50 protein-coding genes and 1 pseudogene are annotated in these 45,036 nt (G+C 61.1%); 34 read left to right on the top strand and 17 right to left on the bottom strand.

What is annotated here, in order from left to right; genetic code table 11:
* Nucleotides 1-1,111, top strand: a 1,111-nt coding sequence (locus Q668_RS14400; RefSeq protein WP_022990329.1) for a Bcr/CflA family efflux MFS transporter, incomplete at its 5' end; no start/stop codon positions are given.
* Nucleotides 1,112-1,116: 5 nt separating this feature from the next.
* On the opposite strand, the gene Q668_RS14395 is transcribed toward Q668_RS14400, so the two are convergent.
* The 4 genes from Q668_RS14395 to Q668_RS14380 form a co-directional block, all read right to left on the bottom strand.
* Nucleotides 1,117-1,920, bottom strand: coding sequence for an ABC transporter ATP-binding protein (locus tag Q668_RS14395; RefSeq protein ID WP_022990328.1), 804 nt, complete (start codon nucleotides 1,918-1,920; stop codon nucleotides 1,117-1,119).
* Nucleotides 1,917-2,912, bottom strand: coding sequence for a FecCD family ABC transporter permease (locus Q668_RS14390; RefSeq protein ID WP_022990327.1), 996 nt, complete (start codon nucleotides 2,910-2,912; stop codon nucleotides 1,917-1,919). The genes Q668_RS14395 and Q668_RS14390 overlap by 4 nt, the downstream gene beginning before the upstream one ends.
* Before the next feature lie 16 nt (nucleotides 2,913-2,928).
* On the bottom strand, nucleotides 2,929-3,879 hold the full coding sequence (locus Q668_RS14385) for a FecCD family ABC transporter permease (protein WP_036220154.1): 951 nt from the start codon (nucleotides 3,877-3,879) through the stop codon (nucleotides 2,929-2,931).
* Between the two features lie 83 nt (nucleotides 3,880-3,962).
* The gene (locus tag Q668_RS14380; protein ID WP_022990325.1) at nucleotides 3,963-4,922 is read right to left on the bottom strand and encodes an iron-siderophore ABC transporter substrate-binding protein; all 960 of its coding nucleotides are present in this window, start codon (nucleotides 4,920-4,922) and stop codon (nucleotides 3,963-3,965) included.
* Nucleotides 4,923-5,039: 117 nt separating this feature from the next.
* Here Q668_RS14380 and Q668_RS14375 point away from each other — a divergent pair, with 117 nt between their 5' ends.
* The 4 genes from Q668_RS14375 (at nucleotide 5,040) to Q668_RS14360 (ending at nucleotide 9,900) form a co-directional block, all read left to right on the top strand.
* Entirely contained in the window at nucleotides 5,040-5,966 is a 927-nt protein-coding gene (locus tag Q668_RS14375; protein WP_022990324.1) for a LysR family transcriptional regulator, read from the top strand.
* Between the two features lie 136 nt (nucleotides 5,967-6,102).
* Complete coding sequence (locus Q668_RS14370; RefSeq protein ID WP_022990323.1) at nucleotides 6,103-8,169, top strand: TonB-dependent receptor domain-containing protein; 2,067 nt, start codon at nucleotides 6,103-6,105, stop codon at nucleotides 8,167-8,169.
* Between the two features lie 15 nt (nucleotides 8,170-8,184).
* Nucleotides 8,185-9,039 carry an ABC transporter substrate-binding protein gene (locus tag Q668_RS14365; protein WP_022990322.1) on the top strand — a complete coding sequence of 285 codons (855 nt, stop codon included), beginning with the start codon at nucleotides 8,185-8,187 and terminating at the stop codon, nucleotides 9,037-9,039.
* A gap of 9 nt (nucleotides 9,040-9,048) precedes the next feature.
* A complete protein-coding gene (locus Q668_RS14360; RefSeq protein WP_022990321.1) occupies nucleotides 9,049-9,900 on the top strand; it encodes a hypothetical protein in 852 nt (283 codons plus the stop codon).
* Here Q668_RS14360 and modC read toward each other — a convergent pair.
* The 5 genes from modC to Q668_RS14335 form a co-directional block, all read right to left on the bottom strand.
* The gene (gene modC / locus Q668_RS14355) at nucleotides 9,897-10,961 is read right to left on the bottom strand and encodes a molybdenum ABC transporter ATP-binding protein (RefSeq protein ID WP_022990320.1); all 1,065 of its coding nucleotides are present in this window, start codon (nucleotides 10,959-10,961) and stop codon (nucleotides 9,897-9,899) included. The two genes, Q668_RS14360 and modC, sit on opposite strands and share 4 nt — an antisense overlap.
* On the bottom strand, nucleotides 10,958-11,641 hold the full coding sequence (gene modB, locus Q668_RS14350) for a molybdate ABC transporter permease subunit (protein ID WP_022990319.1): 684 nt from the start codon (nucleotides 11,639-11,641) through the stop codon (nucleotides 10,958-10,960). Before modB ends, modC begins: the two co-directional genes overlap by 4 nt.
* 3 nt (nucleotides 11,642-11,644) lie before the next feature.
* On the bottom strand, nucleotides 11,645-12,403 hold the full coding sequence (gene modA, locus Q668_RS14345; RefSeq protein ID WP_022990318.1) for a molybdate ABC transporter substrate-binding protein: 759 nt from the start codon (nucleotides 12,401-12,403) through the stop codon (nucleotides 11,645-11,647).
* 109 nt (nucleotides 12,404-12,512) lie between these two features.
* Nucleotides 12,513-12,929 (bottom strand): bacteriohemerythrin, encoded by a 417-nt coding sequence (locus Q668_RS14340; RefSeq protein WP_022990317.1) that lies wholly within the window; start codon nucleotides 12,927-12,929, stop codon nucleotides 12,513-12,515.
* A complete protein-coding gene (locus Q668_RS14335) occupies nucleotides 12,922-13,776 on the bottom strand; it encodes an SIR2 family protein (RefSeq protein WP_022990316.1) in 855 nt (284 codons plus the stop codon). The genes Q668_RS14340 and Q668_RS14335 overlap by 8 nt, the downstream gene beginning before the upstream one ends.
* Before the next feature lie 263 nt (nucleotides 13,777-14,039).
* Between Q668_RS14335 and nifH the strand changes: the two genes are divergently transcribed.
* The 8 genes from nifH to Q668_RS14295 all read left to right on the top strand — a co-directional run bounded on the left by nifH (nucleotide 14,040) and on the right by Q668_RS14295 (nucleotide 20,667).
* Complete coding sequence (nifH, locus tag Q668_RS14330; protein ID WP_022990315.1) at nucleotides 14,040-14,921, top strand: nitrogenase iron protein; 882 nt, start codon at nucleotides 14,040-14,042, stop codon at nucleotides 14,919-14,921.
* Nucleotides 14,922-14,987: 66 nt separating this feature from the next.
* Nucleotides 14,988-16,463: a nitrogenase molybdenum-iron protein alpha chain gene (nifD, locus tag Q668_RS14325; RefSeq protein ID WP_022990314.1), complete on the top strand. Its 1,476-nt coding sequence runs from the start codon at nucleotides 14,988-14,990 to the stop codon at nucleotides 16,461-16,463.
* Between the two features lie 55 nt (nucleotides 16,464-16,518).
* Nucleotides 16,519-18,093: a nitrogenase molybdenum-iron protein subunit beta gene (nifK, locus tag Q668_RS14320; protein ID WP_036220149.1), complete on the top strand. Its 1,575-nt coding sequence runs from the start codon at nucleotides 16,519-16,521 to the stop codon at nucleotides 18,091-18,093.
* A 98-nt stretch (nucleotides 18,094-18,191) separates the two neighbouring features.
* Entirely contained in the window at nucleotides 18,192-18,404 is a 213-nt protein-coding gene (gene nifT, locus Q668_RS14315) for a putative nitrogen fixation protein NifT (RefSeq protein ID WP_022990312.1), read from the top strand.
* A 38-nt stretch (nucleotides 18,405-18,442) separates the two neighbouring features.
* The gene (locus Q668_RS14310) at nucleotides 18,443-18,634 is read left to right on the top strand and encodes a 4Fe-4S binding protein (RefSeq protein WP_022990311.1); all 192 of its coding nucleotides are present in this window, start codon (nucleotides 18,443-18,445) and stop codon (nucleotides 18,632-18,634) included.
* A gap of 75 nt (nucleotides 18,635-18,709) precedes the next feature.
* Nucleotides 18,710-19,426 carry a dinitrogenase iron-molybdenum cofactor N-terminal domain-containing protein gene (locus Q668_RS14305; RefSeq protein WP_022990310.1) on the top strand — a complete coding sequence of 239 codons (717 nt, stop codon included), beginning with the start codon at nucleotides 18,710-18,712 and terminating at the stop codon, nucleotides 19,424-19,426.
* Nucleotides 19,423-19,692, top strand: a complete 270-nt coding sequence (locus Q668_RS14300; protein ID WP_022990309.1) for a DUF6129 family protein — start codon at nucleotides 19,423-19,425, stop codon at nucleotides 19,690-19,692. The genes Q668_RS14305 and Q668_RS14300 overlap by 4 nt, the downstream gene beginning before the upstream one ends.
* 3 nt (nucleotides 19,693-19,695) lie before the next feature.
* Nucleotides 19,696-20,667, top strand: a complete 972-nt coding sequence (locus Q668_RS14295) for a hypothetical protein (protein WP_022990308.1) — start codon at nucleotides 19,696-19,698, stop codon at nucleotides 20,665-20,667.
* Between the two features lie 70 nt (nucleotides 20,668-20,737).
* On the opposite strand, the gene Q668_RS14290 is transcribed toward Q668_RS14295, so the two are convergent.
* The 7 genes from Q668_RS14290 to rsxA are packed head-to-tail and all read right to left on the bottom strand — an operon-like array spanning nucleotide 20,738 to nucleotide 26,038.
* On the bottom strand, nucleotides 20,738-21,013 hold the full coding sequence (locus Q668_RS14290; protein ID WP_022990307.1) for an RnfH family protein: 276 nt from the start codon (nucleotides 21,011-21,013) through the stop codon (nucleotides 20,738-20,740).
* 19 nt (nucleotides 21,014-21,032) lie between these two features.
* Nucleotides 21,033-21,722 (bottom strand): electron transport complex subunit E, encoded by a 690-nt coding sequence (locus Q668_RS14285; RefSeq protein ID WP_200861368.1) that lies wholly within the window; start codon nucleotides 21,720-21,722, stop codon nucleotides 21,033-21,035.
* The gene (gene rsxG, locus Q668_RS14280) at nucleotides 21,715-22,356 is read right to left on the bottom strand and encodes an electron transport complex subunit RsxG (protein WP_022990305.1); all 642 of its coding nucleotides are present in this window, start codon (nucleotides 22,354-22,356) and stop codon (nucleotides 21,715-21,717) included. The genes Q668_RS14285 and rsxG overlap by 8 nt, the downstream gene beginning before the upstream one ends.
* Nucleotides 22,353-23,435, bottom strand: a complete 1,083-nt coding sequence (locus Q668_RS14275; protein WP_022990304.1) for an RnfABCDGE type electron transport complex subunit D — start codon at nucleotides 23,433-23,435, stop codon at nucleotides 22,353-22,355. The genes rsxG and Q668_RS14275 overlap by 4 nt, the downstream gene beginning before the upstream one ends.
* On the bottom strand, nucleotides 23,432-24,892 hold the full coding sequence (gene rsxC, locus Q668_RS14270; RefSeq protein WP_036220132.1) for an electron transport complex subunit RsxC: 1,461 nt from the start codon (nucleotides 24,890-24,892) through the stop codon (nucleotides 23,432-23,434). The genes Q668_RS14275 and rsxC overlap by 4 nt, the downstream gene beginning before the upstream one ends.
* 29 nt (nucleotides 24,893-24,921) lie before the next feature.
* Entirely contained in the window at nucleotides 24,922-25,446 is a 525-nt protein-coding gene (locus tag Q668_RS14265) for an RnfABCDGE type electron transport complex subunit B (RefSeq protein WP_022990301.1), read from the bottom strand.
* A gap of 16 nt (nucleotides 25,447-25,462) precedes the next feature.
* On the bottom strand, nucleotides 25,463-26,038 hold the full coding sequence (gene rsxA / locus Q668_RS14260; protein WP_022990300.1) for an electron transport complex subunit RsxA: 576 nt from the start codon (nucleotides 26,036-26,038) through the stop codon (nucleotides 25,463-25,465).
* A gap of 334 nt (nucleotides 26,039-26,372) precedes the next feature.
* On the opposite strand from rsxA, the gene nifL reads away from it, so the two are divergent.
* The 19 genes from nifL to nifM all read left to right on the top strand — a co-directional run bounded on the left by nifL (nucleotide 26,373) and on the right by nifM (nucleotide 42,352).
* Complete coding sequence (gene nifL / locus Q668_RS14255; protein WP_036220147.1) at nucleotides 26,373-27,890, top strand: nitrogen fixation negative regulator NifL; 1,518 nt, start codon at nucleotides 26,373-26,375, stop codon at nucleotides 27,888-27,890.
* On the top strand, nucleotides 27,883-29,469 hold the full coding sequence (gene nifA, locus Q668_RS14250) for a nif-specific transcriptional activator NifA (protein WP_022990298.1): 1,587 nt from the start codon (nucleotides 27,883-27,885) through the stop codon (nucleotides 29,467-29,469). Before nifL ends, nifA begins: the two co-directional genes overlap by 8 nt.
* A gap of 180 nt (nucleotides 29,470-29,649) precedes the next feature.
* Nucleotides 29,650-31,122, top strand: coding sequence for a nitrogenase cofactor biosynthesis protein NifB (gene nifB, locus Q668_RS14245; RefSeq protein ID WP_022990297.1), 1,473 nt, complete (start codon nucleotides 29,650-29,652; stop codon nucleotides 31,120-31,122).
* A 9-nt stretch (nucleotides 31,123-31,131) separates the two neighbouring features.
* Nucleotides 31,132-31,383: a 4Fe-4S binding protein gene (locus Q668_RS14240; protein WP_022990296.1), complete on the top strand. Its 252-nt coding sequence runs from the start codon at nucleotides 31,132-31,134 to the stop codon at nucleotides 31,381-31,383.
* 11 nt (nucleotides 31,384-31,394) lie between these two features.
* Nucleotides 31,395-31,958, top strand: coding sequence for a nitrogen fixation protein NifQ (locus Q668_RS14235; protein ID WP_022990295.1), 564 nt, complete (start codon nucleotides 31,395-31,397; stop codon nucleotides 31,956-31,958).
* A 201-nt stretch (nucleotides 31,959-32,159) separates the two neighbouring features.
* Nucleotides 32,160-33,557, top strand: a complete 1,398-nt coding sequence (nifE, locus tag Q668_RS14230; protein ID WP_022990294.1) for a nitrogenase iron-molybdenum cofactor biosynthesis protein NifE — start codon at nucleotides 32,160-32,162, stop codon at nucleotides 33,555-33,557.
* Nucleotides 33,550-34,941: a nitrogenase iron-molybdenum cofactor biosynthesis protein NifN gene (gene nifN / locus Q668_RS14225; RefSeq protein WP_022990293.1), complete on the top strand. Its 1,392-nt coding sequence runs from the start codon at nucleotides 33,550-33,552 to the stop codon at nucleotides 34,939-34,941. The genes nifE and nifN overlap by 8 nt, the downstream gene beginning before the upstream one ends.
* Entirely contained in the window at nucleotides 34,919-35,395 is a 477-nt protein-coding gene (locus Q668_RS14220; protein WP_036220129.1) for a NifB/NifX family molybdenum-iron cluster-binding protein, read from the top strand. Before nifN ends, Q668_RS14220 begins: the two co-directional genes overlap by 23 nt.
* Nucleotides 35,396-35,411: 16 nt before the next feature.
* Nucleotides 35,412-35,834, top strand: coding sequence for a SoxR reducing system RseC family protein (locus tag Q668_RS14215; RefSeq protein ID WP_022990291.1), 423 nt, complete (start codon nucleotides 35,412-35,414; stop codon nucleotides 35,832-35,834).
* Nucleotides 35,818-36,279 (top strand): NifX-associated nitrogen fixation protein, encoded by a 462-nt coding sequence (locus Q668_RS14210; protein WP_022990290.1) that lies wholly within the window; start codon nucleotides 35,818-35,820, stop codon nucleotides 36,277-36,279. The genes Q668_RS14215 and Q668_RS14210 overlap by 17 nt, the downstream gene beginning before the upstream one ends.
* A gap of 39 nt (nucleotides 36,280-36,318) precedes the next feature.
* Entirely contained in the window at nucleotides 36,319-36,534 is a 216-nt protein-coding gene (locus tag Q668_RS14205; protein ID WP_022990289.1) for a CCE_0567 family metalloprotein, read from the top strand.
* Nucleotides 36,534-36,809 (top strand): ferredoxin III, nif-specific, encoded by a 276-nt coding sequence (gene fdxB, locus Q668_RS14200; protein ID WP_022990288.1) that lies wholly within the window; start codon nucleotides 36,534-36,536, stop codon nucleotides 36,807-36,809. Before Q668_RS14205 ends, fdxB begins: the two co-directional genes overlap by 1 nt.
* A 217-nt stretch (nucleotides 36,810-37,026) precedes the next feature.
* Nucleotides 37,027-37,350 (top strand): HesB/IscA family protein, encoded by a 324-nt coding sequence (locus Q668_RS14195; protein ID WP_022990287.1) that lies wholly within the window; start codon nucleotides 37,027-37,029, stop codon nucleotides 37,348-37,350.
* Between the two features lie 14 nt (nucleotides 37,351-37,364).
* Nucleotides 37,365-38,339, top strand: coding sequence for a Fe-S cluster assembly protein NifU (gene nifU / locus Q668_RS14190; protein ID WP_022990286.1), 975 nt, complete (start codon nucleotides 37,365-37,367; stop codon nucleotides 38,337-38,339).
* Between the two features lie 3 nt (nucleotides 38,340-38,342).
* Nucleotides 38,343-39,542, top strand: a complete 1,200-nt coding sequence (nifS, locus tag Q668_RS14185) for a cysteine desulfurase NifS (protein ID WP_022990285.1) — start codon at nucleotides 38,343-38,345, stop codon at nucleotides 39,540-39,542.
* A gap of 10 nt (nucleotides 39,543-39,552) precedes the next feature.
* Nucleotides 39,553-40,746, top strand: a complete 1,194-nt coding sequence (gene nifV, locus Q668_RS14180; RefSeq protein WP_052009728.1) for a homocitrate synthase — start codon at nucleotides 39,553-39,555, stop codon at nucleotides 40,744-40,746.
* Nucleotides 40,724-41,071, top strand: coding sequence for a nitrogenase-stabilizing/protective protein NifW (nifW, locus tag Q668_RS14175; RefSeq protein WP_022990283.1), 348 nt, complete (start codon nucleotides 40,724-40,726; stop codon nucleotides 41,069-41,071). Before nifV ends, nifW begins: the two co-directional genes overlap by 23 nt.
* Nucleotides 41,068-41,529, top strand: a complete 462-nt coding sequence (locus Q668_RS14170) for a nitrogen fixation protein NifZ (protein WP_022990282.1) — start codon at nucleotides 41,068-41,070, stop codon at nucleotides 41,527-41,529. Before nifW ends, Q668_RS14170 begins: the two co-directional genes overlap by 4 nt.
* Nucleotides 41,516-42,352, top strand: coding sequence for a nitrogen fixation protein NifM (gene nifM / locus Q668_RS14165; RefSeq protein ID WP_022990281.1), 837 nt, complete (start codon nucleotides 41,516-41,518; stop codon nucleotides 42,350-42,352). The genes Q668_RS14170 and nifM overlap by 14 nt, the downstream gene beginning before the upstream one ends.
* Here the strand turns inward: nifM and rhtB are convergent.
* Entirely contained in the window at nucleotides 42,349-42,969 is a 621-nt protein-coding gene (rhtB, locus tag Q668_RS14160; protein WP_022990280.1) for a homoserine/homoserine lactone efflux protein, read from the bottom strand. The genes nifM and rhtB overlap by 4 nt on opposite strands.
* 172 nt (nucleotides 42,970-43,141) lie before the next feature.
* Here rhtB and Q668_RS14155 point away from each other — a divergent pair, with 172 nt between their 5' ends.
* Together Q668_RS14155 and cfa are read left to right on the top strand one after the other, a co-directional pair.
* Nucleotides 43,142-43,885, top strand: a complete 744-nt coding sequence (locus tag Q668_RS14155) for a ParA family protein (protein ID WP_022990279.1) — start codon at nucleotides 43,142-43,144, stop codon at nucleotides 43,883-43,885.
* A gap of 225 nt (nucleotides 43,886-44,110) precedes the next feature.
* Nucleotides 44,111-45,019 (top strand): annotated as a pseudogene (gene cfa / locus Q668_RS14150) (cyclopropane fatty acyl phospholipid synthase); the annotation flags it as partial.
* Nucleotides 45,020-45,036 lie beyond the last annotated feature (17 nt).

Below are 45,036 nucleotides of genomic sequence, written 5' to 3'. Positions count from 1 at the left end.
AACCATTAAATCCGTATACCCCCATGCCGATATCGGCCTCAGTCTCAGCGCCTACGTCTTTACTCTGGGTCTGGCGCAACTGGTTGGCGGGCCGCTTTCCGATCGCTACGGGCGTAAAGTGATCCTGTTTGGCGGGCTGACGGTGTTTGCCGCCGCCGGCTTGATGATTGCCCAGTCCGGCTCCCTTGGCGAGCTGGTGTTATGGCGGGTGGTCCAGGGCATTGGTGGCGCTTTCTGTGCGGTGTCGGTCCCGGCCATCGTGCGGGATCAGACCAGTGGTCAGGAGTCGGCGCGCCTGTTCGGTCTGATCGGGCTGATCATGTTTATCGCGCCGGCGGCAGCGCCATCCCTGGGCGCGTTCATGCTGAGCCTGGGCGATTGGCACGGGATTTTTGTGATGCTGGCCGTCTACGCCGTCTTTCTGGCGTTTGTGCTGCAGGCGGCTCTCTTCCCCCGCCTGACGCCCAGGCCCAGGGCGACCACGCCAGTGCGCACGCTGGTGACCAATTACGGTCTGGTGCTTCGGCACAGTGCTACCATGCGCTTTGTCGGCATCCAGGTCCTCTGTTTCAGCACCATGCTGCTGTTCATCACACATTCCTCGTTTATCTACCAGGAGTGGTTCGGACTCTCGAACAGCATGTTTTCGGTGCTGTTTGCCGCCAATATAGTGTTCATGGCGACACTGAATCTGATCAACCGGCCGCTGTTGCGCCGGATACCGTCGGTGCAGCTGCTTCGGGTGCAGGTGATCATGCAGTTTGTGGCCCTGCTGGCCCTGGTGACCGTCGTTGCCTTGGACGGCCCGTTCTGGGCCGTGGTGGCCTGTCTGGTTGCGGCCATTGGCTGCCAGGGCGGTATCGTGCCCAACAACATGGCCAACGCGCTGGAGTTCTTCCCTCACCTGGGCGGCACGGCGGCGGCTTTGCTGGGGGCGGCCCAGTTCACGCTGGCAGGCGCGATCAGTGCGTTGTCGTCCGCCTTTGGCGGAGATGCCCTGTTGCCGATTGTGGTGAGCATGCTGGCCTGCTCGACCGGGGCGACCCTGCTGGTTCTGGGTGCGCCCCGCGCGGTGGCCCGGGAGAGACAGGCGGCATCTGCCGCTGCCTGAGGATTTCAGCGGGCGCCGGCCCGCCGGACATTGATCAACAGCGGGCTGCCCGTGGCCGGATCATGGGTCAGCTCGCAGTGTACTCCGTAGAGTTGTTCCACCAGTTCCGGCGAGACAATCTCGGCCGGAGCCCCTTCCCGGATGATCTCACCGGCCTTCATGGCCACCATGTGGTCCGAGTAGCGACAGGCGCTGGGCAGGTCATGGACCACCATGGCAATGGTCTTGCCCTGGGCGCTGAGTTCGCGGATCAGCTCGAAGACTTCAATCTGGTGCCCCAGATCCAGGGCGGATGTGGGCTCGTCCAGAAGCAGCAGTGGCGTCTGCTGGGCCACGGCCATAGCGATCCACGCCCGCTGGCGCTGGCCGCCGGACAGGGTGTCCAGGGCTCTGTCCGCCAGTTGTTCCATGTCTGCCGCCGCCATGGCCTCATCATAGGCTCGCTGGTCCTCCCGGGACCACTGTTTCATCCATCCCTGATGCGGCTGGCGCCCGAAACGGACCAGGTCCCCGACCGTGAGCCCTTCCGGTGCGGTATTGTCCTGCGGTAGCAGGGCAAGCTTGCGCGCGACTTCCCGGGACGGAAGTGCGTGGATATCCCTGCCATCGAGCAGAACCGAGCCCTGTGCCGGGGTGTGAATACGGGCCAGACCATTGAGCAGCGTTGACTTGCCGCAACCGTTGGGACCAACGATGGCAGTCACCCGGCCCGGAGGCAGGGCAACGCTCAGGTTCTCGGCCACGATAAAGCGACGGTGCGCCAGGGTGATGGCGTCGGCGGCCAGGGTCGACGTCTTGGTTGGACTCATGTCGGACTCCGTTGGGAAGGTCTCAGCAGTATCCACAGAAGATAGGGACTGCCAATAATGGCGGTAATGATCCCTACCGGTACTTCCAGAGGTGAAAACAGGGTTCTTCCAAGCAGGTCTGCGGTCACCATGAAGGTTGCGCCGGCCAGTGCGGAAGCGGTCAGTGGCAACTTGCCCGGGCGACAAAGCGTGCGAGCCAGTTCCGGCGCCAGCAGGGCAATCAGGCCCACCGGGCCACAGACGGAAACGGCCAGCCCGGTCAGCAGCACCGACAACCCGAGGCCGAGCACCCGCGTAGAGCGCAGGCGAGTACCCAGGGCAATGGCAACCGGGTCAGAGAACTGCAGGGTGTTCAGGGCGCGGCTGATGGCCATCAGCGCGAGATAGCCGATGCCCAGCCCGACAGCCAGCACCAGGACGCTCTGGTCAGAGCGGGCATTGAGGCTGCCCACCGTCCACGGGTAGGCGGCGTTGGCCGTGTCGATGGCTACCCGGCTGAGCAGGACCTGGGTGGCCGAGCCGGCAATGGCACCGATGCCGATACCCGCGACGATGAAACGGTAACCTCTTGTGCCTTTTGCGCCCGCCAGCCCGAAGGCCAGGGCGGTGGCAACTGCGGCCCCGGTCAGCGCCATGGTGGACGGTGCCAGGGAGACCCCGATACCCACCACAGAAGCCACGGCAAAGGCTGTGGCTGCGTTATCAATGCCGATGATGCCGGGAGTCGCCAGCCGGTTGCGGGCCAGGGTCTGCATCAGGCACCCGGCCATGGCCAGGGCGGCTCCTGTCAGCAGCCCGGCCAGGGTCCTGTCCAGGCGCAACTGGTTTACCACAAGATCGGTCATGGGGTCGGCCTGGCCAGCCAGCGCCAGTGCCACTTCCGTTGGGGTCAGTTGCAGCGTGCCGATAGCCAGAGATGCCGTAATGGCTGCCAGCATGACCACGAACAGGGCGATATTGGTGATGGTGGTTCGCTTGTCGGGCAGTGTCATGTCGGGTCCTTGTCCGTTACAGCGAAGGCATACGGCCGGCCCTGACAATGGCCAGCAGGATGGGGGCGCCTACCAGTGCCGTGACAACGCCCAGGGGCATTTCGGCCGGGGCGGCAATCAGCCGGGAGACAATGTCGGCGGCCAGCAGGATGATCGGCCCGATGGGAGCACACAGCCACAGTGTCCGGCGAATGTCGGGGCCCGCCAGAGCGCGGGCGATAAATGGCACCACCAGCCCGACAAAAATCAGGGGGCCGGCCAGCGCGGTGGCGGAACCCACCAGCAGCGCGACGGACAAGGTGATCAGCAACCGGATACGGCCGGGATGATGTCCCAGGCCTACCGCTGCTTTCTCACCCAGGGCCATGGCGGCCAGAGGCCTGGCCACCATCACGATCATGACCAGGGCGAGGATGATCGAGGGCAGGGTGGCGCCAAGCATGTCCAGGGGCTTGCCTGCGATACTGCCGGTGATCCAGAAACGGATTTCGTCGGCGGCCCGCTGGTCGACCAGCATAAGCATGGAGGTGAGTGCCATCAGCAGGCCGCTCAGGGTGGCGCCGGCCAGTACCAGCCGGACCGGATCGTTCCCCAGTCCCTGAACGCGGGTGGCCGCAATCACCAGGGCGCAGCCGGCCAGCGCCCCCAGTTGCGCAACCAGGGTGGTGAGGGTGGCGGTGGTCGCCCCCAGCAGGATCGCCAGCGCCACCGCAAAACCGCTGCCGGCGCTCACGCCCAGCAGTCCCGGTTCCGCCAGAGGGTTGCGCGTCATTGATTGCAGGAGTGCGCCGGCCAGCCCCAGGGCCAGGCCGGTCACCATGCCGATGATGGTGCGCGGCAAGCGCAGTTCCATCAGGACGAATCGTGCTTCATCCGTGCCGCCACCGGCCAGAACGGCCAGGGCTTCTGCCGGCGATACCGGGCCGGCGCCATACAGCAGGCTGCCGATTGCGACCAGCAGAAGCAAAAAAACCGCCGAAGCGAGCGGCGGAAAGAAGGCGCGAGACACAACCACGCGTTTTCTTGCAGATGTTGCCAAGATTCGTGACCTCAGGGATTCATGTCACGAACAGCAGTCTCAATGTCATCCAGGATGGCAAGCACGGCCAGAGGGCCGGAAGCGCTGGTCCAGAGCTGCCCGCTGACGGAGGCCACGCGTCCGGCCTCGACAGCCTCAAGGCGCGCAAATGCCGGGGATTTGCGGGCTGAGTCGAGCGCTTTCTGGCCGTCCTCATTCAGGGTCGCAAGGAAGATCCAGGTCTGATCCATGCTGGAGAGGTTCTCGAGGCTCAGGGGTTCGCTGTGTGGGCGACCCTCTTTCACCAGATCATTGTCGGTTACTTCAAAGCCAACAGCCTGGAGGATGGAAGCGGAAAACAGACCCTCGGCCATGACCAGCGGCCCCTGGGGCATCCAGCGCACCAGCGTGGCGTCACGCTGATCGGCAGGGATCTTCTCATCCACCAGATCAGCCACCTCGGCGATGCGGTTTTGGACCCGGGCAATCACCGATTCGCCGGCTTCTTCCCGGCCCAGTGCGCTGGCATACAGGCGTGTCTCCCGGATCCAGCTGTCGGGCTCGAACAGTGGCACGTTGGATACCACCACAGGTGCTACCCGGGAGAGCAGCTCATACTGTTCTTTGCTGGTGCGGCTGCTGGTAAGGATCAGGTCCGGGCGGGCGGCGACGACCGCCTCAATGTTGGTTTCGCCCGGCGTGCCGACAATGCGGATGTCGCCAGCCTCGGATTTGATGTAATCCGCCACGTCGGTTCCGCCACGGGTAATCACTGCGCCGACGGCGTTGGCGTCCACCGCAAGCGTTGCGTCCAGGGCGCCTTCGTAGAGTGTGACCACCCGCTTCGGCTGCCCTTCAATGGTGACCGGTCCGAAGGCGGTATCAACCGTATGCTCGGCAGCCTGAGCCGGCGATAACGTAGCCAGTGGCAGGACCAGGGCGGCCAGGGTCTTGGTAAGGATGGCTTTGAGGGGGTGGTGCGAACGACTCATTCGGTAAAAGCTCCAGACAATGCGTGGCGATCCAGGATCAAATAATGATAATTGTTCTCATTGCTTTTTTAGAGTGGTATCTTGGAACACTCAGTTTCATATTCCGGGATGGTTGCCATGTATGATTTTCAGGAACTTGAAGCCTTCGTGTCGGTGGTGCGGACCGGGAGCCTGACCGCCAGCACCCGGGATCTTGGGCTGCCAAAGTCCACGCTCAGCCGGAGAATCCGACAACTGGAAGAGGCGGTTGGCCAGCCCCTGCTATTACGCCAGTCCCGCCGGATCCTTCCCAATGAGGCGGGGCGGGTGTTTTACCGCTACAGCAATGACATGCTCGAGCTGGCCTCCCAGGGCCGTGAAGCCCTGGACGAATTGCGTGAGGAAGTCAGCGGCAGGCTGTCGCTGCGCTGTCACGAAAGTTTTGTTCGGGGCTGGTTTTCCAAGCTGGTTGAGTCGTTCATGGAATCGCATCCGGACCTGCGTGTGGCGATCGGTACCCAGCGAGCCGTGCCCGAGAGCCTGGACAGTGATGTCTGCATCTGGCTGGGTCCGGTGGGTGACACGGCCCTGCGTCAGGAAAACCTGGGCAACCTGACCCAGGGGGTCTATGGCAGCCCGGACTACTTCAGAGAGCATGGCTCGCCGCAGACCCCGGGCGATCTGGACGATCACCGCTGGGTGGACCTGCTCGGTGATAGCGCCGAGGGCGTGGTACTCCGGCACTCGCGGTTGGGCGTCTACCCGCTGACAGTACCTGACAGAGGGCTGACGGTAGACCAGTTGAGTGTCCAGGGCGATGCCATTGCCAGTGGGCGGGGGCTTGGGCTGATGCCTCACTGGCTGGTGGAAAAGCGGTTGCAGGCCCATCCCGGCACACTCGAGACCTGCCTGACTGAATGGCAGGGGCCGGCGCTGCCGGTGACCATGCTGTATCCCCATGGCCATCTCCCGCGACGCGTCAGAGCCTTTTTGGCTAATATCCGGGCCGCCGTCCCCGCTGCCTGGGGGCAGTCAGTGTCTGTCGAAGACGAGAACGTTCCGTAAACCGGAACGGATCATTCCGGCATCAATCAGCTTTCCGTGTGTTAATGTTCGCCGCACTGATAATGATTCGCATCTGCCAGTGATAATTAAATCCTGCAGTTGCGGTGAGCGCAACATTGAACACAAGGAGTGATTCATGCCCCGTCGTATTTCCCTGCTGGCGTCAGCCATCGCCATGGCGACTGCCGGTTCCCCGGCGTTTGCCCAGTCCGAACCCATGGAACTTGGCGAGATCGTGGTGACCGCTGCCGGCTTTGAACAGAACATTTCTGACGCACCGGCCAGTATTTCCACCATTTCCGGTGACGAGCTGGAAAAAAAGTCCTACAGCAGCATCGTAGACGCGGTGAATAACATTCCTGGGGTATTCGTCACCGGTGGCGGCGCCTCCCAGGACATCAGCATCCGGGGCATGGACAGCAGCTACACTCTGTATCTGATCGATGGCCGGCCCATATCCGACGGGCGTTCGGTCAACACCAACGGCACCGATGGCGGCAAACAGATTGGCCTGCCGCCGGTCTCCATGATTGAGCGGGTGGAAGTAATCCGTGGCCCCATGTCATCGCTGTATGGCTCCAGTGCCATGGGCGGTGTGATCAACATCATCACCAAGAAGCCGACCGATGAGTTTTCCGGGTCCATTACCACGGAATACAACCATTCCCTGAATGACATCAACAACGATGGGCAACAGGTAAGCTTCTCCACGTCCGCGCCGATCATCAAGGGACTGCTGGGTGCCCAGGTGCATGGCAGTTGGCTGGGGCTGGAGGAAGCCGACTACATCGGTGGCGATGATAACGCGGAGAGTACCCCGGAAACGGATACCCGCCAGGGCGGCGTCGAGCTCTATCTGACACCGGATGAGGAAAACGAATTCACCCTGGGCTATACCTCCTCCACCAAGGAGTATACCCATCGGCCCGGTGCCAGCATTCCGCTGATGGGTGGCCGGGGTGGCAACACACCCAACGAAGTCAGCACCACCCGTTACGACAAGGATGTGTACACCGTCGGTCACAAGGGCAACTACGGCAACCTGATGACGGACACCTACCTGCAGCACGACGTGTCCGAACGTATCCAGGAAGACGAAAAGAAAGAGGACCTGACCACATTCAACACCCAGGCTACCTACTTCTGGGGTGAGCACGTGCTCACCATGGGCGGCCAGTACAAGGAGGAGGAACTGGTCGATGAAAGCAACGGGCTGCTGAGCGCCAATGTTCCCGGGGCGGTCCGCAGTGTTGATCGCTGGCTCGCCTCGCTCTATGCGGAAATGGAGTGGCGCCTGACCGACAAACTCAACCTGACCACCGGTGTGCGTTACGACGACGATGAGCTTTTTGGGGGGCACCTTTCCCCGCGGGTCTATGCGAACTACCACGCTACGCCGCAGTGGACACTCAAGGGCGGGATTTCCACCGGTTATCGCCAGCCGGGACTGTCTGATGCCACCGAAGGCTTTGGCCGCGGAACGGGCGGCGGTGACTGGCGCAACATCCCCAACCGGAATAATCCGCGGGCGTTGATCATCGGCAACGAGGATCTGGACCCGGAAACCAGCACCAACTACGAGCTCGGGTTTGTCTACCAGAATCCCGCCCGGACGCTGAACACCAGTGCCATGCTGTTTTTCACCCAGTTCGACGACAAGATCGCCGAGGACCGTCTGTGCGAAACCGCGAACCCGGACCGCTACGACCCCTCCACCTGGGACTGCAGCTATCAGGGCGTGACCTACCAGTTTGTCGGCACCCGCAGCAACATCTCCGAGGCGGAAATGCAGGGGGTGGAACTGACCATGGATTACGACATCACTCGCGATGTTCGCCTGAGCTCCAGTTACACCTACACCGAATCCGAGCAGAAAACCGGAGAGTTTGCCGGCGAACCGTTGAACCGCATCCCCAAACACATGGCCAATGTGTCGGTTGACTGGCAGGCCACTACGGACCTGAGCCTGTGGGCCCAGGGCAATTACCGGGGCAAGACCAGCGATTACCTCAGCCGCACCAGCATGGGTGACGGCACGCCGGATTACGGCTTTGTGGATGTGGGCCTGGTCTACAACCTGAGCAGCAGCGCCCGTATGAAAGCCGGCATCTACAACCTGGCCAATGACGAAGTGACCAACGACGACTACGAAGTGGTCCTGGACGGCCGCATGCTCAACGTCGGCCTGACCGTCGATTTCTGACCGGAGGAACCCTGAATGACTTCACTGAAAACACTGATGGCCGGCGCGCTGGCGGCGCTGACCCTGGCCGGCTGTGCCGCAACACCGGAAACCTCCGGGCCGAGCGTGGTAAGTTACGACCACGGGGCCCTGGATACGCTGCTGGAACTGGGCGTGGGCGATCGCGTTCTTGCCGTTCCCCAGCAGGGACTGCCGGATTATCTGTCGGACCTGGCCGGCAGGCTCCCGGATGCCGGCAGCCTCAAGGAACCGGACCTGGATACTCTGGCATGGCTTGACCCGGAGCTGGTGATCATGACCGGACGCCAGGGCGAGGCCATTGATGATGTAAGGGCGATGACCCGGGTTAAAGAACTGGCCACGCCAAAGGGAGATTACCGCGAGGCGATCACCGAACGCGTGCAGGACCTGGCCGGACTCTATGGCGTTCAGGACCGGGCCGGTGAGGCGCTGGCGTCACTATGGCAATACGTGGATCGTCAGAAAAACCGTCTGGCGGATGCCGGCACGATCACGGTTGTGACCCACAACGACGGCCATTTCTCCCTGCGCGACGAGGCCGTGGTCTACGATCTGCTGGCGCTGACGCCAGCGCCGGTACCCGACACGGTGGAGCCGATTCACCGGGGCACCCGTACCTTCTATCCGGTGGGCCTGGATACCCTGGCCGGTATGGCACCCGATGTTCTGCTGGTGGTGGACCGGAGCGCTGCCATCGGTGCCGAGCCACTGGATGCGGGCTGGCTGCGTGACGCCCTGCCGGATGGCACCCGCATGGTGGTTCTGGACCCGGGGCTCTGGTACCTGTCGGGTGGTGGCCTGATGAGTGTGCGTCTGCAGGTGGGTGAAGTGGTGAACGCGGTCCAGTAAAATGGCCCCATGAAACTGATCCTCAGCCGTAAAGGCTTTGACAGCGCCTCCGGAGGATGCCCGAACCCGGTGTTTCCGGATGGCCGCTGCCTGGCCCTGCCCATTCCCGACCCGCAATCCCCGATCCGTTACAGCCAGATCCGTCACCAGGGCGCCAGTCTTGGCCGGCTGGTGGCACAACTGACCGGTCAGCCGGCGTTTTCCCGCCGTGGCGCCCACCTGGATCCGGACCTCCAGGCGGACGCATTGCCCCGGCAAGCCGGCTGGCGGCCACTGCTGGGACAGCACAGTTCGGCCCAGGCGCACCTGGCCAACCATGGGGTCGCCGAGGGCGACCTGTTTCTTTTCTTCGCCCTGTTCCAGCCGGTGGAACGGTTCCGGGGCCGCTGGCGCTTTGTGCCGGGCAGCCAGGCATTCCACAGCCTCTGGGGCTGGCTTCAGGTGGCGGAGGTCTGGCCGCTGGACGGGGCCCGATCGGTGCCGGCCTGGGCCGCCTACCATCCGCACCTTCACGGTGATCGCTCCCGGCACAACTGCCTGTATGTGGGCCGGGATCGCCTGGCATTGCCGGGGCGCCAGACCGACCTTCCCGGCGCCGGCATCCTGTCCACCCTGACCGGGGCGCATCGGCTGACTGAGCCCGGAGCGACCCGAGTCACCGACTGGCGACTGCCCGCTGCGTTCCTGCCCGGTGCCGGTCGTGTACCGCTGAGTTACCACCACAAGCCCGAACGCTGGTCTGAAACCCATGACGGCTGGTGCCGTCTGCGCAGCGCAGCCCGGGGACAGGAGTTTGTTCTGGACCTGGACCACTACCCGGCGGTGATTGACTGGCTGGCCAGTCCCGGGCTGCTGGGCTAACTCATGGCAACGCCCTTGACCAGGGCATAAACCCGCAGGTTTTCCCGGAGACCGAGACTCGCCGCCGAGCGCCTGGAGACCCGTGCCAGCATGGTTTGATCCCCGAGGCCCAGGCGCACCAGCAACTGGCTGGGTGTGGCGTCCGGTTGCAGATCGATGACCCGGGTTTTCAGGCAGTTGAGCAGGCTGATATCCGAGGGCGGCGACAGGGCCAGAACCACATCCCGTGCCAGAACCCGCACCCGGGTGGCCTGATCTGCCTGAAGGCCGCAGCGACTGATAAACAGGGGCTGGCCCTCGACCTCAACCTCACTTAGCTGATCCTCGGAGTGCGGCTGTTTCACCCGGCCATGCAGCACAGTCGAAGCGGTATCCGTCTGCAGGAAAGGCAGTTCCGGATCCGTCAGCAGGGATTGCAGGTCCCCCTGGGCAATCACCCGGCCCTGCTCCAGTAAGACCAGGTGATCGGCCAGGCGGGTGACTTCCTCAATGGCGTGACTGACGTAGATGATCGGCAGTGCCAACTGCTCCTTTAGGCGTTCCAGAAACGGCAGAATTTCCGCTTTGCTGGTGGCGTCCAGGGAGGCCATAGGCTCGTCCATCAGCAACAGTTTGGGGCTGGTCAGCAGTGCCCGGCCAATGGCCACCCGCTGGCGCTGGCCACCGGACAACTGGTCAGGGTAACGCTCCAGCAGGGCCTCGATACCCAGCAGGTCGATGACCTGGTCCGGGTGAATCTGTCTTGCCCCCACCGGTATCCGGCGGTAGCCGTATTCCAGGTTTTTCCGGATGCGAAGGTGGGGGAACAGGCTGGCTTCCTGGAACACGTAGCCGAGCGAGCGTCGGTGAGTAGGCACAAAGGTTTTGTGGTTCTGCCATACCTCCGAGCGAAACAGCAGGTGGCTGCCCAGCTGGAATTCCAGCCCGGCAATCAGGCGCAGCAGGGTGGTCTTGCCGGACCCGGAGCGTCCGAACAGGGCGGTCACGCCCTGGGTGGGCAGTTGCAGGCGGGCCTCCAGGGTGAAATGGCTGCGGGGCAGGCTGACATCCAGGGTGATCACAGGCTGACCACCTTGAAGCGGCGGTTCAGGGCAAAGACCGCGGTCAGCAGGATGAGGGACGTGACCACCAGAATCAGTGAGAGCTGGTGGGCGGCACCATAATCCATGGCCTCGACATGGTCATAGATGGCAATGGAGGCCACCTGGGTGCGCCCGGGAATGTTCCCGCCGATCATCAGGATCATGCCGAATTCTCCCAGCGTGTGGGCGAATGAGAGCACCCCGGCGGTCAGGAAGCCGCTACGGGCCAGCGGAAACACCACACTGATGAAGCGATCTATCGGTGACGCCCTCAGAGTAGCCGCCACCTCCAGCATCCGGCCCCCGGCCATGGCAAAGGCATTCTGCAGTGGCTGGACGACAAACGGCAGGGAAAACAGCATGGAGCCCAGCACCAGCCCGGTAAAGGTAAACGCCAGATGCCCCAGGCCCAGCGATTCCGTAAAACCGCCAACCACGCCACGGGGGCCCAACAGCACCAGCAGGTAGAACCCCATTACGGTAGGTGGAAGCACCAGGGGCAGCGCCACCAGGGCTTCGATGAGTACCTTCAGGCGGCTGCGGGTCCGGGCCAGCCACCAGGCTAGCGGAATCGACAGCAGCAACAGGAAAAAGGTACTGGTGACAGCCAGCTTCAGTGTGACCCAAAGAGCCGTGATATCACCGGGCGCCAACAGCATGGCTCATTGGCCTTCCCAGGGAGTGTAACCGGCAGCCCGGATAATGCCGGCGGCGTCCGCCGAGCGCAGAAACGCCAGGAACCGTTCCGCTCGTTCCGGGTCGGCGGCCGAGCGCAGGATGACCGCCTGCTGGGTGATCGGGTCATAGCTTTCTTCCGGCGGAATCCACCAGGACCCCTGGCCCCGGACATCCGGGTGGCGGATCTGTGAGAGCGCCAGGAACCCCAGCGGTGCCGCGCCGGAGGCGACCTGGCTGTAGGTCTGTCCCAGGTTCTGGCTGCGTAACAGGCTCTGTTGTTGTTCCAGGGGCTGCCACAGATCCATGCCTTCAAGAATCTGTTTGGCCGCTCGACCGTAGGGTGCATTGCGTGGGTTGGGCAGCGCCAGGTACTGGTAGTCGGTCCGTGTCAGAGTGCGGCCATCGTCCTGTATGCGGTCCGGGTCGGCGGACCAGAGCACCACCAGACCGCGGGCATAGGTAAAGGCTGATTCCGCCAGAGCCAGGTTGTCATCAATCAGTGCCCGGGGCCGGCGGGCATCGGCAGACAGGAAAACATCGAAAGGTGCCCCGTTCTCAATCTGGGCGAAGAGCGATCCGGTGGAGCCGGACCGGATCAACAGTGTGTCGCCGGACCGGGTTTCGTAGAGCGGGGCCAACTGTTCCAGGGTGCCCTGGAAGTTCGCCGCAACCGCTACCCGCAACTCATCCGCCTGAGCGGTGGCGGCCAGCATCAGACCAAAGGCAAGAAAAAATCGTTTCATCGGGGGCCTCCCTGTGGATCAGAACATCCGTGGCTACCGTGAGCTCGTGTCGCCAAGTTGACGTTTTGTCGGGTTTGCCGGCTGGATTGGAGCAAACCCGACAAAACCATCAGGCCACTTTGGCGGAGGGTTTCCAGTAGCTGTTGTGTTTCAGGTGTTGGGCCAGCGGAGCATCCCAGGACTGCTGGTGCTCGTCCTGCCAGGAACACAGCTGTGAGTGCAAATCCAGGGGATCAAGGTCCTCACCCAGATCCAGCCGGTGCTGGAAATGAGTCAGCAGGGAAACCAGCTGCTGATGCTGATGGCGGTGGCGTTCGTAACCGTCGTACCGGGTGCCCATCATGAACCGCTCCTCCTGATCAAAGTGCTTGTGCACGTTGATGAGCAGGTTGTTCAGGAGACAGGGCAGGGCGGTTCTGGAGGCCAGGGGCAGGGCGCCGAGCAAGGCCATGAACAGGTGGTTAGCCTTGTCCATGGCCGGCATTTCGTAGTGCTGCAGGCGAAAGGTCGGTGTGATATCAGGCATGGGTCAGTTCCTCGTTCATCAGGGCGTTCAGGCAGTCTTCATGGGTCATATCAAGGATTTCAAAGCCCTGGCGATGCAGGAACCGGGCCTCCTTGGGTGTCGGGTTGGGAATGCAGGCCCAGCCGGCGGGGCGGCCGGCACCATAGGCGATGTCGTTGATCAGCATTCTTGGCGTGTCCCGGTCCAGGCGCAGGCCCAGCAACAGGTACTGGCGGCCCTTGCGCCGGGACTTCAGGAAGGGCGGCATGCCAAAGCCGCCCATAAGTTCTGTCAGGTAGTCGACATAATCGGCGTCGGACGCGACATAGAGCGACTCGGGCAGCGGCGTGCCGACCGGTTTGAACAGCACCGGCAGGCGGGTGTCGGCGGTGGCGTCATCCACCGCCCGGTAGGTCTGGCCGTCGTGCTCGAACAGCCGGTAGCGCTCGGTACCGCCGGCAATACGCGCCACGCCCACCACCAGCAGGTGCGGGGTCCGCTGCCAGCAGGTCTGAAGCTGGGTATCCCGATTCAGATCAATGAGGTAGTCGAGTCCGGACTGGCTCAGTTTCTGGTGCAGACCGGATTGGCTCCATTCCGTGTCCCGGTAGGTCTGGTCCAGAAAACGGGTCACCGCCTTTCTTCCTTTCTTCAGCTCGATATTCATGGCTGCTCTGGGGAATTCATACATCAGTTTCGGCGCCATCGGGCGGCCCTGGTTCATGGCGATAATCAGGCTGTTGCTGTCGCCGGGCATGGCGTTGCCCTGCGGGTCGGTAATGCCGTTGAGAACCTGGTGACCCAGCACGGGCACACAGCGTCCTTCGTCCCAGGCGTCGAGCAGTTCTTCCGGTAAGGGTGGGTGCATGTCTTTACTCCTGTATTGGCGTGAACGTGGTGAAAGGCTCAGCAACTCCCGTGCCACACCGTATTTGTTGTCATCAGTACGACAAGTCAATCTTCTTTGTCGCCTCCTGCACGCTTCGCGCCCTGTATGCTTGCCAGCCTTAGGCAAAATAAAACAACGAGTTACGCAGTTTTTTCCGGGCTGGCACGTGCCTTGCGCCTACTGATTACGGGGCGGAGATGGTTTCGCCACTGGTACTAATTCTTTTTGTGAGGAGAAACGCAATGGCATTACGTCAAGCTGCTATTTATGGAAAAGGCGGTATCGGCAAGTCCACCACGACCCAGAATCTGGTGGCTGCACTGGCTGAAATGGGCAAGAACGTCATGATTGTGGGCTGTGACCCCAAGGCTGATTCCACCCGCCTGATACTCCACTCAAAAGCCCAGACTACGGTCATGAACCTGGCTGCCGAGGCCGGCTCTGTCGAAGACCTGGAGCTGGAGGATGTCATGGCCGTGGGTTACGGCAATGTGAAGTGTGTGGAGTCCGGTGGACCTGAACCCGGTGTGGGCTGCGCGGGACGCGGTGTCATCACCGCCATTAACTTCCTGGAGGAGGAAGGCGCCTATGATGAAGACCTGGATTTCGTGTTCTACGACGTACTGGGTGACGTTGTTTGCGGTGGCTTCGCCATGCCGATCCGCGAAAACAAGGCTCAGGAAATCTACATTGTGGTTTCCGGGGAGATGATGGCCATGTTCGCCGCCAACAACATCTCCAAGGGTATCGTGAAGTATGCCAACTCCGGGGGCGTGCGCCTGGCCGGTCTTATCTGCAACAGCCGCAACACCGACCGTGAAGACGAGTTGATCGAAGCCCTGGCCAGCCGTCTGGGTACCACCATGATCCACTTCGTCCCGCGCGACAATGTGGTTCAGCATGCTGAAATTCGTCGTATGACCTGCATCGAGTATGACCCCAAGGCCAAGCAGTCCGACGAGTATCGTACTCTGGCAAAGAAAGTGCTCGAAAATCAGCATTTTGTAGTGCCTACCCCGCTGGAGATGGATGAACTGGAAGATCTGCTGATGGAGTTCGGCATCCTCGAGGAAGAGGACGAAAGCATCGTCGGTAAGAGAGCCGATGAGGCGGTAGTGGCCTAACCACAATACCTTTTTACTCACTCATGAGCGGGCCTGCGGATGGGCAGGGCGCTGGAGGAAAAGAACATGACCAAGTTAAGTAAAGACGAAGCACAGGCACTGATCAATGAGGTGTTGGAGGTGTATCCCGCCAGCGCCAAAGAGGATCGTGCCAAGCATCTGGACTTCGCCGATGGTGGCGCTGGCGAGGAATCACAGAAGTGTGTGACCTCCAACCGAAAATCGCTGCCGGGCGTCATGACCATACGCGGTTGCGCCTACGCCGGCTCCAAGGGGGTGGTGTGGGGACCGATCAAGGACATGATCCACATCTCCCACGGGCCGGTCGGTTGCGGTCAATACTCCCGGGCCGGTCGACGTAACTATTACGTTGGTACCACCGGGGTGGACAGTTTCGGCACCATGAACTTCACCTCGGATTTCCAGGAAAAGGATATCGTTTTCGGCGGAGACAAAAAGCTGACCAAACTGATCAGTGAGATCGAACAGTTGTTTCCCCTCAACCGGGGCATCAGCGTGCAGTCGGAATGTCCAATCGGTCTGATCGGTGACGACATCGAGGCGGTCTCCAAGGCGGCCAGCCGGGAGATCAACAAACCGGTGGTTCCGGTCCGCTGCGAAGGATTCCGCGGGGTTTCCCAGTCGCTGGGGCATCACATTGCCAACGACTCGATCCGGGATTATGTCTTCGACCGGAAGGATGGCGGTAGCACGCTGGAATCCGGCCCCTATGACGTCGCCATTCTGGGTGACTACAACATCGGGGGCGATGCCTGGTCGTCGCGAATCCTCCTCGAGGAGATGGGCCTGCGGGTGGTCGCCCAGTGGTCCGGCGACGGTACCCTGGCGGAAATGGAGCAGACCCCGAAAGTGAAGCTGAACCTGCTGCACTGCTACCGCTCCATGAACTACATCTCCCGTCACATGGAAGAGAAGTACGGCATTCCCTGGATCGAATACAACTTCTTCGGTCCCACCAAGATTGCCGAAAGCCTGCGCAAGATTGCGTCCTACTTTGACGACAGCATCAAGGAGGGGGCGGAAAAGGTCATTGCCAAGTACCAGCCCATGATGCAAGCCGTCATCGACAAGTATAAGCCCCGCCTGGAGGGTAAAACCGTCATGCTCTACGTGGGTGGTCTACGCCCCCGTCACGTGATCGGTGCCTACGAGGATCTGGGAATGAAGGTGGTTGGCACCGGCTATGAGTTTGGCCACAAGGACGACTACCAGAGAACCAACGAAGAGGTGAAGGACGCCACCTTGATCTACGACGATGTGACCGGCTTCGAGTTTGAGGAGTTTGTCAAACGGGTCAAACCGGATCTGGTTGGTTCCGGGGTCAAGGAGAAATACATCTTCCAGAAGATGGGCGTGCCGTTCCGCCAGATGCACTCCTGGGACTACTCCGGTCCCTACCATGGGTACGATGGCTTTGCCATTTTCGCCAAGGATATGGACATGACCCTGAACAATCCCTGCTGGAACAGCATGACACCGCCCTGGAAAAAGGCCGGTGAAACCCGACAGGCCGCTGCCTGACTCAATCAATCACCTTGCGCCCGCGTTCGCGGATTGGCGACCGGGCGAGGAGAAGATCATGCAAAACGTAGATGATATCAAGCAAAGCTTTCCGCTGTTTCGTGAGGATGAATACAAGGATGTTCTGCGTCGCAAACAAAGCGATTATGAACACCAGCATGCCCGGGATAAGGTGGACGAAACCTTTCTCTGGACAACCTCCGAGGAATATCAGGAGCTGAACTTCCAGCGAGAGGCGCTGACCATCAACCCGGCCAAGGCCTGTCAGCCTCTGGGTGCCGTGCTCTGCTCGCTGGGCTTCGAGAAGACCCTGCCCTATGTGCATGGTTCCCAGGGCTGTGTCGCCTATTTCCGCACCTACTTCAACCGTCATTTCAAGGAGCCGATCGCCTGTGTCTCCGACTCCATGACCGAAGACGCGGCGGTATTCGGTGGCCAGAAAAACATGATTGCCGGGCTGGAAAACGCCAAGGCGCTTTACAAGCCGGAGATGATCGCTGTCTCCACCACCTGCATGGCAGAGGTCATCGGCGATGACCTCAACGCCTTCATCGGCAACGCGAAGAAGGCGGGGGCGGTTGAGGAAGAGTACCCGACGCCATTTGCCCACACCCCTTCATTCGTGGGTTCCCACATCACCGGCTGGGACAACATGTTCGAGGGCATCGGCCGCTACTTCACGCTCAACTATATGGAAGACAAGAAGGTTGGCAGCAACGGCAAGATCAACCTGGTGCCCGGGTTCGAGACGTATCTGGGCAACTACCGGGTGATCCGCCGGATGATGGAAGAGATGGGCGTGGAATACAGCCTGCTGTCGGACCCGTCAGAGGTGCTGGATACCCCCGCAGACGGTGAGTACCGGATGTACGAGGGCGGCACCAGTCAGGATGAGATCAAGGACGCCCCCAACGCACTCGATACCATCCTGCTGCAACCGCTGCAACTGGTGAAAACCAAGAAGTTGGTGTCCGACACCTGGAAGCACTCCGTACCGAACCTGGATATCCCCATGGGACTGGAGTACACCGACAGTTTCCTGATGGAAGTGTCGCGTATTACCGGCAAGCCGATTGCGGATTCCCTGGCCAGGGAGCGGGGCCGTCTGGTGGACATGATGACCGACTCCCACACCTGGCTGCATGGGCGGAAGTTTGCGCTCTACGGGGACCCGGACTTCACTCTGGGGCTGACCAAGTTCCTGCTGGAGCTGGGGGCTGAGCCGACTCACGTTCTCTGCCAGAGTGGCGGCAAGCGCTGGGAGAAGCGCATGAAGAAGATGCTGGACGCTTCGGCGCCGGTCAACCACGGGGTCAAGCTCTACTCACGCCATGATCTCTGGCATTTCCGGTCACTGATGTTCACCGACAAGCCCGACTTCATGATCGGCAACTCCTACGGCAAGTTCATCCAGCGGGATACTCTGCACAAGGGCAAGGAGTTCGAGGTTCCGCTGATCCGGCTGGGTTTCCCGATCTTTGACCGTCACCACATGCACCGGGCCACCACCCTGGGCTACGAGGGGGCCATGCAGATATTGACCACGCTGGTCAATACCGTGCTGGAACGTCTGGATGACGATACCCGCCTGATGGCTCAAACCGATTACAACTATGACCTGATCCGCTAACAATGCGCGGGAAGTTTCCACGGAAACTTCCCGTTGCGTCAGGTTCATACGTTTATCGGTAACGCGTAACCGTTTGAAGAGCTAACAGGAGTAAACCGATGGCCAATATTATCATTAGCCAGGCAGCGGATGGGGGGCTGACCTTCTACATGCCGAAAAAGGATCTGGAAGAGAAGGTGCAGTCGCTGGAATATACCCAGGCCGAGAAATGGGGTGGTGAGCTGAAACTGGCCAGTGGCCAGAGCTATTACATCGACCCCATCATCAAGCCCCAACTGCCCAAGTCCCTACGCGCCCGGCGAATGGATTGACTGGCCCAACCCTGTTCCTATCCAGGAGAAACTGAATCATGGCTATGCAAATTGATCCGGATGTCTGTACTGCCTGTGGTGACTGTGAAGTGGAATGTCCCACAGTTTCCATTACCGTCAAAAAAGGGGTGTTTTCCATCAATCCGAAAACCTGCGATGAATGTGCTGATGAAGGTGAACCGCGCTGTGTGACGGTGTGCCCGGTGGACTGCATCTCCCGGGCGGCCTGAACGGGTTGTCGGCCTAGGGCCACCTGCTGCGGGTGGCCCTCTTTTTATTCCCCAGCGTGTTGCGAGGTAATCCCTATGTCGAGTATCAGCAAGGCGGCAGCCCAGCGAGTATCCAACGCTGCCCGCGCCCTGTGCGAAGATGACCCCCAGGCTTTTATCCTGGCACTGGGGAACCATCTGGGACTCCCCATCAATGAGAAAAAACTGCGGAGCCTCACAATCGAGGATCTGAACACCATGCTCAGCGGCCAGGACGGTCTGCTGCCCGAAAATTACAACCATGCGGCCATGCAGGCCGCGCTGCGCTGCCTGTGGGGCGAGCCGCAGAACCAGCAACCGGCGCCCGAACCGGAATCCCCGCCCGAAGGAGTGATGGACGCGCCCTACCTGCAGGTGGCCGTGGCCTCCAACAATGGCGAGATGCTGGATGGCCATTTCGGTTCCTGCCTGCGATTCCTGATCTACCGGGTGACCTACGATGCCCTGTATCTGCACGAAGTTCGGGATGCCGCTCACCTGGACCTGGCCGCGGGCAGCGAGCGTAACGCTCTGCGTGCCGATCTGCTGAAGGATTGCCAGTTGCTGTACGTGCAATCGATTGGCGGCCCGGCGGCGGCCAAGGTGATCCGGGCAGGTATCCATCCGGTCAAGTTCCCATTACCCGAGCCGGCCAGGGAGCGCCTGGTGCAACTTCAGCAACACCTGGATAACCCGCCGCCCTGGCTGGCCCGGGTGCTGGGCGTGGAGAGTTCGGTCAGCCGCCGTTTTGCCGGGGAGGAGATCGGAGAATGATTACTGCCGAAAACCTGCACCGGCTGGCACAGGAGATTGAACGCTTGCCCGATAGCCAGAGAGACGCGCGTATCGATGCCCTGTTTCCGGAAGCCCGGGTAACGATCTGCACGGACGACGATATACCCGCCGTCGCCAAGCCGGTCTATCAGGGAACAGGTTTTGACCTCTACCTGGTCGACGCCAGCCAGACCTGCGCGACCCTGACCAATGACTTGGACACAGCCTGCGGCGTGGTTCTGGCTCTGCATGACGATGAGGACTGACGAATGACGCTGACCACCTCCCGCATCCGCCCGGTGCTGCGCCACGCGCCCCAAAGGGAGCAACTGGCGGAGGGGATAGCCGGGATTCCGCCCCGCCCCCACCACGCTTTATTGCTGAATTACCTGCAACAGGCCTGGCCGGAGCTGGAGTTCCACCACCAGATCAGCCGGTCCGGCTGGCATCGCCCCGGCGGCGTGGTCAGTGCCTCCGGCGACAGAATCAGTGACGAGCTGGAGCCCTGGCTGCAGCAACGGCTGAGCGCCTCCGGCGACTTTGAACAGCTGCTGCTGGATCTGGAACGGCAGCAGCTGCGCGTGAGCCGATACAACGGGGCGACCCACTTCTTTGCCGCACGCTTTGGGGAGCAGCCAGCGGCTTTCTGGCAGCTGGAGGTGGAGGAGCTACAGGAGGTAATGGATCGGCATCTGCTGAATAGTGACACGGCGCCGCCGGACGACCTGTCCGGCCTTCTCGAGCCCTTGCAGCCGGCGAGTCTGGAAGCCCAGCCGCTGGGACCACCCCGCTACCGGCTGGGTAATGTGATGAATGTGCACCAGGTGCTGGCGGAAGCCACCAACCAGCCGGTGTTGCAACGGTTTTTCCGGGAGTGGTTGGATGAGCGGACAGACGGCTCGAACTTTGAGCGGTTTTGGTTCTTCCAGCGCAGTGAGTCACTGACCCGGTACGGCGTGAATGAGCTTCGCCTGCAACCCCGTGCCATCAAGGCCCGCCAGCTCGGAAGCCTGTCCTGGGATCTGCACCAGGATGCCCGTGGACTGGCCCTGCAACTGCGAGCCTATGACCGGATCGCCGGATACGGCGGTGCCTGGTATTTCGGGCTGGTGGCGGGCAATCTGGTTCCCAGGGAATTACCGGCGCGCCTGGAGGAGGACTGGCAGAAGGACTACCGTTATATTCCGGATCGCCAGCACCAACTGGTCAAGGGTTGGCTGCACCAGCCTTATACCCTTTAGCGACAACGGGATAACCACCGCCAACGCCGGAGAAGGCAAACGCTTTCTCCGGCGTTTTTTCAGGGCAGCTCTACTGGTTTGAGTTGGTATCGCGACGGGGTACGGTTTTGGGATCCGCCGTGATCGGGCGGTAGATTTCCACGCGGTCAAACTCTCCCAGTGTCTGGTCGGGTTTGACCAGTTTCCCGAAAACGCCGATTTTCTGGGATGCAAGATCGATTTCCGGAAAGCGGTTGAGAATGCCGGAAGCCTGAATCGCCTGCTCCGCCGTTGTCCCTTCCTGCATCTCCAGTTCGATCCAGGCCCCCTCCCCGTTGCTTGTCGCGTAGGCAACACTGACTTGCATGAGTTTGTCTCCTTGCGGGTTAACCGTGACTTTCCACCGTGCAGCCAGCGGATTCCCTCGGCAGCGTATGGTCTTTGCTCAGGCGCTGGTCAATCCAGCGTTTGAGGACCAGCAGAAATCCGACGGCGATGAAGCCCCCGGGCGGCAGAAGAAGGACCAGAAAGCCCTTGTAGTCGGGGATCAGCGTCACCTCCAGAAAGCCAAACCGGCTTCCCAGCAGGAGGTCGGCGTTGGCAAAAAGGGTGCCGCTGCCCAGAATCTCCCGGAAAGCGCCAATGATAACCAGGGCCAGGGTCAGACCGATGCCCATCATCAGCGAATCGATCAGTGTGTCCCAGAGTGTGTTTTTCGAGGCAAAGGCTTCGGCCCGGCCCAGAATGGCGCAATTCACCACGATCAGGGCAATGAACAGCCCCAGTACCTTGTACAGTTCGTAGGCATAGGCATTGATCAGCATGTCGGTCAGGGTGACCAGGGTGGCGATGATCACGATATAGACCGGAATCCTTACAGCCTGGCTGACAAAGCGCCGGATCAGGGACACGATGAGATTGGAGAACACCAAAACGAACAGCGTGGCCAGGCCCATTCCCAGCCCGTTCGTGGCCGTCCCTGTCACCGCCATGACCGGGCACAGCGCCAGTAGTTGGGCGAAGACCATGTTGTTGGTCCACAGGCCGTCTTTGGCCAGGCGTTTGTAGTCAGTCATCAGCATGACCTCCAGTCGTCGGGGCGGGTTGCAAGAAGGTGGCCTTATGCGCCTCAAAGAACTCCAGGGCGCCTTTTATAGAACCAACCACCGCCCGGGGGGTGATGGTGGCGCCGGTAAACTGATCGAATACCCCGCCATCTTTCTTGACCGCCCATCCAGCCGGGCCGGGCTTGCTTAGAGATTTGCCATTGAAACCGGTGATCCAGGGGGAGCGGGAAATCTCGATCTTGTCACCCAGCCCCGGCGTTTCCTTATGGATGAGTACCCGGACGCCGGCAATGCGGCCGTCCTCCCGGATCGACATCAGCATTTCGATATCGCCGGCATAGCCAGCTGCGGTCAGCGGCAGCACCACAGCGGTGACCTCATCCTCCATAGTGGCCTGGTACCAGGTGATCTTGCCCCAGGGCGCCTGGATGTGGCGTTGGCTGTCCAGGAGATTATTGTCGTGCAGCGTCGGGGGAAGGACCTGGGAAAAGTTCTTCAACAGGTCGTTTTCCAGAGCCTTGCGGATGGGCTCACGGGTAAGCTGATAGGCAAACGCGAGAACGGCACAGGTAACCAGTACCACCGTCCCGAGCAGCAGGGACTGGTATTCCAGCCGGTCCCGGACGTTTGACAGGGCTATCATGGGGCGGTTCTCCCGTCGCGGGTGGGCAGCGGCTCGCCTTTGCGGGTGCGGCCGTAGATGCGGGGTTTGATATACCGATCGATCAGGGGCACGGTTGAATTCATCAGCATCACGGCAAAGGCGACGCCCTCGGGATAGTTGCCGAAGGTCCGGATCAGCCAGGTCAGGAGTCCGCAGCCAAGGCCAAAGACAAAGCGCCCCCGGGCGGTGATGGGGGCGGTCACCGGGTCCGTAACGATAAAGAATGCGGCCAGCATCAGCCCGCCGGCCAGCAGGTGGAACACCCCGCCCGGGTAGCTCTCCGGTGCGGCCAGGCTGAGACCGGCAGCGGGAACCGCCGCCCCCAGCAACAACCCCAGTGGTGCCTGCCAGGTGATCACCCGTTGCCAGAGCAGGTACAGGCCACCCAGGAGCAGCAGGGCGCTGGTACTTTCGCCCAGGCTGCCGCCGCGAAGACCGATGATTGCGTCGGTCGGCCTGTAATCGAGATGGCTCAGGGTGGCGCTGACCGGATCGCCCTGTGCGCTCTGGTTTTTCACGGCATCCAGCAAGGTGGCACCGGAATAGCCATCCGGCAGTGCCGACAGTCCCTGGAAAGTGATGGCCAGCCCAGAGGTGATGTCCGGCGGGGATACGGCCACGGCTTCGGGGGCAATCCAGGTGGTCATTTCCACCGGGAAGGCAATCAGCAGCATGACCCGGGCAGCCATGGCCGGGTTGAAAACATTCTGCCCCAGCCCCCCGAAAATCTGCTTGATAATGGCGATGGCCAGAAACGTGCCCACGACCGCCAGCCACCAGGGAGCCCAGGGTGGCAGACAAAGGGCCATGATCCAGGCGGTCACGGTGGCTGAGCCATCTTTCAGGTGGGCCCCTACCGGTTTATGAAAGAGCGCCAGGAAAAGCGCTTCCCAGAACAGGGCCGAAACCAGGCAGAGCAGCCACAGGTTGAACGCAGGCCAGCCATACAGCCAGAACGAATAGAGGGTTGCCGGTGCCAGAGCCAGCATCACCTGCAACATCAGGGCGCCCAACTGGGCACTGCTGTGGGCGTGGGGGCCGTGGATGGGCTGGCTCATGACGGGCTTTCCCCGGCCGCTTTCCGGGCGGCCGCAGCGCGTCTGGCCGCCATCAGCTCCTCACGTTCCCGGGCCTGGCGGGCCAACCGCTCTTCCCGACGCTGGGCAAGCGCGCGGGTTTTTTCCATTTTCCTGGCCTCTCTTTGACGGCTGTCCAGTTCACCCTTGGCGTAATTGAACAGGTGAACCAGAGGCAGCGATGCCGGGCAGATATAGCTGCAGGCTCCGCAACCGACACAGTCATCCAGGCCGAGGCTCCGGGCTTTCTCAAAATCGCCACTGCGGATGTTGGCCGCCATTTCCAGGGGCTGCAGCCCCATGGGGCAGGCCCGTACACAGCTGGCGCAACGCACGCAGGGGCCGGGCTCATCGGTGTTTATTTCCTTCCGGGTCAGCGCCAGTATCCCGCTGGTGCCCTTGATAACGGGCACGTTCAGATCCGGCAGCTGAATGCCCATCATGGGGCCGCCCATAATCAGGCGGGCCGGAGCGCAGTCGAAGCCACTGGCGTAGTTGATCAGATAGCTGGCCGGTGTGCCCAGGGGTACCTCCCAGTTGCCCTGGTGGGTCAGGGCCTGACCGCTGAGGGTAACGACACGGGAAATCAGCGGGCGGCCCTGACACAGTGCCTGGTAAACGGCCCGCGCTGTGGCCACGTTGTGCATCAGCACACCTGAATCGGCCGCCCGGCTCATGGCCGGTAACTCGATTCCGGTCAGCAGTTGAACCAGCTGTTTCTGTGAACCCATGGGGTAGCGGCTTGGCACCGACCGGACCTCCACACCCTGGCCCTCGGCGGCTTTGCGTATGGCGGCCAGGGCCTGGGGTTTGTTGTCCTCAATACCGACAATGACCCGGCGGGCCTGAACGGCGTGCTGCATCAGCAGGGCGCCCCGGATGATGTTTCCGGGTTCCTCGCGCATCAGCCGGTCATCACAGGTGAGGTAGGGCTCGCACTCCCCACCATTGAGAATCAGGGTGTCGACACCGCGTTTCAGGCTGGAGCCCAGTTTGACCGCCGCAGGGAAAGTGGCGCCACCCAGGCCCACGATGCCTGCGCTGCCGATTCGGAGGCAGAGTTCCTCGGGAGGCAGGGCAAGAGGGTCTGATACCGGCGCCAGCGACGGATCCCACTCCTCCCGACCATCCGGTTCAAGCGTGATCGCCAGCACCGGCAGGCCGGAAGGGTGTGGCGCCGTGTGCTCGGCCAGCGCCCTGACCACTCCGGACGTCGGGGCATGGACCGGTGCCGATACGGTGCCCTGGCTGGAGGCGACCAGCTGTCCCTTCCTGACCCGTTCGCCCACCTTAACGATTGGCGTGGCGGGAGCCCCCAGGTGTTGCTGCAGGGGGAGATACAGCCGTTCGGCCATCGGAAAGCGGCGGATGGGGCTGGCATTACTCAGTTCCTTATGGCCCGGCGGGTGAACGCCGCCCCGTAATCTTGGGCTGAACATGTTAGAACTCCCGGTCATCAATAAGGCCTTCACAGGGACGGCTGGTTCCAGGCCCAGCTCTGCAGGGTTTCCGTTACCGGCACCAGGCGTATGCACCCGGTGGGGCACACTTCCTCGCACTTGCCGCAGGCTGTGCAGGCGTCCGCAAAGACCACGTGCATCTGTTTCGCCGCACCGGCGATGGCATCCGTCGGACAGACCTTGTAGCAACGGGTACAGCCAATGCAGATATCCTCGTTGATTTCAGCCAGCCGGGGCTGCTCGTCGACCAGGCTGGCCAGGTCCAGCGGTAGGCCCAGCTTTCCGGCGACCGCTTCTGCCACGGCCCGGCCACCGGGCGGGCAGAAAGCGGGCGGCAGCTCTCCGGCTGCTGCGGCTTCTGCCGCCGCGCCGCAACTGGGGCTGCCGCACTGCCCGCATTGGGTGCCTGGCAACAGCTCTTCAATTTCCCGGGCGACATTGCTGCGCTCCACATACAGCACACGGGATGCCACGCCCAGCAGAAAGCCCAGCAGGGTCCCAAGGCCCGCCAACGGTAAGATGGATACCAGCATTACACTCCTCCCCGACTCAGGCGAGCCCCGCAAAACCCATGAACGCCACCGATAGCAGCCCCGCCACGATGAAGGCAATCGGGGTGCCCTGGTACAGCTCCGGCACCTGCAGTACGGCCAGGCGTTCACGCAGCCCGGCAAAGAGCACCAGCACCAGCGTGAACCCGACGGCCGAGCCGAATCCGAACAGCAGGCTCTCGATAAAGCGGTAACCTTCCTGAACGTTCAGCAGGGCCACGCCAAGCACCGCACAGTTGGTGGTAATCAGGGGCAGATAGATGCCCAGAACCTGATACAGCGACGGGCTCATCTTCCGGATCAGCATCTCGGTGAACTGGACCACGGTAGCAATCACCAGGATGAACGAGAGGATGCGCAGGTATTCCAGTTCCAGAGGGACCAGTAACCAGTTCTCCAGCATCCAGCTGGCGGCGGCGGCCAGGGTCAGCACAAACGTGGTGGCCAGCCCCATGCCCAGAGCACCGTCCATTTTGGTGGAGACGCCCATCAGCGGGCACAGCCCCAGGAACTTGATCAGGATGACGTTATTGACCAGGGCGGTGGCAACGAGCATTAACACATAATCCGACATGATCCCCTCCGTAGCCGTGGACGGCTGATGGCTTTAATGGGGGTGGAGCAAGGAGTGTGCCACGGCCCGGAATGCCTTTTTCTGGGGCACCGAACGTGTTTTTCCTGTCAGGGAGCAACAAATTGGCGAGGCTTTGTCGCAAAGCCGACATTCTCCCGGAACGATTGTCGGCGGGGTGGCTTTCCTTGCGGCGCAGACGGTTGGTCTGCCGGGAGCGGGCGGGAAGGTTGTCTCTGGTGCTGGTGCATATTTTGCAGGCTATATGTCATACAACACGAGGCACGCCGGTTCGGTATTGCAAGGGAGCAACACAGGTATGAATGAACCCGGAGACATGACCCCAGCACTCAGTTTCAAGGCCGCTTTCGAACAGTTGCCGCCCGAGGTGTTCCGTCTGGCAGTTGAACAGGCGGCGGTCGCCATTTCCATCACCGACACGCGGGCCCGGATCGTTTATGCCAACCCCAGTTTCACCAGAGTGACGGGCTACTCCCAGAGCGAGGTGCTGGGCAGGAACCAGTCCATCCTGTCATACAAGGTCACGCCGCAGATTGTCTACGAAACCCTCTGGGCCCAGTTGAAACGCCAGGAACCCTGGAACGGGCTGCTGGTAAACCGGCGTAAGGACGGCAGCCGGTATCTGGCTGACCTGACCATCACACCGGTGCTCAATGCCCATGGCGAAACTACCCACTATTTGGGGCTGCACCGGGATGTCACGGATATGCATCAGCTGGAACGCCAGGTCGTCAACCAGCAGGCGTTGATCGAGTCCGCCCTGGATTCCACCCAGGCGGCGATGGTGATGGTGGACATCGACTTCCAGACGATCATGAGCAATCGCAGTTATCAGGATCTGGAACAAGAACTGGGTTACCCACCGCTGAACTCCCTGCTGGAGACCCTGGAAAGCCAGTGGCCGTCGCTGGCTACACACGGCAACCTGTCCAGTCAGCGGTTTGCGCCGGTTGAGGTGCCGCTCGCGGAAAAGAATGGCAGCGAGCGCTGGTTCAACTGCTCGGCAGAGGTGATCGAAGAGAAGGACACCAGCGCGGATGCCTTCTACCGGAAAAGTTCCACCCATTACCTGCTGCTGACGCTTCAGGACATCAGTCACCTGAAAGAGCAGCAGAGGAACCTGCAGCTAACCAGTCTGCAGGCGTTGCTGGCGGAACAGGAACGACTGCAGAGTGTCCGGGAGGCCTTGTCCGGAGCCATTTATCAGCTCAAGCGCCCCCTGAACCTGATCAATGCCGCCGCCCGCCTGGTGAATCGTCGGAATACGGCCGGCTCGGAAGAACTGCTTAAACTGCTGGGCGAGATCCAGGTCTCCGGCAGGGAGACCCTGGATCAGTTGACGGCCTGCCTGCCGGGGGACATCCGGGAGGAAACCCGAGTGGTCAATCTGAACCAGCTACTGCAAAGCAGTCTCAGTTTGCTGACCTCGCGGCTGCTGGCCTCCGGGGTGACAGTGGACTGGCAGCCGGAACGGGACCTGCCCAGCATGAAAGCGCGCCCGACCAGCCTGGCCACGCTGTTCAAGCAGTTGCTCGACAACGCCCTGGATGCCCTGGAAGAAACCCGCTCGGGCCCCCGGGAACTGCGCCTTGTGACCCGCCGCCTGGGGGGATCGGTACAGGTGATACTGCAGGACAGCGGCCCGGGCATTCCGGCAACCGACCGGCTCAAGGTCTTCGAGCCCTTTTACACCACTCGTCACCAGGGCAGCCAACATCTGGGGATGGGCCTGACCCTGGCTCAGGATATCGTCAACAACCATCAGGGCTTGCTGGAAATCGATCCGGAGTTTACCTCCGGTTGTCGGATCAGGGTGGAGCTGCCTTATGAATGATCCCAAATTCTCCCCTTCAGAGCCCATGCCCCCCGGCGGCACCAGCGATCGTCTGGCACCGGATATGTTGCAGGCCATTCTGGTCGGCGAGCTGGAAACCCTGTTTCAGGTCAGCCAGGTGCTGTCCCGTTCCCTGGACCTGCAGTCCACCTTAAGCAGTGTGCTGGAGGTTCTTGAACAGAGGGCCGGGCTGACCCGTGGCCTGGTGGGGCTGGTTCCGCCCGAGCGGGACGAGCTGATGATCTACGCCGTCAGGGGAATGCCGGAACTGACCGCCGGAGCGGTCAGTTACCAGTCCGGTGAAGGGATTGTGGGTGAAGTCCTGCGCCAGGGGGAAAGCCTGGTCCTGAACCGCATAACCGATGACAGCCGCTTTCTGGGGCGCCTGGGGATCTATGATATGGACCGGCCTTTTATCGGCGTTCCCATCCGCAGCGGTTCAGAGGTGCTGGGGGTCTTTGCCGCCCAGCCGAGCAGTGCCCAGAAGGAACTGCTGGGTGAGCGGGCCCGGTTTCTGGAGATGGTCGCCAACCTGATTGGCCAGACCGTTCGCCTGTCGTGGGAGGTGGAAAGCGAAAAGCGGGAACTCAAGGATGAGCGTGACCAGCTTAAACGCAAGGTCCGGGGCCAGTACGGCTTTGACAGCATCATCGGTCATTCCTTTGCCATGCGCCAGGTGTTTGAGCAGGTTCGCCAGGTCTCCAAGTGGAATACCACTGTCCTGATCCGGGGCGAGACCGGAACCGGCAAGGAACTGATTGCCAGCGCCATTCACTATAACTCCTCCCGGGCCCAGGGGCCCTTCGTCAAGCTCAACTGTGCCGCGCTCCCGGAGAACCTGCTGGAGTCCGAGCTGTTCGGTCATGAGAAAGGCGCCTTTACCGGCGCTGTCAGCCAGCGCCAGGGCCGCTTCGAGCAGGCGGACAAAGGCACGCTCTTTCTGGATGAGGTGGGCGAGGTGTCATCGGCTTTTCAGGCAAAACTGCTGCGGGTATTGCAGGAAGGAGAGCTTGAAAGGGTGGGGGGCACACGGACCATCAAGGTGGACGTGCGGGTGGTGGCTGCCACCCACCGGGACCTTGAGGCGGACGTTGAGACTGGCGATTTCCGGGAGGACCTGTATTACCGGCTGAATGTCATGCCCATCATAATGCCCACCCTCCGGGATCGCCTGGAAGATGTGCCGGATATCGCCCGCTTCCTGTTGCAGAAAATTGCCCGGGCGCAGGAGCGTGAACTGACTATCACTGACAGTGCCCTCAGGGTTCTGATGCATCACCGGTGGCCCGGCAACGTCCGGGAGCTGGAGAACTGCCTGGAACGGGCGGCGGTCATGTCTTATGACGGAGTGATCGACCGGGACCAGGTCCTGTTAACCGGCATAGAGGAACGGGTCACCGGCTCCCACGATGACCAGATTGACCTGATGGATGAAAGTATCGACGAGCGCGAGCGTGTCATCGCCGCCCTGGAGCAGGCCGGCTGGGTTCAGGCCAAGGCTGCGCGCCTTCTGGGGATGACCCCCCGCCAGATCGCCTACCGGATTCAGACCCTGAACATCAGGGTTCGTCAATTATGAGCCGACAGCCCTGTCGGTCACCTTACAAAATCCTGTGGTTGGTTCGTCGGGTTGGCGACAAGGTTATGCCGGGTTACAGAAATAGCCCTTGTTAAACAGAATGTTATGGAATTTTTGGCCAGTGGGTACGGAAATTGCCGTATAAGCACTAGCACTAAAGCCGATAATCAGGAGCTGACCGTGAAACTGCCTATCGTTGAAAACTCTGGTTCCAACTCTGAAAGCGGAAGCTGCCAGCCAAGTCGTTGCGGCAGCGGAACGGCGGCGACACCGCTGCCTGCCGATATCCAGGAACGGGTTGCCAATCATCCCTGTTTTTCTGAGCAAGCCCATCACTATTTTGCCCGGATGCATGTGGCGGTGGCCCCCGCCTGCAACATTCAGTGTAACTACTGCAACCGCAAGTACGATTGCAGTAACGAATCCCGGCCCGGTGTGGTTTCCGAAGTGCTGACGCCGGCCCAGGCGGTGAAAAAGGTGAAGGCCGTCGCGGCGGAGATCCCCCAGATGTCCGTGCTGGGCATTGCCGGGCCCGGTGACCCGCTGGCCAATCCGGAAAGAACCTTTGAAACCTTCCGGCGCCTGAGTGAAGAAACACCGGACATCAAGCTCTGTGTCTCCACCAACGGGCTGAACCTGCCGGCATCGGTCGATGAGCTTTGCAAGCACAACATCGATCACGTCACCGTCACCATCAACTGCCTGGATCCGCAGATCGGCGCGAGAATCTACCCATGGATTTTCTGGGACCACCAGCGCCTGCGGGGCGTCGAGGCGGCGCGGATCCTGATCGAGCAGCAGCAGAAAGGGCTGGAGATGCTGGTTGAGCGGGGGATCCTGGTGAAGGTGAACACCGTGCTCATCCCCGGCATCAATGATCAGCACATCCCGGAGCTGTCCCGTGTGATCCGGGAGAAAGGGGCGTTTTTGCACAATGTCATGCCCATCATCTCGGACCCTTCCCACGGTACCTACTTCGGCCTGACCGGTCAGCGGGAGCCCACCGCCGCACAACTCCAGGAAGTGCAGGAAAGCTGCGCCGGTGACATGAAGATGATGCGCCACTGTCGCCAGTGTCGTGCCGATGCCGTGGGCCTGCTGGGGGAGGATCGGGGCGAGGAGTTCACGCTTGAGAAGATCGAAGCCATGGAGATCGATTATCCAGCAGCCATGGCAAAGCGGGCGAAGGTTCATGAAGAGATTCTGGCCGGGCTGTCGCAGGAGCCGGACAGCACCGACACCGGCATCACCGAGGGCCGGGTGGTACAGATGGCCGTCGCCACCAAGGGGCAGGGGGTGATCAACCAGCACTTTGGTCATGCCACGGAATTTCTGGTGTACGAAGCAAGCCCGGACGGTGTCCGCCTGATTGGTCACCGGCCGGTTCCGCACCCGTATTGCGAGGGGGGTAACAGTTGCGGGGAGGATGCTGACACCATCCTGTCTGCGATTATCGAACAACTGTCGGGGTGCGAGGTGCTTTTGTGCTCAAGGGTGGGGTTTGAACCCTGGACTGCTCTGGAAGCGGCCGGCATTCAGCCCGATGGCGAACATGCCATGGAACCCATTGAGCAGGCCGTGATGTCGGTCTATCAGCAGCTCATGGCCCGACCCCCGGTGACAGCACCGGATACCGCAAGGCAATCCGCCTAGGAGAGCACCATGGCCTACGAAATTACCGACAGATGCGTGAAGTGTACGGCCTGTGAGCTGGTCTGCCCCAACGATGCCATCAGCGAGACCGCGACCGTGTTCGTGATTGATCCGGGACGATGTACGGAGTGCGCCGATGCCTACCCGGAGGCCCAGTGCTCCAGTATCTGCCCCATAGAGGGAGCTATCGTTGACGAGCTGGGCGACCCGATCAATCCACCGGGTTCGCTGACCGGCATCATCTCGCTGGCGACGGCCTGAGGAGGTGGCCCATGAATGCACGGGTTGTCCCTCCGAGAATCCAGCGCCTGTACTGCTACTGGGTCGGGCACTCCCGGGGTGAGCGGAATGCGATTTACCTGGCCCGCATGCTGGCAGCCCACGCGGCCGGTCATTCTGTACTCAGTGGGCGACTGGGGCTGGACGAACACAGCTTTGCCTGCTTGCTGAGGCAGTACTTTCCTGAAGCCGCTATGCCCGGGATGGCCGGACAGCCGGCACCTGCTGCGGAGTTTCCGGAGCGGGAGGATCTGGTTCAGCTGCTGCTGAATTACCGGGCGGGCAGAAGCGAGAGCGAGACCTGGCTGGCGGGCATTGTGGCCGCTGGCTGCGGCGGAAGCGAACATCTCTGGTACGACCTGGGACTCTGGAGCCGGCAAGACCTCCAGGCGTTGATGGCATTCAACTTCCCTGGACTGGTTCGCAGGAACCCGATGGACATGAAGTGGAAAAAATTTCTCTACCGCCAACTGTGCGAGACAACCGGTCACACTCTCTGTCGCTCACCCAGTTGCGTTGCCTGCAGCGAATACGACGAGTGTTTCGGTCCTGAGTGAGCCGTTTTTGTCGTCTTTCAGACAATGGGCCCGTCATTTGTCCCGGCTGCTGCACAGGCCAGGGCGCGCTGACCCGGGGTGTTCATGTCCAGGTCATAGGAATCAGTCAGTTAGTGGGCTGATACTTATCCTGGCCTGATGGCACAGGGTTTGCGAACACGCCTTTATGGATTCCATCCGAATCAAACGAGGGGAACACCCATGCAAGCAAAAGAACTGGCTGTATTGATGGACGAGCCGGCCTGTAGCCATAACACCAAGGCCAAGTCAGGCTGTGCTCCCGCCAAGCCCGGTGCCTCCGACGGCGGCTGCGCCTTCGATGGCGCCCAGATTGCCCTGCTGCCGATTGCGGATGTTGCTCACATCGTTCACGGCTCCATCGCCTGCGCCGGCAGTTCCTGGGACAACCGCGGAACCCGTTCCTCCGGCCCGCGTCTCTATCGCACCGGGATGACCACCGATCTGAACGAGCAGGACGTCATCATGGGGCGCGGCGAGAAGCGTCTTTTCCATGGCATTGACCAGGCCATCCGGGATCATTCACCCGCGGCGGTGTTTGTTTATAACACCTGTGTCCCGGCGTTGGTCGGGGATGATTTTGAAGCCGTTTGCCGTGCGGCGGAAAAACACTTCGGCCTGCCCGTTGTCCCGGTGGACGCCGCAGGATTCTACGGCACCAAGAACCTGGGCAATCGTCTGGCCGGCGAAGCCATGCTCAGGTACGTGATCGGTACCGGCGAGCCGGATCCGTTGCCGGCCCGGGCGCAACGGCCGGGCATTCCGGTGCACAACATCAACCTGATTGGTGAATACAACATCGCCGGGGAGTTCTGGCAGGTACTGCCGTTGCTCGATGAACTGGGCCTGCGGATTATCTGCAGCCTTTCCGGGGATGCCCGCTTCCGTCAGGTCCAGGCTATGCATCATGCCGAGGTTAACATGGTGGTGTGTGCCAAGGCCCTTTTGAACGTCGCGCGCAAAATGCAGGATCAATACGGCATTCCCTGGTTTGAGGGCAGCTTTTACGGCGTTCAGGATACCTCGGACGCTCTGCGCAGTTTTGCCCGGCTCCTGGCCGACTCCGGCCTGATCCAGCGCACGGAGGCGTTGATTGCCCGGGAGGAGGCCCGCATCAATCAGTTGCTGGAACCCTGGCGGAACCGTCTCCGGGGCAAGCGGGTGCTGTTGTATACCGGTGGGGTAAAGTCCTGGTCCATTGTCTCGGCCCTGCAGGATCTGGGCATGACCGTGGTGGCTACGGGCACCAAGAAGTCCACCGAGGAAGACAAGGCCCGCATCCGTGAAATCATGGGTGAGGATGCGAAAATGCTCACCGAGGGCAGCCCCAGGGCATTACTGGACACCATCAACGAGTACCGGGCTGATCTGCTGATCGCCGGCGGCCGCAACATGTATACCGCCCTCAAGGCCCGCATTCCCTTCCTCGACATCAATCAGGAGCGCGAATTCGGCTACGCCGGCTACGACGGCATGCTGGAGCTTGCGCGTCAGCTCTGCCTGACCCTGGAGTCGCCCATCTGGTCCGGCCTGCGTGAGCCCGCTCCCTGGCATAAAGTGGATGAGGTGAACCATGGCTGAAGTGATAAAGAGCAACAAGCCGCTGACGGTAAACCCACTGAAGGTCAGTCAGCCGATGGGGGCCATCCTGGCGTTTCTGGGCATCGATCAGGCCATTCCCATGCTGCATGGGTCCCAGGGCTGCAGTGCCTTTGCCAAGGTGTTTTTTGTCCGCCATTTCCGCGAACCCATCCCCCTGCAAACCACCGCCATGGACCAGACCACCACGGTTCTGGGTGCGGACGACAACGTCACACAGGGGTTGGAGACGATCATTGAGAAACGCCGGCCCCGGATGATTGGCGTCGCCACAACGGGTCTTTCGGAAACCCAGGGCAGCGATATCCAGGGGCTGGTCAAACGCTACTGCCAGCAGCACCCCGATGAGACCACGGCCCTGGTGCCGGTGGTGACACCGGATTACAGCGGTGGTCTGGAAACGGGCTACGCCCTGGCTGTGGAGGCGATGATCCGCCATCTGGTGCCGGAAGATACCAGCCGGGTGGGCGAGCAGGCGCAGCAGATCAACGTGCTGGCCCCCTCGATGCTGACCGGGGCAGATCTGGACTACCTGCGGGATCTGTTGGAAAGCTTTGGTCTGCGGCCGGTTATCCTGCCGGACCTGAGCGATTCGCTGGATGGCCATCTGATGGACCAGGATTTCGTCCCGGTGACCACCGGGGGCACGCCCGTCGAGGCGTTCGAAGGCCTTGGCCGGGCCTGCCGTACCCTGGTGATCGGTCACTCGTTGCACCGGGCGGCGGATCTGCTCAAAGCCAGAACCGGGGTGCCGGACCTGCGTTTTGACAGCCTGATGGGGCTGGCGGCCACCGATCAGCTGGTGCAGGCCCTGCACGAACTGACGGGCAAGCCGGTGCCCGCCCGACTGGAACGCCAGCGCAGTCAGTTACAGGATGCACAACTGGACAGCCACTTCATGCTGGGCTTTGCGCGCTTTGCCATCGCTGCCGACCCGGAGCTCCTGTTTTCTCTGTCTGCGCTGGTTGCCGAAATGGGCGGTGAAGTGGTGGCGGCGGTCAGCCCCCACAAAGCGCACATCCTCTCCCGGGTGCCCTGCGAGCAGGTTGTCCTGGGGGATCTGGAAGACCTGGAAAACCAGGCCAGGGCAGGGCGTGCCCAGGTGCTGATCAGCAACTCCCACGCCGATGAAACCGCCCGGCGCCTGGGGCTGCCACTGATTCGCGCCGGCTGGCCCATCTATGACCGGCTGGGGGCGCAACATCAGCTCTGGATCGGTTATCAGGGCGGCCGTGACACCCTGATCACCCTGGCGAACCAGTTGCTGGCTGTGAGCCATCGCCACGAGATTCCAGCCCGGGTCTCCATCTATTCAAAACCTGAGCCTACCTGCGAGGTCCCCCATGCGGCACTTGAAACTGGTTAGCGATCAACCGTCCATGGAAAACCGGGCGGTACTGAAACTTGCCTTTGCCAGCAGTGACCGGAAAACCGTCAATCAGCACTTCGGCGCGGCACAGGCGTTTGTGATCTACGAGGTGAGCGCGAGCGATTTCCAGCTGGCCGAAGTGGTCGAGTTTTCCGGTCAGTCCACGGTCCGGGACGGCCACGAAGCCAAACTGGACGCCAAAATACGGTTGCTTGAGGGGTGCTCTGCCGTCTACTGCAACGCCGTGGGGGCTTCGGCGATCCGTCAGTTGCTCGCGGCGGGTCTCCAGCCGCTCAAGGTGGACGAAGGCAGCGGGATTGAAGAACAGGTCGAGTTGCTGCAGCAGGACTGGGCCACACAGCCGCCGGCCTGGCTGCAGCGCTCGCTGCGTCAGTTGCAGCGTGCAGACGAAGACCAGCGCTTTGCCGCCATGGCCCGTGAAGGCTGGTAGCGGAGGGAGAAAAAACATGATTCGGACCCAGGGCGAAATCCTGCGCGATCACAACGGTCGTCTCATCCTGCAGGCCAGTTGTCGGGCGGCCTGCCAGGGCTGCGGCGTGCGCAAGGTCTGTGGGGGTAGCCAACGTTCACTTTCGATGACACTCAGCTCCGACCAGCAGCAGGACATCAGGGATGGCCAGTCGCTGCAAATGGACATTGCGGAGGAGGAACTCCTGCGACTGACCCTGCTGGCTTACACACTTCCCTGCCTATTGCTGATCCTCTTTGCGCTGCTCGCGTCGCCCTGGGGCGACCTGGCTGCGCTGCTTGGCAGCCTGGTGGGCCTGGGGCTGGGCGTGTGCCTGAGCACCTGGAGGGCGAGGCGGCGCCCGCCCGAAATTCAGCTTATTGCGACGCAACCGGAGACACACCATGACAGCACTGACTGAAACCACCCGGTTGCCGGACGATCCGTTTATCGGCGAGATCATCCGGCAGACCCGCGCCATTGACAGCTATGGCGTGAATGACAATCTCACCCAGGATGAACTGCTGCAACCCTATGTCGTCACCAGGGAACAGCGCCGGGAAATGCCGGTGATCGGCGATCCTGACGAAGAGCTGATTGCCCGTCTGAAAGCCTATTACGGTGCCATCGCCATGCGCATTGAGTCCGGCTGCGGATTCATGGCTGTCCCCATGTTCCATATCAGCCACGAAGGGTTCGGTCGGGTCATCATCAGTGTTGGCAAGTTGCTGGTGGTGGATCGCTCCCTGCGGGATGTGCATCGCTTTGGTTTCCCCAGCCTGGAAAAGATGTGTAGCGAAGCCGACAAACTCGTGACCCGGGCCCTGAAACTGGTGGCGGAACATCCGGACGCGGCAAAGGCCTGACCACCCCAGACAACCCGGACAATGAAAGAGGAGAGAACCATGACCCCCGAGGATCTGAAGCAGCTTGAAAAAGAGGTGCGTAAGGCCAAGCGCCGTGCCGGTGAGGCGGCGATGGAGCTGCATGACCTGGTGGAGGATGCCCTGCCCGGAGCCTACCGGAAACTGCCGGCAATGGCCGAAATGACCTATGAGGCCTGCAAGGCCTGGGATGAAGCCAGGCAGCAATTGGATAAAGCCCAGGAGGAGATGGCCTGATGAGTCAGATTACCGGAACAACACGTGGTGGCAGTGAGTGGATACCTACATTCATTACCGCTCTGAACGAGGAAACCTGCATTGGTTGCGGGCGTTGCTTCAAGGTTTGCCCGCGCAATGTGTTTGATCTGGAGGAACGGGAGCCGGACGACGACGATGATGAAGATGTCATAAGCGTGATGGTGATTGCGGATGCCAACGACTGCATCGGCTGTGGCTCCTGTGCCCGGGTCTGTCCCAAGAACTGCCATACCCACGAACCGATGGACGCCTGAGACGGCTGACCCTGTCGGGGCGCGACGGAGCGTTTGTGCCAAAGCTGACAAAATGCCGGTCGCGTCCCCTTAAAGACAACACGAGCCGCAGGCTTCCCCCGACAGAACACCATGAAATCAACGCCTTATAAAACTCCTTTCTTTGGCACACCGATTGCGACCTCCATTACTGAGCAGCCATCAGGTCTGCACTGTTAACGGTTTCCGGAGGTTCTTAATGGTTAGTCTTACCCCTACTGCGCAACGGGCCATCGGCCGCTTCATGGAGCAGGCCGAGGTTCCCCTGGCCGGTTTGCGCATTTCCGTATCCGATGGTGGCTGTTCCGGCCACAAATACACCATGCAGCTGGAGACAGAAGCTGCAGCCGGGGATCTCTCCCTGCGGATTGGCGAGATCACAATACTGGTTGATCCGGCGAGCCAGCCCCTGTTGGAGGGATGCACGATTGACTTCGTGGAGACCCTGGAAGAGAGCGGTTTCAAGTTTGAAAACCCGAACGCCAAGGCTGCCTGCAACTGCGGCAAGTCCTTCGCGGCCTGAGAGAGGGATGGATCATGTGGAATTATTCAGAAAAAGTTGAAGAGCATTTTTTCAACCCGCGTAACGCCGGCGAACTGGCCGACGCGAACGGCATCGGCGATGTGGGCTCTCTGTCCTGCGGTGACGCCCTGCGACTGATGATCAGAGTCGACCCGCAGACCGATACCATTCTGGAAGCCAGCTTCCAGACGTTTGGCTGCGGCTCAGCGATTGCTTCGTCGTCGGCACTGACCGAAATCATCAAGGGCAAGACCCTGGATGAGGCTCTGCAGGTGAGCAACCAGGAAATTGCCGATTTTCTTGACGGACTGCCGCCGGAGAAGATGCACTGCTCGGTCATGGGCCGGGAAGCGCTGCAGGCGGCCGTTGCCAACTACCGGGGTGAGGAATGGAGCGATGACCATGAGGAAGGGGCCCTGGTGTGCAAGTGTTTTGCTGTCGATGAGGTCCTGATCGAGGACACCATTCGAGCCAACAACCTGAGCACTGTGGAGCAGGTCACCCATTACACCAAGGCCGGTGGCGGCTGCTCGGCCTGCCACGAAGGCATTGAGGAAATTCTTGGCAAGGTACTGGCCGAACGTGGCGAAAGCTTCAATGCCGATGCATCCCATTCGGCGCCGGCCGCCAGTGCCGCAGCCCGTGTCAGTGCGGATGCCGAGGCGGCCCTGTCCCGGATAGAGATGCCGTCGGCGCAGCCCGCGGCAGCGGTAAACGAACAGGCGCCCAAACTAACCAATCTGCAGCGTATCCGCAGGATTGAAGAGGTGATTGAACGGGCGCGCCCGAGCCTGCAGCAGGACCGGGGTGATATCGAACTGATCGATGTGGACGGACGCAAGATCTACGTAAAACTGACCGGCGCCTGCAGTGGCTGCCAGGTGGCCAGCCTGACGCTCACCGGTATCCAGCAGCAGATGATGGAAGTCCTCGGGGAGTTTGTACAACTGGTGCCTGTCAGCAAGGCGCCCGCTGGTGTGGAGGCCTGAACCATGGAAACTATTTACCTGGACAATAACGCCACCACCCGGGTGGACCCGGCCGTTGTGGACGCCATGTTGCCCTATTTCAGCGAGCAGTTCGGCAACCCCTCGTCTCTGCATCAATATGGCAACCGTGTGGGGCAGGCGCTGAAACACGCCCGCCAGCAGGTGCAGTCCCTGCTGGGTGCGCAGTATGACAGCGAAATCGTGTTCACCTCCTGCGGCACCGAAAGTGACTCCACGGCCATCCTGTCGGCCCTGAAAGCCCAGCCTGAGCGCAAAGAGATCATTACCACCGTGGTGGAGCACCCGGCGGTGCTGGCTCTGTGCGAGCATCTGGAAAAGGAAGGCTACCGGGTGCACTACCTGAAGGTGGACGGAAAGGGGCGTCTGGATCTTGCCGAGTACCAGAAGCTGCTCAGCGATCAGACGGCCATCGTGAGCATCATGTGGGCAAACAACGAGAGCGGCACCCTCTTTCCCGTTGTGGAAATGGCGGAAATGGCCTGGCAGGCGGGTGTGATGTTCCATACCGATGCCGTCCAGGCGGTGGGCAAGGTCCCTATGGACCTGAAGAACACCAAAATCGATCTGCTGAGCCTGTCCGGCCATAAACTGCATGCCCCCAAGGGCATCGGTGTGCTCTATCTGCGCCGGGGCACCCGCTTCCGGCCGCTGCTGCGGGGCGGTCACCAGGAACGGGGCCGGCGCGCAGGCACCGAGAACTCCGCCTCCATCGTGGCCCTGGGCAAGGCGGCGGAAATGGCAGCCGAGGCCCTGGACTACGAAAACACTGAAGTGAAACGCCTGAGGGACAAGCTGGAGCAGGGCATCCTGTCGCAGGTGGACTATGCCTTCGCCACCGGTGACCCGGACAACCGCCTGCCCAACACCAGCGACATTGCCTTCGAATACATTGAGGGCGAGTCCATCCTGTTGCTGCTGAACAAGTATGGCATCGCGGCCTCCAGTGGTTCGGCCTGTACTTCCGGGTCGCTGGAGCCGTCCCACGTCATGCGGGCCATGGGTCTGCCGTACACCGCTGCCCATGGCACGGTGCGTTTCTCCCTGTCCCGTTACACCACCGAAGCGGAAATTGACCGGGTGATCGAGGTGGTCCCGGACATTATCAGGCAACTGCGCAAGCTGTCCCCCTACTGGAAAGATGAAGCACCGGTTGAAGAAACCTTCGACCCGGCCTATGCCTGAGGTGGCTGCCATGAACAGGCTGATCGTTATTGATGACACCACCCTGCGGGATGGGGAGCAAACGGCAGGGGTGGCTTTCTCGCTGTATGAAAAGCTCCAGATTGCGCGCCAGCTGGATGCTCTGGGTGTCCAGGAGCTGGAGGTCGGAATTCCTGCCATGGGCCCGGAGGAGCGGGAGGACATCCGGGCATTGGGGGTTCTGGGCCTGAACGCAGGACTGTTGGGCTGGTGCCGCATGCATCCGGAGGATCTGCAGGCCTGCCGTGGGTTGCCCTTGAGCGGCCTGGACCTCTCCATCCCGGCGTCGGACCTGCATATCGAGCGGAAACTGGGAAAGAGCCGGGCCTGGGTCCTTGAGCAGATCCGGGCGCTGGTGCCCCGGGCTGTGGATCAGGGGTACCGGGTGATTCTCGGGTGTGAGGATGCCTCGCGCGCCGATCCCGATTTCCTGTTGGAAGTGGCCGAGGCGGCCCAACAGGCGGGTGCCAGCCGTTTCCGGTTCGCCGACACACTCGGAATCATGGAGCCTTTCGGCGTCCATGAGCAGATCTCCCGGCTGGCGGCCAACTGCGACCTTGAGCTGGAGATGCATGCCCATGATGACCTGGGGCTCGCCACCGCCAATAGCCTGGCGGCGGTGAAAGCCGGCGCCACCCACGTGAATACCACGGTGAACGGGCTGGGTGAGCGGGCGGGTAATGCCGCACTGGAGGAGGTGGTCATGGGGCTTCAGCAGTTCTATCAACTGGAGACCGGTATCAGTCTGCAGTCCTTTCCGGCCCTGTCGGAGCTGGTGGCCCGGGCCTCCGGCCGCCCGGTCAGCTGGCAGAAGAGCCTGGTGGGCGAGGGTGTGTTTACCCATGAGGCTGGTATCCATGTCGATGGTCTGCTCAAGGATCCCCTGAACTACCAGGGGGTGGATCCGGCGCTGCTGGGGCGAAGCCATCAACTGGTTCTGGGCAAGCATTCCGGCAGCCATGCGGTGCGTGTCAGGTATCAGCAGCTCGGGCTGGACCTGGCGGATGCCGACGTCGCTTTTCTGCTGCCCCGTATACGTCAGTGGATGTGCAGCCACAAACGGCCTGTGGAGGACGCACAGCTGAAACTTTTTCACGAACAGATGCTGGCATCGGATTCAGTCCATCCCTGCCAGCCGCCAATGTCATCGGAGGTGACACACCATGACCCTCAACCCATTGTTTGAGAGTGCTGAAGAGCTGGACGAGGCCCTGGACGAACTGGACAGCGCCGAGGATTTCCTGATGTTTTTCGGGGTGGATTTCGATCCCCGGGTGGTTCAGGTCAACCGGTTGCACATCCTCCAGCGTTTCCACAATTATCTGGAACAAAGAAAGCCGTTGCCGGACGAAGGGGCGTCACGCTATGCCCTGTATCAGTCCCTGTTGTGTCAGGCCTATGAAAGCTTTGTCGGTTCCTCGGCCCAGCAGGAAAAGGTCCTCAAGGTGTTCAAACGGGGCCAGCCCGGCAGCGGTTTTGTCTCGCTGGGGGCGATCGGAGGTGTCTCATGAACCCGGTTTACGATTACGGTGACGAAGTCCGGGTGATACGCAACCTGCGCAACGACGGCAGTTTTCCGGGCAAGGACAAGGGCGATTTCCTGATCCGGCGAGGGCAGGTCGGCCATGTCCGTAACATGGGTACCTTCCTGCAGGATCAGATCATCTACACGGTCCATTTCGTCGAGGAAGACCTGCAGGTCGGATGCCGGGAAGAGGAACTTCAGCCGGCGAGTGCACCCTGGGTAGCCAGCCGGTATGAAAACCGGGACCGGGTGTTGGCCAGGCTGGGGCTGTCGGTCAGTGGCGAGGTTCTGGTCGAGCCCGGTGTTCAGGGTGAAATTCTTAAAGTGAACCGCAACGGGTCGGACGAGGTCACCTATGACGTGCTGTTTCCCGGCCAGCAGATCCTGATTGTTCCGGAATCTGCACTGCGGAGTCCGGAGGAGGCTGTTCATGTCGCTGAGTGAAGATCAACTGCTGGGCTATCTGGCCTTCAAGATTGCCGACGCCCGCTTCTCGCGTCCCCTCTCTGAACTGGAAACCCGGGACCTTGAAGCCGTGATGGCCCAGGCCCGCTGCCAGTATGAACTGGAGGAGAAAGTGCTGGCCGCACCGGAAAGCCGGAATATTTCCATCCCTGAAGCCACGGTGAATGATGCCTGGTTGCGAGTGAAGGCCCGGTATGACTCACACCGGGAGTTTGACAGCGCCCTGGCCCAACTGGATATGTCACCGGAAAGCTACCGACAGGCCCTGGCAAGGGAATTGCGCATCGACGCCGTTCTGGAGAAGGTGGCGGAGCAGGCTGCCAGGGTCAGTGATGAAGAAGCACTGGCGTTTTACCATCGCCACCCTGACAAGTTCACTTTGCCCGAAAAACGTCAGGCCCGGCACATCCTGATCACGGTGGAGGATGAGCGGGGGCCGGCCGGAGAACTGGAGGCCCTGCGCCAGATGGACCGGATTCTCGCCGAGATTAAGGAGGATGGCAGCAATTTCGGCCGCCTTGCCCTGCGCTATTCCCAGTGTCCCACTGCGGTCGAAGGGGGTCAGCTGGGTAAGGTCCCTCCGGGACTGCTCTATGAAGAACTGGAGTCGGTACTCTTTCGCATGGCCGAGGGCAGCGTCAGCCAGCCGTTACGCTCGCCATTGGGTTATCACCTGTTTTTTTGTGAGGAAGTGATCCCCGCAGAGCACAAGAGTTTTGCCCAGGCCCGGGACAAAATCATCGACTTTCTGGCAGACGCCAGGCGAAGCAAGGCGCAGAGGCAGTGGATAAAGCAGCTTTAGGCGCGTTTGAAGCTGGCAAGCGCCACAGCCGCTGTGACGAAGAGCCCGCCGAATAACCGGTTCATCTGGCGCTGGCGGCGGGGTGTGGTCATGAATCGCAACAACTGGCTGGCCAGCAGGGCGTACCCCAGCATAACCAGGCAGTCCACCAGGATCAGTGTTGTACCCATGGTCACCAGTTGCGGTCCATGGGGCGCATCCGCCACCAGAAACTGGGGAAAGAGCGCAATCAGAAAAACGGTGGCCTTGGGGTTAGTAACGTTCACCAGGGCAGCGTTCCAGAACTGCCGGCGAGGGCTGATGTCTGACTGTTCGTTGTCTTCCGCCGCCAGTACCGGTTCCCGCCACTTCTGTATGCCCAGCCAGATCAGATAGGCCACACCAATCCATTTGATGACGGTCAGCAGGGTGGCTGACGACGCGACCAGTGCGCCCAGGCCCGCCCCCACCAGCACAATCTGCGCGCCATACCCCAACTGCAGGCCCAGGATGGCCGGCAGGGACCGTTTGACACCGAAACGAACGCCGTTGCTCATGGTGTTCACCGCTCCGGCGCCCGGCGACACGCTGATCAGCACGGCAGCGATCAGAAAGGTAAGCCATAGTGTGAGTGTCATGAGGCAGTGTCCTCTTCGAATAGCAGGCTACCATTCTAGCACCAAACCGGTATCCCCGTGCCTGGCGAATGTTGGCGGCGTTGGAGTCATAAAACCGTAACAGGGCACGACGACCAGCCTGTTATCCTGTAGTGTTTTTATAACGGAATGACCAAGGCAGGAGTGAGGCAGCATGAGGATAATTGCGTTCTACAGTCCCAAGGGTGGCGTTGGTAAGACGGCGGCGGCGGTCAACACTGCCTACCTCGCCAGCCAGAATAATTGCCAGACCCTTCTGTGGGACCTCGACCCTCAGGGCGCCTCCAGTTTCTATCTGGCTGGTGCCGAGCCGGTTAAAGGCCGCAAGCTCTCCAAGTTGCTGGAAGGCAAGTCTCCGATGGCCAAGTTCATTCATGACGATGTCTACCCGGGGCTGGATTTCATCCCCGCGCACAGCAGCTTCCGGAATTTCGACATCAAGCTGGAGCAGGAGTCCGGCGATAACCAGCTCAAGAAACTGCTCGCGCCACTGTCTGAGGAAACCAGTCTGGTGGTTCTGGACTGCCCGCCGACGCTGTCCCGCCTGACCGAGCAGGTACTGAATGCCGCTGATAAGGTGTATGTACCCCTGGTTCCCACCTGGCTGTCGATGAACAGCTGGAACCAGTTGTATGACTTTGCCAAGGACAAGAAACTCGGTGCCAAGAAGCTGAGGCCCTTTTTCTCCATGGTCGACCGTCGCAAGAACCTGCACCGGGAACTGGTCGAGCGTGGCCCGGAGTTGATGTCCAACTGCACCAATGTGGCGGTGCCCTACGCCAGCGTGGTGGAACGGATGGGCGAAGAAGGCCTGCCCCTGGAAAAACTGGCACCCAACACGCCGGCAGCGGCCGCCTATCGCCAGCTCTGGCAGACGATTCAGAAGGATCTCTGGTGAGGGCTTTGGCCCTCCATTAGCAAGCAAGCTATTACCACCATTAACAGATTTAACCCCATTTTCCCCGAATCTGTCCTAGATTGAACGCAATGGAACCTCTTAATCGCTTCAAGGCCTCGGCCGGGAGTGATTAAGAGGTTCCTCTCATGTCTTTCTGACAGAGGGGGAAGCGTTTTGTCTACGATCACTTCGAATGGCCCCGGGCATGACAGTCACCGATGGGGGCTGCGCCGGTCCTCGTCCGAGCAATACCTGCGCGAACTGCTGAAACAGGCGAGCATCGAGGTCAATGGTCATCATGGCTGGGACCTGCAGCTGAATGATGCTAACGCCGCAGAGCAGATCCTTGCCCGGGGTAGTCTCGGCCTGGGCGAAAGCTATATGGACGGCGAATGGGATTGTGATCGCCTGGACCAGTTTTTCCATCGTCTGTTGAAAGCTCGTCTGCATGAGCAGGTGCGACCGTCGCGTGCACTGTTTCACATCCTCCGGGCGCGACTGCTTAATCGCCAGAACAGCCGCCGGGCCTGGCAGGTTGGGGAACGCCACTATGATCTGGGTAACACTTTCTACCGCTCTATGCTGGATTCCCGGATGACCTACACCTGCGGCTACTGGAAAGACGCCCAAACGCTGGAGCAGGCCCAGGAAGCCAAGCTGGACCTCATTTGCCGCAAACTGAAGCTGGAGCCCGGTATGCGGGTGCTTGATATCGGTTGCGGGTGGGGCAGCTTCATGAGCTACGCCGCCGAGCATTACGGGGTCGAGTGTGTCGGGGTGACGGTCTCACGGGAGCAGACTGCCTGGGCCCAACAGCAATACCCCCATCTTCCGCTGGAATTCCGATTGCAGGATTACCGGGAGGTGCAGGGACAGTTTGATCGTATTGTCAGCGTAGGGATGTTCGAGCACGTGGGGCGGAAAAACTATCGGACCTTCATGGAAGTGGCGCATCGCTGCCTGGCGGAGGATGGGCTGTTCCTGCTGCATACCATCGGCACCCGCGAAGACGCCCCCGGTTCTGATCCCTGGATGGACCGCTATATTTTCCCCAACGGCGAACTGCCCTCCCTGAGCCAGATCAGCACCGCCACCCGGCGGCTGTTCGATGTTGAGGACCTGCACAATTTGGGTATACGGATTTAATGGTT

It is taken from the genome of Marinobacter sp. ES-1, from assembly GCF_000475255.1.
Classification (GTDB): Bacteria; Pseudomonadota; Gammaproteobacteria; order Pseudomonadales; family Oleiphilaceae; genus Marinobacter; species Marinobacter vinifirmus.
The sequence above is the reverse complement of the archived record's forward strand: the minus strand, read 5'-3'. Positions and strand labels throughout refer to the sequence as shown.

What these genes read in the sequence shown, in the direction of transcription:
- modA (WP_022990318.1), bottom strand. Translation starts at nt 12,403, where the DNA reads ATGAAACGATTTTTTCTTGCCTTTGGTCTGATGCTGGCCGCCACCGCT.
- Q668_RS14300 (WP_022990309.1), top strand. Translation starts at nt 19,423, where the DNA reads ATGATTACTGCCGAAAACCTGCACCGGCTGGCACAGGAGATTGAACGC.
- Q668_RS14240 (WP_022990296.1), top strand. Translation starts at nt 31,132, where the DNA reads ATGGCCTACGAAATTACCGACAGATGCGTGAAGTGTACGGCCTGTGAG.
- rhtB (WP_022990280.1), bottom strand. Translation starts at nt 42,969, where the DNA reads ATGACACTCACACTATGGCTTACCTTTCTGATCGCTGCCGTGCTGATC.
- Q668_RS14290 (WP_022990307.1), bottom strand. Translation starts at nt 21,013, where the DNA reads ATGCAAGTCAGTGTTGCCTACGCGACAAGCAACGGGGAGGGGGCCTGG.
- nifM (WP_022990281.1), top strand. Translation starts at nt 41,516, where the DNA reads ATGTCGCTGAGTGAAGATCAACTGCTGGGCTATCTGGCCTTCAAGATT.
- Q668_RS14390 (WP_022990327.1), bottom strand. Translation starts at nt 2,912, where the DNA reads ATGACACTGCCCGACAAGCGAACCACCATCACCAATATCGCCCTGTTC.
- fdxB (WP_022990288.1), top strand. Translation starts at nt 36,534, where the DNA reads ATGAGTCAGATTACCGGAACAACACGTGGTGGCAGTGAGTGGATACCT.
- nifW (WP_022990283.1), top strand. Translation starts at nt 40,724, where the DNA reads ATGACCCTCAACCCATTGTTTGAGAGTGCTGAAGAGCTGGACGAGGCC.
- nifU (WP_022990286.1), top strand. Translation starts at nt 37,365, where the DNA reads ATGTGGAATTATTCAGAAAAAGTTGAAGAGCATTTTTTCAACCCGCGT.
- Q668_RS14305 (WP_022990310.1), top strand. Translation starts at nt 18,710, where the DNA reads ATGTCGAGTATCAGCAAGGCGGCAGCCCAGCGAGTATCCAACGCTGCC.
- nifA (WP_022990298.1), top strand. Translation starts at nt 27,883, where the DNA reads ATGAATGATCCCAAATTCTCCCCTTCAGAGCCCATGCCCCCCGGCGGC.
- rsxC (WP_036220132.1), bottom strand. Translation starts at nt 24,892, where the DNA reads ATGTTCAGCCCAAGATTACGGGGCGGCGTTCACCCGCCGGGCCATAAG.
- nifV (WP_052009728.1), top strand. Translation starts at nt 39,553, where the DNA reads ATGAACAGGCTGATCGTTATTGATGACACCACCCTGCGGGATGGGGAG.
- Q668_RS14365 (WP_022990322.1), top strand. Translation starts at nt 8,185, where the DNA reads ATGACTTCACTGAAAACACTGATGGCCGGCGCGCTGGCGGCGCTGACC.
- nifE (WP_022990294.1), top strand. Translation starts at nt 32,160, where the DNA reads ATGCAAGCAAAAGAACTGGCTGTATTGATGGACGAGCCGGCCTGTAGC.
- Q668_RS14370 (WP_022990323.1), top strand. Translation starts at nt 6,103, where the DNA reads ATGCCCCGTCGTATTTCCCTGCTGGCGTCAGCCATCGCCATGGCGACT.
- nifL (WP_036220147.1), top strand. Translation starts at nt 26,373, where the DNA reads ATGACCCCAGCACTCAGTTTCAAGGCCGCTTTCGAACAGTTGCCGCCC.
- Q668_RS14265 (WP_022990301.1), bottom strand. Translation starts at nt 25,446, where the DNA reads ATGCTGGTATCCATCTTACCGTTGGCGGGCCTTGGGACCCTGCTGGGC.
- rsxG (WP_022990305.1), bottom strand. Translation starts at nt 22,356, where the DNA reads ATGATAGCCCTGTCAAACGTCCGGGACCGGCTGGAATACCAGTCCCTG.
- Q668_RS14395 (WP_022990328.1), bottom strand. Translation starts at nt 1,920, where the DNA reads ATGAGTCCAACCAAGACGTCGACCCTGGCCGCCGACGCCATCACCCTG.
- nifN (WP_022990293.1), top strand. Translation starts at nt 33,550, where the DNA reads ATGGCTGAAGTGATAAAGAGCAACAAGCCGCTGACGGTAAACCCACTG.
- nifT (WP_022990312.1), top strand. Translation starts at nt 18,192, where the DNA reads ATGGCCAATATTATCATTAGCCAGGCAGCGGATGGGGGGCTGACCTTC.
- Q668_RS14310 (WP_022990311.1), top strand. Translation starts at nt 18,443, where the DNA reads ATGGCTATGCAAATTGATCCGGATGTCTGTACTGCCTGTGGTGACTGT.
- Q668_RS14285 (WP_200861368.1), bottom strand. Translation starts at nt 21,722, where the DNA reads ATGACTGACTACAAACGCCTGGCCAAAGACGGCCTGTGGACCAACAAC.
- Q668_RS14340 (WP_022990317.1), bottom strand. Translation starts at nt 12,929, where the DNA reads ATGCCTGATATCACACCGACCTTTCGCCTGCAGCACTACGAAATGCCG.
- Q668_RS14215 (WP_022990291.1), top strand. Translation starts at nt 35,412, where the DNA reads ATGATTCGGACCCAGGGCGAAATCCTGCGCGATCACAACGGTCGTCTC.
- nifS (WP_022990285.1), top strand. Translation starts at nt 38,343, where the DNA reads ATGGAAACTATTTACCTGGACAATAACGCCACCACCCGGGTGGACCCG.
- Q668_RS14375 (WP_022990324.1), top strand. Translation starts at nt 5,040, where the DNA reads ATGTATGATTTTCAGGAACTTGAAGCCTTCGTGTCGGTGGTGCGGACC.
- Q668_RS14195 (WP_022990287.1), top strand. Translation starts at nt 37,027, where the DNA reads ATGGTTAGTCTTACCCCTACTGCGCAACGGGCCATCGGCCGCTTCATG.
- Q668_RS14170 (WP_022990282.1), top strand. Translation starts at nt 41,068, where the DNA reads ATGAACCCGGTTTACGATTACGGTGACGAAGTCCGGGTGATACGCAAC.
- Q668_RS14205 (WP_022990289.1), top strand. Translation starts at nt 36,319, where the DNA reads ATGACCCCCGAGGATCTGAAGCAGCTTGAAAAAGAGGTGCGTAAGGCC.
- nifH (WP_022990315.1), top strand. Translation starts at nt 14,040, where the DNA reads ATGGCATTACGTCAAGCTGCTATTTATGGAAAAGGCGGTATCGGCAAG.
- Q668_RS14220 (WP_036220129.1), top strand. Translation starts at nt 34,919, where the DNA reads ATGCGGCACTTGAAACTGGTTAGCGATCAACCGTCCATGGAAAACCGG.
- modB (WP_022990319.1), bottom strand. Translation starts at nt 11,641, where the DNA reads ATGCTGTTGGCGCCCGGTGATATCACGGCTCTTTGGGTCACACTGAAG.
- Q668_RS14360 (WP_022990321.1), top strand. Translation starts at nt 9,049, where the DNA reads ATGAAACTGATCCTCAGCCGTAAAGGCTTTGACAGCGCCTCCGGAGGA.
- Q668_RS14235 (WP_022990295.1), top strand. Translation starts at nt 31,395, where the DNA reads ATGAATGCACGGGTTGTCCCTCCGAGAATCCAGCGCCTGTACTGCTAC.
- Q668_RS14335 (WP_022990316.1), bottom strand. Translation starts at nt 13,776, where the DNA reads ATGCACCCACCCTTACCGGAAGAACTGCTCGACGCCTGGGACGAAGGA.
- Q668_RS14295 (WP_022990308.1), top strand. Translation starts at nt 19,696, where the DNA reads ATGACGCTGACCACCTCCCGCATCCGCCCGGTGCTGCGCCACGCGCCC.
- Q668_RS14275 (WP_022990304.1), bottom strand. Translation starts at nt 23,435, where the DNA reads ATGAGCCAGCCCATCCACGGCCCCCACGCCCACAGCAGTGCCCAGTTG.
- Q668_RS14380 (WP_022990325.1), bottom strand. Translation starts at nt 4,922, where the DNA reads ATGAGTCGTTCGCACCACCCCCTCAAAGCCATCCTTACCAAGACCCTG.
- Q668_RS14155 (WP_022990279.1), top strand. Translation starts at nt 43,142, where the DNA reads ATGAGGATAATTGCGTTCTACAGTCCCAAGGGTGGCGTTGGTAAGACG.
- Q668_RS14210 (WP_022990290.1), top strand. Translation starts at nt 35,818, where the DNA reads ATGACAGCACTGACTGAAACCACCCGGTTGCCGGACGATCCGTTTATC.
- rsxA (WP_022990300.1), bottom strand. Translation starts at nt 26,038, where the DNA reads ATGTCGGATTATGTGTTAATGCTCGTTGCCACCGCCCTGGTCAATAAC.
- nifD (WP_022990314.1), top strand. Translation starts at nt 14,988, where the DNA reads ATGACCAAGTTAAGTAAAGACGAAGCACAGGCACTGATCAATGAGGTG.